The 57671-nt window shown below is 40.8% G+C and carries 39 protein-coding genes and 1 tRNA gene (2 of these 40 cut by a window edge); 20 read left to right on the top strand and 20 right to left on the bottom strand.

Annotated elements, in window-relative coordinates; genetic code table 11:
* The 13 genes from DBR40_RS17435 to DBR40_RS17375 all read left to right on the top strand — a co-directional run.
* On the top strand, window positions 1-1357 hold the 3' portion of the coding sequence (locus DBR40_RS17435) for a M14 family metallopeptidase (protein WP_124561022.1). Its footprint begins 1139 nt before the window's first position; 1357 of the gene's 2496 nt are visible here — the last part of the coding sequence; its start codon lies beyond the left edge, outside the window; the stop codon is at window positions 1355-1357.
* A gap of 184 nt (window positions 1358-1541) precedes the next feature.
* Window positions 1542-4712 (top strand): SusC/RagA family TonB-linked outer membrane protein, encoded by a 3171-nt coding sequence (locus DBR40_RS17430; RefSeq protein ID WP_124561021.1) that lies wholly within the window; start codon window positions 1542-1544, stop codon window positions 4710-4712.
* Between the two features lie 11 nt (window positions 4713-4723).
* On the top strand, window positions 4724-6193 hold the full coding sequence (locus tag DBR40_RS17425) for a SusD/RagB family nutrient-binding outer membrane lipoprotein (protein WP_124561020.1): 1470 nt from the start codon (window positions 4724-4726) through the stop codon (window positions 6191-6193).
* Window positions 6194-6210: 17 nt separating this feature from the next.
* A complete protein-coding gene (locus DBR40_RS17420; protein ID WP_124561019.1) occupies window positions 6211-6864 on the top strand; it encodes an immunoglobulin-like domain-containing protein in 654 nt (217 codons plus the stop codon).
* Between the two features lie 11 nt (window positions 6865-6875).
* The gene (locus DBR40_RS17415; protein ID WP_124561018.1) at window positions 6876-7358 is read left to right on the top strand and encodes a lipid-binding protein; all 483 of its coding nucleotides are present in this window, start codon (window positions 6876-6878) and stop codon (window positions 7356-7358) included.
* Between the two features lie 344 nt (window positions 7359-7702).
* A complete protein-coding gene (locus tag DBR40_RS17410; RefSeq protein WP_124561017.1) occupies window positions 7703-10828 on the top strand; it encodes a SusC/RagA family TonB-linked outer membrane protein in 3126 nt (1041 codons plus the stop codon).
* Between the two features lie 10 nt (window positions 10829-10838).
* A complete protein-coding gene (locus DBR40_RS17405) occupies window positions 10839-12440 on the top strand; it encodes a SusD/RagB family nutrient-binding outer membrane lipoprotein (protein WP_124561016.1) in 1602 nt (533 codons plus the stop codon).
* Window positions 12441-12471: 31 nt separating this feature from the next.
* Window positions 12472-13437, top strand: coding sequence for a DUF1735 domain-containing protein (locus DBR40_RS17400; protein WP_124561015.1), 966 nt, complete (start codon window positions 12472-12474; stop codon window positions 13435-13437).
* Window positions 13438-13585: 148 nt separating this feature from the next.
* Window positions 13586-13798 (top strand): helix-turn-helix domain-containing protein, encoded by a 213-nt coding sequence (locus DBR40_RS27285; protein ID WP_124561037.1) that lies wholly within the window; start codon window positions 13586-13588, stop codon window positions 13796-13798.
* Between the two features lie 312 nt (window positions 13799-14110).
* Window positions 14111-17284: a SusC/RagA family TonB-linked outer membrane protein gene (locus DBR40_RS17390; protein ID WP_124561014.1), complete on the top strand. Its 3174-nt coding sequence runs from the start codon at window positions 14111-14113 to the stop codon at window positions 17282-17284.
* A gap of 26 nt (window positions 17285-17310) precedes the next feature.
* Window positions 17311-18831, top strand: a complete 1521-nt coding sequence (locus DBR40_RS17385; RefSeq protein ID WP_124561013.1) for a RagB/SusD family nutrient uptake outer membrane protein — start codon at window positions 17311-17313, stop codon at window positions 18829-18831.
* A 680-nt stretch (window positions 18832-19511) separates the two neighbouring features.
* On the top strand, window positions 19512-22679 hold the full coding sequence (locus DBR40_RS17380; RefSeq protein ID WP_124561012.1) for a SusC/RagA family TonB-linked outer membrane protein: 3168 nt from the start codon (window positions 19512-19514) through the stop codon (window positions 22677-22679).
* A gap of 17 nt (window positions 22680-22696) precedes the next feature.
* Window positions 22697-24187: a RagB/SusD family nutrient uptake outer membrane protein gene (locus DBR40_RS17375; protein ID WP_124561011.1), complete on the top strand. Its 1491-nt coding sequence runs from the start codon at window positions 22697-22699 to the stop codon at window positions 24185-24187.
* 80 nt (window positions 24188-24267) lie between these two features.
* Here the strand turns inward: DBR40_RS17375 and DBR40_RS17370 are convergent, their stop codons facing one another.
* On the bottom strand, window positions 24268-24675 hold the full coding sequence (locus DBR40_RS17370) for a DoxX family protein (protein ID WP_124561010.1): 408 nt from the start codon (window positions 24673-24675) through the stop codon (window positions 24268-24270).
* A 1-nt stretch (window position 24676) separates the two neighbouring features.
* Window positions 24677-25576: an LD-carboxypeptidase gene (locus tag DBR40_RS17365; protein ID WP_124561009.1), complete on the bottom strand. Its 900-nt coding sequence runs from the start codon at window positions 25574-25576 to the stop codon at window positions 24677-24679.
* A gap of 40 nt (window positions 25577-25616) precedes the next feature.
* Between DBR40_RS17365 and metG the strand changes: the two genes are divergently transcribed.
* Window positions 25617-27725: a methionine--tRNA ligase gene (gene metG / locus DBR40_RS17360; protein WP_124561008.1), complete on the top strand. Its 2109-nt coding sequence runs from the start codon at window positions 25617-25619 to the stop codon at window positions 27723-27725.
* Between the two features lie 347 nt (window positions 27726-28072).
* A tRNA-Arg gene (locus tag DBR40_RS17355) sits at window positions 28073-28147 on the top strand.
* 60 nt (window positions 28148-28207) lie between these two features.
* Here DBR40_RS17355 and DBR40_RS17350 read toward each other — a convergent pair.
* The 5 genes from DBR40_RS17350 to DBR40_RS17335 form a co-directional block, all read right to left on the bottom strand.
* The gene (locus tag DBR40_RS17350; RefSeq protein WP_124561007.1) at window positions 28208-29110 is read right to left on the bottom strand and encodes a recombinase family protein; all 903 of its coding nucleotides are present in this window, start codon (window positions 29108-29110) and stop codon (window positions 28208-28210) included.
* Complete coding sequence (locus DBR40_RS17345; protein ID WP_124561006.1) at window positions 29110-29454, bottom strand: recombinase family protein; 345 nt, start codon at window positions 29452-29454, stop codon at window positions 29110-29112. Before DBR40_RS17345 ends, DBR40_RS17350 begins: the two co-directional genes overlap by 1 nt.
* Complete coding sequence (locus DBR40_RS26890) at window positions 29451-29606, bottom strand: hypothetical protein (protein WP_199748372.1); 156 nt, start codon at window positions 29604-29606, stop codon at window positions 29451-29453. Before DBR40_RS26890 ends, DBR40_RS17345 begins: the two co-directional genes overlap by 4 nt.
* A gap of 178 nt (window positions 29607-29784) precedes the next feature.
* On the bottom strand, window positions 29785-30279 hold the full coding sequence (locus DBR40_RS17340) for a hypothetical protein (protein ID WP_124561005.1): 495 nt from the start codon (window positions 30277-30279) through the stop codon (window positions 29785-29787).
* A gap of 10 nt (window positions 30280-30289) precedes the next feature.
* Window positions 30290-30646, bottom strand: a complete 357-nt coding sequence (locus DBR40_RS17335; RefSeq protein WP_124561004.1) for a glycoside hydrolase family 19 protein — start codon at window positions 30644-30646, stop codon at window positions 30290-30292.
* 75 nt (window positions 30647-30721) lie between these two features.
* On the opposite strand from DBR40_RS17335, the gene DBR40_RS17330 reads away from it, so the two are divergent.
* Both DBR40_RS17330 and DBR40_RS17325 read left to right on the top strand, forming a co-directional pair.
* Entirely contained in the window at window positions 30722-30913 is a 192-nt protein-coding gene (locus DBR40_RS17330; RefSeq protein ID WP_124561003.1) for a hypothetical protein, read from the top strand.
* A 171-nt stretch (window positions 30914-31084) separates the two neighbouring features.
* Window positions 31085-31795 carry a hypothetical protein gene (locus DBR40_RS17325; RefSeq protein WP_124561002.1) on the top strand — a complete coding sequence of 237 codons (711 nt, stop codon included), beginning with the start codon at window positions 31085-31087 and terminating at the stop codon, window positions 31793-31795.
* A 139-nt stretch (window positions 31796-31934) separates the two neighbouring features.
* On the opposite strand, the gene DBR40_RS17320 is transcribed toward DBR40_RS17325, so the two are convergent.
* From DBR40_RS17320 to DBR40_RS17290, 7 genes are all read right to left on the bottom strand, one after another.
* A complete protein-coding gene (locus DBR40_RS17320; protein ID WP_124561001.1) occupies window positions 31935-32399 on the bottom strand; it encodes a SecDF P1 head subdomain-containing protein in 465 nt (154 codons plus the stop codon).
* A 54-nt stretch (window positions 32400-32453) separates the two neighbouring features.
* Window positions 32454-33299 carry a sugar phosphate isomerase/epimerase family protein gene (locus DBR40_RS17315; RefSeq protein ID WP_124561000.1) on the bottom strand — a complete coding sequence of 282 codons (846 nt, stop codon included), beginning with the start codon at window positions 33297-33299 and terminating at the stop codon, window positions 32454-32456.
* Between the two features lie 173 nt (window positions 33300-33472).
* On the bottom strand, window positions 33473-35542 hold the full coding sequence (locus DBR40_RS17310; protein ID WP_124560999.1) for a sulfatase-like hydrolase/transferase: 2070 nt from the start codon (window positions 35540-35542) through the stop codon (window positions 33473-33475).
* 90 nt (window positions 35543-35632) lie between these two features.
* Window positions 35633-37423 carry a RagB/SusD family nutrient uptake outer membrane protein gene (locus DBR40_RS17305; RefSeq protein ID WP_158674075.1) on the bottom strand — a complete coding sequence of 597 codons (1791 nt, stop codon included), beginning with the start codon at window positions 37421-37423 and terminating at the stop codon, window positions 35633-35635.
* Between the two features lie 47 nt (window positions 37424-37470).
* The gene (locus tag DBR40_RS17300) at window positions 37471-40698 is read right to left on the bottom strand and encodes a SusC/RagA family TonB-linked outer membrane protein (RefSeq protein WP_124560997.1); all 3228 of its coding nucleotides are present in this window, start codon (window positions 40696-40698) and stop codon (window positions 37471-37473) included.
* Between the two features lie 260 nt (window positions 40699-40958).
* A complete protein-coding gene (locus tag DBR40_RS17295) occupies window positions 40959-41966 on the bottom strand; it encodes a FecR family protein (RefSeq protein WP_124560996.1) in 1008 nt (335 codons plus the stop codon).
* Between the two features lie 76 nt (window positions 41967-42042).
* A complete protein-coding gene (locus DBR40_RS17290) occupies window positions 42043-42600 on the bottom strand; it encodes an RNA polymerase sigma factor (protein WP_124560995.1) in 558 nt (185 codons plus the stop codon).
* Window positions 42601-42838: 238 nt separating this feature from the next.
* Here DBR40_RS17290 and DBR40_RS17285 point away from each other — a divergent pair, with 238 nt between their 5' ends.
* Both DBR40_RS17285 and DBR40_RS17280 read left to right on the top strand, forming a co-directional pair.
* Window positions 42839-43201: a nuclear transport factor 2 family protein gene (locus DBR40_RS17285; RefSeq protein WP_124560994.1), complete on the top strand. Its 363-nt coding sequence runs from the start codon at window positions 42839-42841 to the stop codon at window positions 43199-43201.
* Window positions 43202-43416: 215 nt separating this feature from the next.
* Window positions 43417-44316, top strand: a complete 900-nt coding sequence (locus DBR40_RS17280) for a hypothetical protein (protein WP_124560993.1) — start codon at window positions 43417-43419, stop codon at window positions 44314-44316.
* 357 nt (window positions 44317-44673) lie between these two features.
* Here DBR40_RS17280 and DBR40_RS17275 read toward each other — a convergent pair whose 3' ends face one another.
* The 3 genes from DBR40_RS17275 to DBR40_RS17265 all read right to left on the bottom strand — a co-directional run bounded on the left by DBR40_RS17275 (window position 44674) and on the right by DBR40_RS17265 (window position 47835).
* Window positions 44674-45927: a DUF2264 domain-containing protein gene (locus DBR40_RS17275; protein ID WP_124560992.1), complete on the bottom strand. Its 1254-nt coding sequence runs from the start codon at window positions 45925-45927 to the stop codon at window positions 44674-44676.
* Window positions 45928-45935: 8 nt separating this feature from the next.
* A complete protein-coding gene (locus DBR40_RS17270) occupies window positions 45936-47132 on the bottom strand; it encodes a glycoside hydrolase family 88 protein (protein WP_124560991.1) in 1197 nt (398 codons plus the stop codon).
* Window positions 47133-47520: 388 nt separating this feature from the next.
* The gene (locus DBR40_RS17265; protein ID WP_124560990.1) at window positions 47521-47835 is read right to left on the bottom strand and encodes a hypothetical protein; all 315 of its coding nucleotides are present in this window, start codon (window positions 47833-47835) and stop codon (window positions 47521-47523) included.
* A 365-nt stretch (window positions 47836-48200) separates the two neighbouring features.
* Between DBR40_RS17265 and DBR40_RS17260 the strand changes: the two genes are divergently transcribed.
* On the top strand, window positions 48201-52259 hold the full coding sequence (locus DBR40_RS17260; protein WP_124560989.1) for a two-component regulator propeller domain-containing protein: 4059 nt from the start codon (window positions 48201-48203) through the stop codon (window positions 52257-52259).
* 443 nt (window positions 52260-52702) lie between these two features.
* Here the strand turns inward: DBR40_RS17260 and DBR40_RS17255 are convergent, their stop codons facing one another.
* From DBR40_RS17255 to DBR40_RS17245, 3 genes are all read right to left on the bottom strand, one after another.
* Window positions 52703-54949 (bottom strand): hypothetical protein, encoded by a 2247-nt coding sequence (locus DBR40_RS17255; RefSeq protein ID WP_124560988.1) that lies wholly within the window; start codon window positions 54947-54949, stop codon window positions 52703-52705.
* A gap of 101 nt (window positions 54950-55050) precedes the next feature.
* Complete coding sequence (locus DBR40_RS17250; protein WP_124560987.1) at window positions 55051-56790, bottom strand: alkaline phosphatase family protein; 1740 nt, start codon at window positions 56788-56790, stop codon at window positions 55051-55053.
* 30 nt (window positions 56791-56820) lie between these two features.
* A protein-coding gene (locus tag DBR40_RS17245) for a M60 family metallopeptidase (protein ID WP_124560986.1) crosses the window boundary here: on the bottom strand, window positions 56821-57671 show its 3' portion. The gene runs 601 nt beyond the window's last position; only the last 851 of its 1452 coding nucleotides appear in the window; the start codon falls outside the window, past its right edge; its stop codon occupies window positions 56821-56823.

The raw sequence follows: 57671 nt of genomic DNA, 5'->3' as shown, positions 1-57671 counted from the left end.
CATTAAGGCAGGCAATCTGTCGCGTTTAAATAAACTTGCCGAGCTACTGACTAAAAATAAGATCGAATTTGCTTTTGGAGGAGATAAACAAGGCCGGGCTTTCGATTACGACACCCAAAAGGAAGAAAATTTTACCCTAGGGCGTAACGATCTAGTTGTTAATGTTCAGCAATCGCGCGCGGTGCTGGCCAATGTGCTTTTAGAGCCGCATACTTTTGTAACCGATTCGAATACCTACGATATTACAGCCTGGGCGCTACCCTATGTGTTCGGGTTAAAAGCTTACGCAAGCAAGGAAAGTATAAAAGGTAAGTTCTCTGCACCCGAAGAAACTAAAATAGCAAGTAATGAATTGGATAAGCCTTTGGCCTGGTTGTTTAGCTGGGGCACCAGCGAAGATGCACAGGTGTTAATCGCTTTGCAAAAGGCAAATATTAAAGTAAGACAGGCAGATCAGCCTTTTTCGGTAAATGGAAAAGATTATCCGGCCGGGACCTTAATTGTGCTCAGGGCCGAAAATGAAAGAATAACCAAAGGCCTGAAAGATAAAGTTACTTTAGTTGCCAAAACTTTAGACAAACCGATTTTGGCTGTTAGCAGTGGCTTTGTGGAAAAAGGCAAAGATTTTGGCTCAAATGTTTATCCTTTGTTAAAACAACCTAAAATTGCAATTGTATCGGGCATGGAAGTCTCTTCATTGGCTTTTGGAGAAGTTTGGTTTTATATTGAGCACGATTTAAACCTCTCACCCAGTATTATTAATGCTAAAGATATTAACAGTCTGGATATTAATAAGGTAAATACACTCATCTTGCCCGATGGCAGTTACGACTCCTTTATAGGAGATGGTTTAACAGCCTGGTTAGATAAAGGTGGTAAATTGATTTTGATGGAAGATGCCATTGAAAGTTTTTTGGATAAAAAGGGCTTTGACATTAAAAAGAAGGAAGTGGGAGTTAAGAAAGACGAAAAGCAGGAAGCCAACAAACTTCTTTTTAAAGATAAAGACCGGGATGATTTTGAAACAACTATACCAGGTGCGGTTTATAAGATTAATCTCGATGCGAGTCATCCTTTCTCATATGGGCTTGGAAGAAGCTACTACAGCCTAAAAACCGATCGAAAAATCTACGAGCCCTTTGTAAAGGGGTGGAATGTGGGACTGGTTAACGAAAAAAGCTTAATGGCAGGAGTTGTTGGGAAAAAAGCAAAAGAAGAGCTCAAAAGCGGGCTGCTTATCGGCGTGCAGGATTTCGGTCGCGGGCAGGTGGTTTACCTAGCTAACGACCCCCTTTTCAGAAACTTTTGGGAAGGTGGAAAAACACTTTTTGGTAACGTTATTTTCTGTAGCTATTAACATATCCTTTAAATCAAAACTGACCCCTAATTTTTTAGTTAACGAAAAAGTTACGCTTGTAAAATCGGCCTTGGGGTGTATTTAGGACAGGATTAGTTAAAAAATGTTAAAAATAATTTGCTTACGGAGCTAACTAACTCTAATTTAGTGTATTATTTTACACATTAACTAACCTATTTCTACTATGAAAAAACTTCTACAGAGTTTGTTCATTCTCATGCTTTTTGCGGTAAACGCAATGGCACAGGATCGAACAATCACAGGAACAGTTACGTCTGCAGACGACAAACTGCCAATTCCTGGAGTAAGCGTAAAAATCCAGGGTGCCGCTGGTGGTACCTCTACCGATTCGAATGGAAAATTCTCCATCAAAGTGTCTTCATCAGCTAAAGTACTTGAGTTCTCTTCAATTGGATTTGCCTCACAAAACAGGCCAATCGGAAGCTCAAACGTAATTAATGTCGTTTTAACTACCGATTCTAAGGCTTTAGGCGAGGTTGTTGTAACGGCGTTGGGTGTTAACAAGGCTACAAAAACATTAGGTTATTCTCAAAGCACTTTAAAGTCGGCAGAGGTTAACGCTTCTGCACCGGCAAGTTTATTTGGTGGTTTGCAAGGAAAAGTAGCAGGGGTAAACATTTCCAATACTTCTGGTGCGCCGGGTGGATCAACCAAAGTTATTTTAAGGGGATATTCCTCAATAACAGGAAGCAATCAGCCTTTATATGTTGTTGATGGTGTGCCTTTGGATAATTCAACTGCAGGTTCGGATAACAACTATGACTTTGGTAACAACGCCAACGACATCGATCCGAATAACATTGAAAGCATCAGTATTTTAAAAGGATCGGCAGCAACAGCCTTATATGGCTCGCGTGGTTCGAATGGTGTTTTAATCGTTACCACTAAAAAAGGTGCAGCCGGTAAATTAAAAGTAGACCTTTCTACAGCCACCACATTAACCAACGTCGCTTCAGTATACAAGCTTCAGGATCAGTTTGGCCAAGGTTGGGATGGTACTTACATTCCTTCAGAAAATGGTAACTGGGGTCCAAAATACGATGGTCAATTAAGATCGTGGGGCGCAATTGTAGATAACTCTCAATTGTTAAAGCCTTTTTCATTTATCAAAAACAATGTGAGAGATGCTCTAACAACTGGTATCGAGCTAAATAATAATATTGCCCTAAGCGGAGGAAATGACAACAGTACTGCTTATTTTTCTTATGGTAATATTTACAGCAATGGTTATCTGCCATCTGATAACGATTCGTATAAAAGAAATAACTTTACCTTAAAAGGGTCTACCAAGTACGGAAAGTTTTCTGCCGATGCATCTTTAAACTATGTGGGTAAAACGACTAAGTTTATCAATCAGGGTGGTGCTAATTCAGGTATCGGTTCGTCATTTTACGAAGATATTCTTCAGATTCCGGGAGATATTCCAATTAAAGATCTTCAGGATTACAAAAACAAGTTCTTTAACGTAGACAATTATTTCACGCCATATGCCGAAAACCCATATTATTCTATTTATGAAAATGGAAGTAGGTATAAGAGTGATCGTGTGTACGGAAATATTAATTTAAACTATAAAGCTACTGGCTGGTTAAGCTTTCAGTTTCAGCAAGGTGCCGACATTGATAATGCCATTAGTAAAATCTGGCACAATAAAAATGCGCCAAGCGTAGGCAGTTACAATGCTGGTGGAAATATTGAAGGATCTTCAAGGGCTGCTGATGTTGGTGATGTAATAGACGGCTCTGTAAAAACTTTTGAGTACGACTCGAAATTAAATGCACTTTTTAATAAAGAACTAAATAGCCATTTTGATTTAGATGGTTTAATAGGTGTTAACTATAACGATCGTGGTTCTAGAATTTTAACCACAGGTATTGAAGATCTGGCGATCCCAGGTTTTTATCAGATCAATAACTCAGCCAATAAGCCTACCTCAACAAGTGCAGAATCTCACCGTCGTTTATTTGGTGCCTATGCTTCAGCAACTTTAGGTTATAACAAATATTTGTATTTAACTTTAACTGGTAGAAACGATTGGTCATCAACACTTCCACAAAATAATAACAACTATTTCTACCCTGCTTCGAGTTTGGCTTTCATCGCCTCACAAGCAATGGATTTATCTAAAACGCCAATTAGCTTTTTAAAGTTCAGGGCGAGTTATGGGGAAACGGGTAGTGATACAGACCCTTATCGCGTGTTTAACACAGCAACGAGTACATCATCGCCGCTAGGCTTTGGAACATTAACCTTTCCTATATTCGGTGTTGCAGGTTATTCAATCTCTAACCAGTTAAATAGCAATAACTTTAAACCAGAGCGAGTTAAAGAGGTAGAACTAGGTGCTGAAATCAGATTTTTACAAGACCGAATTGGTATTGATGCAACTTATTACAATAAGTTGAGAAAAGATCAGATTATTCCTTTGCCAATCGATCCATCTACTGGTTACTCATCGTACATTGTTAACTTCGGTTCTGTTCGCAATAAAGGAATTGAATTGGCTGTAAACATCAAACCTATTAAAACTACAGATATTGACTGGAATTTAAATTATACCTTCACCAAAGAAAACAGTAAAGTAACCGAATTGCCAATTGGATTAGATAAAGTGGTTTTAAATTCGGCTTATGACGCACAGTTTGTGGCCCGCGTTGGTCAGCCATTAGGTATTATCGAAGCGCCTACCCGCACCTATAGCCCAAGCGGACAGGTTATTGTTGATGCGAATGGATACCCAGTATATTCTTCTGAAAATGTAAGCTTTGGCTCTACTGTTCCGGATTTTGTAATGGGATTGAGCAATCAGTTCCGTTATAAAGATTTTTCACTGTCATTTACACTAGACTGGCATAAAGGTGGTGTGTTTTATTCAGGAACAGCCGATTTGTTAAACTTTGTAGGTGCTGATGCCAAAACAACTTATAATGACCGCCGTCCGTTCATTGTACCTAATTCAGTTCAAAAACTGGCCAACGGTACTTATGTAGAAAATACCACGCCAATAACAGAAGCCAATACTGATGATTTTTATTATCACACATCAAATAAGGCAGATGCATATACTAATCGTATTTTAGATAGATCTTTCTTAAAATTAAGAGAAGCGACTTTAAGTTATAACCTGCCAAAATCTATTGTTGGCAAAATAGGTGCACAACGGGCAAGTGTTTCTGTTTTTGGAAGAAACCTGGTTACCTGGTTAGCGAAAAACAACAATACTATCGATCCTGAGGTTTCTAACTTTGGAAATGATTTAGGAAGTGAATTTGGCGAGTTTAGAACCGCACCCCCGGTTAGGTTCTTCGGCGCATCGTTAAAAGTTTCATTTTAATCTATCTCACAATGAAAAATAATCAAATAAAATATAAAATGCTGATTTTATCAGCAACGGTGTTTCTTGCTTTTGGATGTAAGAAAACATTAGATATCAACGTAAGTCCAAACAATCCCTTAATTGAGACGACCACCCCAGAAGTATTATTCCCGTCTGCTGTCGCTTCTACAGCCGGACGTGTTGGCGGTGAACTAACGATTATTGGCGGTATTTGGGCCCAATACTATACTCAGGCTAACGCTTCAAATCAATACAAAACGATTGATGCTTATGCCCTGACCCGTAACGATTTTAATGGCAGTTACAACGAGCTGTTTTCTGGCGCGCTGGCAGATTATCAACTGGCTATAAACCTTGCGGTAGCTAGAAGCGATTGGCGTTATAATTTAATGGCCACTGTAATGAAAGCTTATACCTACCAGGTATTGGTTGATTTATATGATAAAGTTCCCTATACGGAAGCATTAAAAGGGCTTGATAATTTACAGCCCAAATTTGACGATGGTTATACCATTTATGTTGGCCTGCTTGCCGAAATAAATGCAGCCCTTGCTAAAGATTATACAAGTATTGATTTAAACAAGGATCAGAAAAAAACTGATTTTCTTTTTGGCGGAGACATGGATCTTTGGACCAAGTTTGCCAATACACTAAAGTTAAAAATGTATTTAAGAATGGTAAATGCCAAGCCGGCAGAAGCACAGGCTGGAATTATGAAGTTATATACTGATGGGGCAAATTTTTTAACTACAAGTGCAGGCATTGCCACATTTGAAGATGCACCAAATAACAGTAATCCTTTTTACGAGTATAATGTTCGCCGTTTAAATACCACTACTAACCTAAGGGCAAGTAAAACATTTACCAGTTGGTTAGCTGTTAATAATGATCCAAGAGCGAAATATTATTATGGAACACTTACTCCTGTACCGATGAATCAAGGGGATTATACAGCAACAGCAGTTGAACAACCTACTTACGCAGGAGCAACTGTTTTTGCCCAAACTGCTAAAGATCCGGTATGGTTTATATCAGCTGCAGAATCATACTTTATGCAGGCAGAAGCGCTTGAACGTTATTATGGAGGGACAGGTGCTGCTGCAATGTACCAAAATGGCGTTAAATCTGCTTTTACGCAGGTTGGACTTGCTGTAAGTGCAGTTCCGGTACCTTACCTGGTGTATACGGGTACCTTTGACCAAAAGCTTGAGAAAATTATTGTGCAGAAATGGTCCTCTTTCGCTGGCTCGCATAGTTTAGAAGGTTTCTTTGAGCAGGAACGTACCGGTTATCCTAAAATAAGTGCGGTGTATTCTACTGACGATAACTATATTCCCGGCCAGTGGGTGTATTCGAAAAACGGGGTAACTTCAGGTTTGTTCCCTAAACGTTTAGTATTTCCTGCGTCATCAAGAGATAGAAACAGCAATACGCCTGCAGAAGTGCCAATTACAACTAAGGTTTGGTGGGGTAAATAGTATTTAATTGATAAAAGATGAAAAGATATTTAACAATAATCATATTGGGGGTTATAGGCATGACTTATAGCTCTTGCAAAAAAGAGTCGTTTGATTATCCGGAAGGTTATGTCGGTATTTCCAAAGTAACGGTGTATCCAATAATCACGATGAAAGGGGATAAATATGTAGCGGTAGCAAAAGGGGCAGCATATACTGATGCTGGTGCTACAGCGGCTGCAGGTACAAGCACCATAGAGGTCAAGGTAACAGGGCTACCAAATACAGCTACCGCAGGTGTTTATTTGATCACCTATTCAGCCACAAATACAGATGGTTTTGCCGCAACAACAACAAGATCAGTTGTTGTGTACGATACCAAGGCTGATGCCTTAGCCAACGATTTTTCCGGTAACTACTTAAGGGCAGCTACCGGAGCAATTTCAAAATGGACAAAGCTGGCTCCAGGCGCTTATTTGGTTAATAATCCGGGGGGGGCTGCAACAGGTACAACAGTTAATGTAATTGCCATCAATCCTACAGGGAGTGTAATTGATATTCCACAGCAGAATACGGATAGCGGGCCATGGGGCTCTAATACCGAGAGTAAAGACTTAAGCTCGGGCACTTATTCATGGGCGGTTGAAAACCCTGGCTATGGTACTGCCGTTAGAACCTTTGTTAAACAATAAATAATAGAACGATGAAAAAATATTTTTATATACTAATACTTTTTGTACTAAGCATTTCTGCTTGTAAAAAAGAGGAGCCGGTAGGTGGTACAGCTGTACAGGACCTGTCTGGCGAGTGGTGGGTGCAGATTGACGGCGCCGGAGATTATTATGGTATTTCTACCTATAATACAGCCGATAATTCATCGAGCCAGATGTGGTTAAACCTAACGAATTTCTGGGGAAATGCAAATAATACCGTTTTTGGAAAAGTAAATGTAAATGTGGATAACAAAACCCTTAGCGGTGCAAAAATTGCTAACGCAGGCAACTATCCAGGAGGGATAACCTTTACTGTAACAAACGGTAAAATAACACCAGGTGGTGCTGTAGGCCCATCATCAAAAGCGCCAACCGATGCCATTACATTAGATGTTGAATTTTCTGACGATGCCGGAACGGTTTATCACCTTAAAGGATACCACAGAACCAAATTTGTAGGCGACGATCACTAAGCTTATTGAAAATTAAAAGATGCAGCCTCCTGGATTTATTTTCAGGAGGCTGTTTTGTTTAATCATAAAAAGCTAATATAAACTGCATGTTAAATAGACTAAAAAATGGGCTGAATGTTAAGAGATTAATTAACAATAAGGATGAAATGTGTCTATCTAATCATGCGAATTTTTCAAACTAACAGACTAGTTGTCTGATTATTAAGTGCGTTTTGACAACCCTAGAGCACTTTATGACAATTATTGTGTATAAGTGTTAAAAATTGTTAAAATAAATTTGGTGTTAATCATAACTAACTCTATTTTAGCACTTAAATAATCATTAACTAACCTATTTTCAAATTATGAAAAAACTTCTACAAAGTTTGTTCATTCTTGTGCTGTGCGCATTCTCTGCGTTTGCACAGGAAAGAACCGTAACTGGTACAGTTACTTCTGCGGATGACAAATTGCCAATCCCTGGTGTAAGTGTTAAGGTACAAGGCACCCAAAGTGGCGCCGTTACAGATGCCAGCGGTAAATATGCCGTTCGTGTTCCATCTGGATCTACAGTGTTAACATTCTCTTTTATCGGTTATGCGCCTCAAAACAGAACAATCGGCGGATCATCTACGGTTAATGTGGTTTTGGAAGCAGATTCTAAATCACTAAGTGAGGTTGTGGTAACCGGAGCTGGTTTAACAGCTCGTAAAAAAGAACTTGGTGCTGCACAAACAACATTGAGCAATGCTTCAATCACGCAGGCTAAACCAACTAACCTTGTTTCGGGCCTTGTTGGTAAGGTTGCCGGATTGAATATTCAAGGTGTTGGTAGTGGGGTTAATCCCAATTATCGCGTTGTATTGAGGGGTATGCGTTCATTAACAGGAAACAACCAGGCCTTGATTGTTGTTGATAATGTAATTGTGCCAAACACAATTTTAAGCAACATTAATCCTGACGATGTTGAAAATCTTACAGTTTTAAATGGTAGTAGTGCAGCAGCTCTATACGGTTCTGCCGCATCAAATGGTGCATTAATCATTACTACTAAAAAAGGAAAAAAGGATGGTTCTTTTGATATCAAAATTGGTAACACTACAACATTAGAGCAAGTTGCATTTTTTCCTAAGTTGCAAAAAGAATTTGGATCTGGATCTGATAACGATTTGCAGATTTATCTTCCCTACGAAAATCAACAATATGGTCCGCGTTTTGATGGAGTTGTAAGACCAATTGGCCGTCCATTAGCAGATGGTTCAATTCAAATGGTTCCTTATTCTTACACAAACAGTAAAGATGATTTCTGGGATAATGGTGTAACCAATTTTACTGATTTTTCTGTATCATCTGGTAATGACAAAGGAAGTTTATATGCTTCTGCCCAGTATATGAGAGCTTCAGGAACAACTCCTGGCGATAAGTATAATAGAGCTACGGTGAAAATTGGTGGAACAAGAGTGGTTTCTGACAAAATCACCTTCAACTATTCTGCTAATTATATCCAAAATAGACAGGATTTAACAACACAAACAGGTAGTATTTATAATGTTTTGCTAAATGCGCCTTCTCAGGCATTGATTACTGATTATAAAGATTGGAGAAATAATCCTTATGCTAACCCTAATGGTTACTATAACGCTTATTACAATAACCCTTACTTTCTTGCTGATAACTACAGACAGCAGGTAAGAAATGATTATTTCTTGGGTAATGCCGAATTGAAATATAAACCATTAGAATGGTTAGATTTTACTGGTCGTGTAGGTTTAACTACGCAAAATCAATCATCTAAAAATTATTCAGATATTTTCAAATACAGCGATTATACTAAATCTATCTCGGGTTCTAGCGAATACAAGCAGCAAGATATCTTAGGTGGTGTTTCTGATAATCTAAATTACACTACTAATATTGTAACTGATTTCATTGGGCATGCACAGAAAAAAGTTGAAGACTTCAAGTTCGATTTAACTGTCTTGGGTCAATTAATTCAAAATCAATCTAAATCTGCTACTGCTTCTGTAAACGGTTTAGTAACTGCTGGTGTATTCAATCTTGGTAACAGTACTAATAATCCGACAGCCTCAGAGGGTAATTCGTTAACCCGCTCTTATGGTTTAACCGGAAAATTAGATATTGGTTTTAAAGATTACTTGTTCTTAAGTTTAACTGGTCGTAATGATTGGGTTTCAGTGTTAGCTCCTGAAAACCGTTCGTTCTTCTACCCTAGCGCAACGTTATCTTTCGTCGCTTCTGATGCAATCGAAGCAATTAAAGATATCAAAGAAATTGATTTCATCAAATTAAGAGGTGGTTGGTCAAAAGTTGGTCAAGTGAATATCGGCGCTTACAGCTTAGTTCCAACATTCGGCCAAGGTGCTGGTTATCCATATAATGGCCAGGGTGGTTTGTCTGTTGGAAACACGTTGATTTCTAAGGATCTAAAGCCTGAGATAACATCTGGTTTCGAGTATGGTGTTGAAGCTAGTTTCTTCAAAAGCCGCGTTAACTTAACCGCTACTTATTATAATACCAAAACAAAAGATCAAACAGTTCCAACTGGGGTATCTAGCACAACTGGCTACACAAGTTATTTAGTAAATGCAGGACAAACAACAAGTAAAGGCTGGGAAACAAGCTTAAATGTTGTGCCTTTTAAAACTGAAGACTGGGAAATTACTTTAGGTACAAATTACGCTTACTATGACAACACTGTTGATTATATCAGTGCTGATTTAAGTCAGTTAACTCTTGGGGCTTACGGCGGTACAGTTGGTTCTTATGCAATAGCTGGGCAACAATTTCCAGTTATTCAAGGTACAACCCACGTACGCGATAGTCAGGGAAGAATCATTGTAGATAGAATTACTGGTTACCCTTCTGCAACAACAGGTATTAGTATTCTGGGACAGGCAAATGCTAAACATATTTTAGGCGTTAACGTGAATGTTCACTATAAAGGATTTAACTTATATGGATCTGGTGAATATCGTGGTGGTAACGTTATTTATAACGCTGCTGGTAGTACATTCGATTTCAGTGGTGCTGGTATTAATTCTGCCGCTTACAACCGTGATCGTTTTGTAATACCTAACTCGTCTTATTTAGATCCAACAACCAACACCTATGTTGCCAACACCAATATTACTGTTCGTGATGGTGGACCAGGTTATTGGACTATTGCAGGACCAAGAACAGGTATCAACGAAAACTACGTAACTTCTGGTGCTTTCTGGAAAATTAGAGAGTTAGCTTTATCATATGATGTACCAGCAGCTTTCTTAGCAAAATCTAAAGTAGTTAAAGGCGCTAGGATTAGTGTTCAAGGTAGAAATTTATTTATCTTCCTGCCTAAAACTAACGTGTATACAGATCCAGAATATAGTGATGGTAATGGATCAAGCAGTGGTAATGCGATTGGTTTAACCAATTTAAATCAAACTCCACCATCAAGGTATTATGGAGCTACATTAACATTAACCCTATAATAATAAAGACATGAAAAGAATTTTTAAATATATATTCGGATTTTCAATGTTGGTTTCTATCTATTCTTGTAAAAAAGATTTGGATATCAACACCAATCCCAATTCAGTTACCGTAGCTTCTGTAGATTTGGTTTTGCCAAACGCTATCGTTGCAACAGCTAACAGTATGTCTGCTTATAACAGCATGGGTGCTCAGCAGGTAGGATATTTCACAAATGGAGGCGGAGTAAGTGGCTGGGGAGGTATTATTTCTTACAATTGGAATACAGGCGATTTCGCCGGCCTTTGGGCAACTACTTACGATGTTTTAACTGATGTTCAGTACGTGATTAGCAATTCTGAAGGAAATGCAACCTTCAAAGAATTTAATGCTGCAGCTAAAGCGCTTAAAGCTTATAATTACGCATTACTAGTAGATACATATAATGATATACCTTATACAGAGGCTTTGCAAGGAGACACGAAGCTCCAGCCTAAGTACGATAAAGCTACAGACATTTATAAAAATTTAGTAGACTTACTGGATCAATCAATTGCTACATTTAAAGCAACAGGAACCGGGCTAGGCTCTAACCTATTTATAAAGGCCGATCCATTGTTTAATGGTAATTTAGGAAGATGGGCCGCTTTTGCTCAGACACTTAAATTAAGATTGGTTCTTAGAGGACAGGGAAAAGTAACCTTCACCAACACTACTTTCGATAGTTCGGTTGGATTCTTAACTGAAGACGCTATTGTTCAGCCGGTTTATGCTAAAACTGATAATAAACAAAACCCTATGTGGAACGCCTGGGCCTATAGTGCTTCAGGAACTGCGGTTGGAGCTGCTAGTCAGTATGCCCCAAGTGCTTATATTATGACATTTTATAATGGTATTAAGCTTCAGGATGCTGCAAGAGCAAAGGCTGTTTACATTTCTGGTACTGCAACCCCAACAAATCAGTTAGGGTATCAGAATTCAGACGCGGGTAGAGGGCAAGCACCAAGTTCTTGGTTTGTTAGCGCAACAGCAAGTCCTTCAGCAACTTCTGCAGCTAAAGTTGGTATTTTAAAAGGACCAGATGCTGGGCAGCCTATTATGTTGGCAGCAGATAGTTATTTTTTACAGGCTGAAGCAAATGTTAAAGGTTTGGTGGCAGGAACGGCTAAAAATAACTTTATTAACGGAATAGCATCTTCATTTAAATATCTATATAAGGATAATACAGGTACTGTTCCTTCAACGTACAATCTTGGAACGGATATTACAGTGCCTGTTGCAAGTCAAGGAGATCCTGCTAAATATCTTCTTAATAATGCAGGCAGCGCTTTAGCTAATTTTGATTTGGCTTTAACTGATGACCAAAAATTAGAAGCAATTATTACGCAAAAATACGTGGCTTTCAATATGGTATTCGGAAATGAAGCATGGAATGAATATAGAAGAACTGGTTATCCGAAAATTTTAGCCGGAACTGCTAAAAACGATACCTTCGTTTCTATCGTTTCCGAATCAACAGCAGCCGATAAATTACCAACAAGAATTCAATATCCTGCGAATGAATTCAAGTATAATGCAGCGAATGTGCCAGCAATAAATAAATATTCAAGTAAGATATTTTGGGCTAAATAATTGTTATTTCAAACATTCATAAAATTAAGTCATGAAAAAAATTATAAATTTATTCGTCTTAGGACTAATAGTAGCTGGATTCAGCTCTTGTTTAAAAGATGATTCTATAATAGGGCCAGATGCTCCTGGAGCAACGAAGAATATTATTGAATTTTTAAACCCAGATCATATTGCTTCGGGTACTTCAAGTACATATCCTTTGTATATTAAGAATTTTGATATTAAACCTACAGGAAGTGCTGTTGTAGAAGTAGCCTATTCAGGTGTTGACGTAGCTCCTGAAGACATAGCTGTTAAGGTTGATTTAGCACCAGATGCAATTACAAAATATAATAGTGATAATACGAAAGCGTATACCCCATTGCCAACCACCCTTTATTCATTAACATCGTTAAATTTGGTTATCCCGAAAGGACAGAGAACAGCAAGCTTCACAATCAATGTTAAGCCAGATCAATTCGATTTGAATGCTGCTTATGCATTGGGCTTTAAAATAAGCTCTGCTTCAACTGGCGTTATTAGCGGTAATTTTGGAACCATAGTGGTGGCATTGGGAGCTAAAAATAAGTATGATGGTATTTATACCCTTGATCAAACTTCTCCGATGGTTGATGCTACATCGGCAGCATTGGTAGGATACTATCCAATCGAACAAGAATTGCGTACTACTGGTGCAAGTTCGGTAACAGAATATGATGGTCGTTATGCAGCTAATAATTATGCCCATCCAATAAAAAATGGAACCTCAACATCTAGTTATGGAAACTTTAGTCCAATTTTTAACATGGATGATGCGGGTAATGTAGTTAGTGTAACCAATTATTTTGGACAGGGAACTAATTCAAGTGGTAGATCGGCAAGATTAAATCCGGCTGGTGTTAATAAGTTTACTGTTAATGGAGATACGAAAGTACTGCAAGTAAGCTATATCATGGTTCAGAATGGAGTAGATAGAACATTCTTCTACGAAAAATGGACTTACAAAGCTGCCAGATAATCTGCATATATTAGATTTAAAAAAAGGGGTGTCTTTTTAGATACCCCTTTTTTGTGTTTAGTCTGTCTAGTCTTAGTATAGCGATACAAAAAAGAAGTATCCTCATGGACAAAAAACAAATTATTCAAGACGTAGTCAGAAAGATTACATCTTACGCTTTAAACTTCAAGTCGTTAGCGAAGTTGAAAATGGCGAATTGAGTTTATCGCAAGCTAGAATTAAATACGGTATACAGGGCGAAAGTACTGTTCGTAATTGGTTGCAAAAATATGCTAACTTTGATTGGGAGCACAAATCCCTTTTTCATATGCCCAGAAAACCAAGGCAGCTAAAAAGCTATTATATTCGATATGATGATTGATATTGCAGAGAAGGGATTCGATATAGCTTGGATACCGTCAAGTTATAATGGTACAAATTATGCTTCTGTATTTTCTGTGAAAGCCTGAATAGATTTTGCCCAGAAGCCAGGAATAAAACAAAAAATTATTTGGGTTTATTAACATAAGCGTATTTTTTATAAAGTGAGCGCAATGGTTGAGAGCCATTGCTTTTTATGCTTTAATTTTTTGGTCTATCACCTGGATGTCATGATATATTGCCGCTTTATTGTAAGATTTGTATTACAAAATAATAAATTCTATATTGCGAATTATTAACTAACCTTTTTTTTATGAAAAAACTTTTACAAAGTTTGTTCGTATTGATGCTAGTTGCATTTAGTGCAATGGCACAAGAGCGAACAATTAATGGAACAGTAACATCAACGGAAGATAATATTCCACTTCCTGGTGTAAGTGTTAAAGCCCTGGGATCACAGGCCGTTGCCGTAACAGGCGGAGATGGTAGGTTTACCATTAAGGTAACTACTGCTGTTACATCCATCCAATTTTCATATATTGGATTCACAACTAAAACAATTAATCTTACTTCTTCTAACACGTTAAATGTTGGATTAGCTCCTGACGCTAAGACCCTAACTGATGTTGTTGTGGTTGCGTATGGTACTCAGAAAAAAGAATCGATTACGGGTTCCGTTTCAAGTATTAGTTCAAAAGACCTTGAAAAGAGAACCGTAACCAATATTACAGCATCCTTACAAGGATCGGCTCCGGGTATATCTGTTTTGGCTTCTAATGGCCAGCCAGGTAATAGTTCTGCTATTCGTATTCGGGGTTTTGGTTCTTATTCATCTTCAAACAGTCCGCTTATTGTTTTAGATGGTGCAGTATATGATGGGAGTATTGGAGATATCAATCAGAATGATGTTGAGAGTATTTCGGTATTAAAGGATGCGTCTTCTTCAGCGCTTTATGGTTCAAGAGGAGCTAATGGAGTAATTATCGTTACCACTAAAAGAGGTAAATCGGCAGAACCAGCAATCAATGTTAATTTCAGTCAAGGATGGTCTACCCGTGGAATTCCTGAATATGACCGCTTAGATGCTTTTCAGTATTATCCAGCAGTTTGGCAAGCGATTAAAAATAACCTGATGTTTTCTGCTTCCCCAGTGTTAACTGACGCAGCAGCTTCAACAAAAGCTTCTGCGGATGTTTATACGAACTTGATTTATAATCCGTTCAATGTTCCAGGGGGTCAGATTGTAGGCACTGATGGTATGCTTAATCCTAATGCGTCTTTGTTGTATAATGATTTTGATTGGTATAAACCGTTAGAGCGTACTGGAAAAAGAACCGATGCGAATATTAGCACATCTGGTAGAAGTGAAAAAACAGATTACTTCGTATCTTTAGGCTATTTAAAAGATAGTGGTTTTATTTTAAAGTCTGATTTTGAGCGTTTTAATGCACGTGTAAATGTAAATACCAAGCTTAGATCATGGTTAAAAACAGGCTTGAATTTGTCAGGCGCAATGTCTGATGCCAATACAGCGAGTGATGCTTCTACAGGTAACGGCGCAAGTTTCGTCAATCCATTTTCATTTGCAAGAGGAATTGGCCCAATCTACCCTATACATGCTTTCAATGCAGCTGGGGATCCAATACAGAACTCACTTACAGGCGAACAATGGTATGATTATGGTACCTTCCCTGGTGCTATAAACCGCCCTTCTGGAGCTTCTCCCGGCCGCAACGTTGTGTACGAAACGATGCTTAATGATAATTCTTACAAAAGAAGTCAATTAAGTGCGAGAAGTTATGTTGAGGTGAAATTCTTAAAAGATTTTACTTTCACTCCAACAATTAGCATGGATTTGAGAAACAACAATATTGATCAATTTCAAAATCCAATTGTTGGTGATGGTGCAGGTGCAAACGGAACAAAATCCCAAAGTAATGCTGTAACCAAGTCATACACTTTCAATCAAATCTTAAGTTATAATAAAACAATTGATAAACATACGATCTCAGTATTAGCAGGTCACGAAAATTACTATTTTAAATATAGAATATTTCAGGCTGACAGGTCAAATATGGTTGCTCGTGGTAACACTGAGTTTGCAAACTTTGTTACGGCGACTAGTTCTTCTGGTAGAGAAGATAACGACCGTATTGAGTCATATCTATCTAAAGTTAGTTACAATTACGACGATAAATACTTTATTGACGGGTCGTTAAGACGTGATGGTTCCTCAAGATTTTCTGCTGAACAAAGGTGGGGAACATTTTTCTCAGCTGGTGCTACCTGGGCGATTAAGAAAGAAAACTTCCTAAAGGATGTAAGCTGGTTAGACGATTTAAGGTTAAAAGTGTCTTACGGTCAGGTGGGTAATAATGCTTTACTTGACGGTAGTGGAAATAACAGGTATTATGGTGATAGAGCCTTTTTTGACTTAGGTTCGAACAGTAATACTGAAGGTGGTGTTTTATTGGCTTCTATTGCTACACCTAATCTAACCTGGGAAAAACAAAACACGCTAAATACAGGAATTTCATTCTCATTCTTTGGCAGAAGATTATATGGTGAATTAGAGTACTACAACAAACAGGTAGATGATTTAATTTTCAGTGTTCCTCAGCCTTTATCGGCAGCTGTTACCAGTGTTTACCGTAATATAGGTGCAATGTATAACAGAGGTGTTGAGCTTCAATTAGGTAGCGACATTATTCGTGAACAGGATTTTACCTGGGGTTTAATTACCAACTGGAGTATTTTGAAAAATAAAATCACAAAACTTCCGGATGAGACGCCATTCATTATTAGTGGAACCAAAAGAAGAGAAGTAGGCCATGGTATTTACGATTACTGGTTAAGACAATACGCTGGAGTAGATCCTTCAGATGGTTCAGCGCTATATCTCCCTGCTGATGGTACACTTGCTGCAAACATGCGTACGGTAAACGGTGTTCAATATGTAACCAATCAGTCGTTTGCGAAATTTGATTATTCAGGTACAGCAATTCCAGACTTGATGGGCTCTTTTGTAAATACATTCACTTATAAAGACTTGTCATTCTCGTTCATGATAAATTACCAAATTGGCGGCAAGGCTTATGATTCAATTTATCAGGGCTTAATGAGTACTGGCTCTTATGGTGGTGCATTACATCAGGATATATTAAATTCCTGGACTCCAGCAAACAATACCTCAAATACACCAAGAGCTGATTTTGGCGCTACAGCAAATACTAATGCTACATCTAACAGATGGTTAATTGATGCTTCTTACTGGAGTTTACGTAACGTTAATCTATCTTACAGTCTGCCTAAAGCCTGGTTAAACAAAATTAAAGTGCCAAGTGCGCGTATTTTTGCAACTGGCGAAAATTTATACCTGCATTCAAAAAGAAAAGGACTAAATCCTTCTGAATCTTTTGACGGTACAAATGCTAATACTTATCCACAAAGTAGAAACTTTAGTGTGGGTATTAACTTAACGTTATAATCTTTAAAATTAGTGTAGAAAGAGATATGAAAAAGCTTTTAATATTAACCAGCTTAGTGGTAGCTTTAATAGCTCCAGGCTGTAAAAAAGAATACCTTGAAACCAAACCAACCGATCAGATTGCTTTGGAAGAGGTATTCACCTCAACAACAAACGCAAGTGCTGTAATCAATGGTGTTTATGCCTACATGAATACAAGAACTACTACTACTACCTCAAATGCACAAGGCAAGCCCGGTGTTGGTGGTATTTTATTAGGCATTGATTTTATGGGAGAAGATTTGCATCAGGCAGCAGCCACATGGTTTACCTCAACAGGTGAGGGTAACTATGTAGCGCCACGTACTGATACCCATGCAAGTAACTTGTACTATTACCGCACGTTTTACCGGATGATTAATAATGCTAATTATGTGTTGGATAATATCGATTTACCAACTGTAACAGGATTAGATTCAGAGAAGAGTAGATTGAAGGCAGAAGCTTTAACCATAAGAGCTTATGCCTACTCGTATTTGGTTCAATTTTACGGAACAAGGTACAATGCTGCAGCAAAGCCGAATGTTCAATTGGGCGTGCCTTTAGTGTTAACTACTGCCGATATTATTAAGCCACGTGCAACTGTTGAAGATGTTTATAATCAGATAATTGCTGATTTGGATAAAGCAATTGCATTAAACTCGACTACCAAAGCAAACAAAACGCATGCTGATGTTTGGGTAGCCAAGGGCTTGAGAGCAAGAGTTGCCCTAACTATGCAAGATTATCCAAATGCGATCAAATATGCGAAGGATGTGATTGATGGTGGTAAATACCCATTAATGAGTCAGGCCGATTACCAAAGTGGTTTTAACAATAACGGGTTATCTGAATTTATGTGGTGTGCAATGCCTACCACTGAGCAAGGAGATACATTTGGATCATTCTACGCGCAAATTGCATACAATGCAAACTCCACTTATATGCGCGGTACACCAAAAATGATTAACTCGAACTTATATAATTTAATTTCTGCAACTGATGTGAGAAAGAAAATGTGGGAACCAGCTCCAACGGCAGCCAATTTTCCATTGCCTACTACTGCATTTACCAGAAGACCTTATATGAGTAGAAAGTTCTCGGTTAAAACAGTTGGTGATCCTTCTTTAGGTGATACGCCATGGATGAGAAGTGCCGAGATGCATTTGATTCTTGCCGAAGCTTATGCAAGAAGTAGTCAGGATGGATTGGCACAAGCAGCTTTATTCGCTTTGGTTTCGAAAAGAGATCTAGCTGCAGTTCAAAGCACCAAAACGGGGACTGCACTTGTTGATGAGATCATGGTAAATCGTAGAGTAGAACTTTGGGGTGAAGGTTTTAGATATTTAGATTTAAAACGTCTAAACTTACCTTTAGATAGAACTATAACCAATGTTCCCAACTATGTTGGTACATCAGTAGCAAATCTTTTAACTATACCAGCAGGCGACGTTAAATTTTTATTCTTAATCCCACGTGATGAGTTGAATGCAAATCCTGCAATTCCACCAAGCGCACAGAATCCTTAAGATTTATAATAATATTTTATTCAAGGGGCCATTTTTATGGCCCCTTTTTTGTTTTTATGGAGGTGGTTGTTCTCTACAACACTATCTATTATATGAAGCTGGCTGTCGGCTCATCATTTTTTGTGTCGAATCTGTCTCTAATCCTATTTTAATGTATTTGTATCTTATTTGTTTGAATTAATTTCTTTAATTCCGTAGTTTTCTGGTCTTTTTCTTTGTTTGGTGCTCATTATGGCATATTTTACTATAGTTTTTATCCCGCAGCTATGGTTTTTGTGAAATTTTAGGTAACATTTTTTTGCGTGTAAAATTTGCATTACACAATACTTAGTTTTATATTGACAGCTTATTAACCTGAAACTAAACTAATTCATGAAAAGACTCCAACCGGAGTTGTTCGTTTTGTTGTTTGTTGCAACCGGAGCAATAACGCAATATAGAACAACTATTAGCCCAATTGCGGCCAGAGAAGATCCGTACTCTTTTTATTAACAATTAATAATTCGACTATTAAATGTAAAACAGACATTTTAAGTATGTATTATATTAATTTTTATAGCTTATAAATTATATGCTTGTAATAATAGTTAATAGTCGTTTAAGAAACATTTTTCACTCAAAAAACAGATAACAAAAACTAAAAATTTTTAAAACTATCATTAACTAAACTAAAATTTCTTATGAAAAAACTTCTACAAAGTTTGTTCATATTGCTATTTATTGCAGGTACTGCAATAGCGCAAGATCGAACAATCACAGGGACAGTTACGGGTCAGGAAGATGGGTTTCCCCTACCAGGCGTAAGTGTTAAAATTAAGGGTGCAGCAGGTGGAACGATAACCGGCGCCGATGGCAAGTATAGCATTCGTGTTTCGGGCAAAGCTACAGCACTTGAGTTTTCATTTATCGGCTACTTAAGCCAATCTAAAGCCGTTGGTGCAGGAAGCACAATTAATGTTGCTTTAGTAAGCGATTCTAAAACATTATCCGATGTGGTGGTTACCGGTTACGGGGTAACTAAAAAGAGAGACTTTACTGGTTCTGCTGCAAGCGTGAAGGGCGAAGATTTGAAGGATAAACCTGTTCAAAGTTTTGTTCAGGGTTTAACCGGACAAGCTGCAGGGGTAAGTATTATTCAACCCAATGGTTTGCTAAATAACCCACCGGTTATTCGGGTAAGGGGTGTGAGTTCGATCTCATTAAGCTCATTCCCATTAGTTGTGGTAGATGGTATTCCTTTTCCAACCAGCGATGCATCTGCAAACTCTGCTACCAACAACCCACTTGGCGATATCAATCCGGCAGATATTGAAACGATCGATATCTTAAAAGATGCGGCTTCTACGGCACTTTATGGTTCGAGAGCTGCAGCGGGTGTATTGGTAATTACCACCAAGAAAGGAAAAAGCGGTGATGCTAAAATTACTTATGATGGATGGTATGGCGTGAATAACGCTGTACGCCTGCCTGATCTATTAAATGCGCAACAATACATGGATAGCAAGAATACAGCCATTGCAAATGCCCTGGTACTAAATCCTAACGCAGTACCGGCATCGCAAAGAGATGCGAATAACAAAAGTTTCTTTCCAAGTTATAATGCTGATGGATCGTTAGTTGATACCAAATGGTACGATGAGGTTTACAGAACGGCACAATCGCAAAACCATAACGTAACTTTAAGCGGTGGTACAGCAAAAACAACTTATTATTTATCAGGAGGGCTTTCTGATCAGGATGGTTTTCTTAAAAATAATACTTTCAAAAGATATTCTGCCCGTATAAACGCTACGCATAAAGCTACCGATTGGTTAAGCTTAAGCATGAACGTTAACTACAACAACAGTATAAACAGGGCGCCTAATAGCGGCTCAGCTCCTGGCGCCGCCTTTAACTCATCAGGTTTGGGGCGTATTGCTATTGCCATTGCTCCAAACGTACCGGTTTATAATGCTGCAGGTGGTTATAACATCTCGGCCAATAACGTAGGTAATGCGGCCAACCTGATTACCAGTACCTGGGCACACCCAACAGTGCTGATTGACAAAGATGTTAACAGCTCGGAAAATAACAGGTTCTTAACTAATTTAGGAGCAGATTTTAAAATTATTGATGGTTTAAACTTCAGGTCTAATTTCTCGTGGGAAAGAGCCAATACCGAAAATATTCAGTTCTGGAATCCACTTCAGGGGGATGGATATTCGTTTAATGGTTATGCCTATAACAATACTGCCCGTAGAAATAACTGGAACTGGATTAACACTTTACAATACCAAAAATCATTTGACGGTGTACACAATTTAAACCTGACTATCGGTAGCGACGTTCAAAATACCAGGACAGAAAACTGGGGTGCTATCCGTCAGGGATTGGGTGATCCTACTTTCTTCGATCAGTTTCAGGGTACATTTACCACAAACGTACCTGGCGGTAACAGTATCAACGAAATTGCATTTCAGGCTTACCTGGCAAGTGCAAGTTATAACTACAAAGGAAAATATTATATCAGTGGTAACTTCAGAAGAGACGGAAACTCAGCATTATCTTCTGATAATAAATGGGGTAACTTTGGTGGCGGATCTGTAGGATGGACCATCTCAGAAGAAGATTTCTTTAAAAACTCGGCACTAGGTAAAACTGTAAATTCGTTAAGAATCAGGGCAAGTTACGGTCGCGTAGGTAATGCAAATGTACCTGCATACAGCGAATATACTACTTACAGTCCCGGACTTTACGGTGTAACGCCTTTTGCATGGATTTTTGGTCAGGCGGGTAACAAAGAGCTGAAATGGGAAACCAGTAACCAGCTTGATTTTGGGTTAAACCTTGCCTTGTTCAATAACCGATTAACTTTTGAGGCCGATTATTTCAAGAAAGACATCAATAACTTATTGTTGAACGTACCTCAGGCTTTATCGAAAGGTATTCCGAACGATCCGGCCGGAACTATTCTTGCCAATGTTGGCTCGATGTACAATAAAGGCTTTGAGTTTGCATTAGGTGGTACACCTGTTAAGACAGAAAAGTTTTCGTGGACAGCCAATTTAAATTTTACCACAATTAAAAACGAAGTAACTGCTTTAGATCCTAATGTATCGCAAATTATTGGTACAACGGGAGGTTTAGAATCTGCAAGTGTTACAAGGGTTGGCGAATCAATCGGTAGTATTTATGCCGTTAAAACAAATGGTGTAAATCCGGCAAACGGACGCAGAATTTACATTAATGCTGCCGGACGTGAAGTTCAATACCAACATTTTGGTGGAGCTAATGCCTGGACTTACCTGGATGGAACGGCTGCACCATCTCCGGCTGGCGATGCTCAGGTAATTGGCGGAACTTTACCTAAATGGTATGGCGGTTTCAATAACACTTTAAACTATGGTAATTTCGATTTAAACTTCATGTTTACTTTCTCTGGTGGAAACTACATCTACAACGGTTCTCGAGCCGGTTTGTTAGATCAACGTGTTTGGAACAACTCAACAGAAGTTTTAAACGCCTGGACAACCCCAGGCCAGCAAACCAATATTCCAAGGGTAGTTTATGGCGATAACGTTTCAAACGGATCTTCATTTGCTATTGATGCGAACGTAGAGAAGGGCGATTTCTTACGTTTACAGGCAGCAACTTTGGGTTACCGCATTCCAAAAAGTGTTTTTGGTAAATCAGGTATAAACAGTGTGCGCGTTTACGCATCTGTAAATAATGCATTCCTGATTACCAACTATACTGGTGTGGATCCGGAAATATCAACCAATGGTAACAGCAACTTGGCAAGTGGTGTAGAGCGTAACTCTATCCCTCAGGGCAGGTCGTTTACATTTGGTATTAGTTTAGGTTTATAATATTAATAATCATATCCATGAAATTATTTCATATCAAAACATATAAATTGAAGTTGGCTACAGCAGCTATACTTGCAATTCCCTTAGTTGGAAGTATAGCTTCCTGCAAGAAAGAATTTTTAGAAAAGACTCCCGAACTTACCCTTCCCGATCAGGAAGCATTTGCTAACCCTACCCGGATTTTAGGACAGGTAAACGGCTTATATGTATCATCTAAATCTGGTTCTTTGTTTGGTGGCCGTTATCTGATCTACAACGATATCAGGGCAGAGGAATTTGTAAACAGGACCGGTAATGGCGTTACAGGTTATGATGTTTATCAGGGTACCAATAACTCAACCAATACCTATGTGGCGAGTTTCTTTTCGCAGGCCTATTTAACCATTAACAGGGCAAACCTTTTTCTGGATGGGCTGGCTAAAAATAGTACGGTTTTAACTCCGGCAATAAATGCGAACTATGCCGGCGAGGCTAAATTTGTTAGGGCGTTAAACTATTTCGCGCTGATACAAATTTTTGCAAAACCTTATATCGCTGATAATGGCACTTCAAGAGGTTTGCCGCTTCGTTTAACACCAGAAACATCATTGGCCAATAATGCACTTAAAAGCAGTACTGTTGCAGCAATTTACGCGCAAATCATTAAGGATCTTGATGAAGCTGAGACAGGCTTACCTGATACGTACAGCACTCCATTATTGCGCACTACGCGTGCACACAAAAATAGTGCTATTGCCCTAAAAACCCGCGTGTATTTAGCCATGGGTAACTATGCTAAGGTATTAGAAGAAGGTAATAAACTGGTTCCGCAAATTGCGCCTTTTACCAATTCGGCCAGAACGGCCCATGCCTTGCAGCCAAGTGTTGTTAGTGTTTTTCAGGCACCGTTTACTACTTCCGAATCGATATTCTCGTTCCCGATGGCCGATACCAATGCCCCTGGTACACAAAATCAACTTGGTTATTACTATAGCTGGGCTGGAAACGGAAATCTGGAGTATTCATTAAACAAAACCGGAGCTGGTATTTATGCCGATGTGGCATGGCCAACCTCTGATGCCAGAAAATCGCTTTTAACACAAGATGCAACCATTTCTGGTGTATTGCATTCTTACCCAATTAAATATGGTGCGGTATCGCCATTTACTGATTTTGTTCCAATTATCCGCTATGCCGAAGTATTGTTAAACGTTGCCGAAGCAGAAGCATTAGCCCCAGGAGGTAACCTGATACGTTCGAAAGCTTTATTGCAAGCCGTTCGTACACGTTCTGATGCCGGTTTTGTATATGGTGTATTAGTGACGCCAGCGGCATTGGAAGCAGCAATTTTAAAAGAAAGAAGAATTGAGCTTTTGGCTGAAGGTTTCAGGTATAATGATTTAGCGAGGAAAGCTGCACCACTTCCATCATTTGGAGCTGGTACCTCAATTCCCCTTGCCGATCAGCGTTATACTTTCCCCATTCCTATAGGCGAGTTAAACACCAACCCATTGGTAAACACATTTTAAGCTAATATCCTTATAAAAAAGGGTTCGGAAAAATTAATCTCCGAACCCTTTTTTATAATGCATGCTGGACTATAACCCAACTATTTCTTATCCACACTATACTTGCCCGGACCAATAAAAATAAGACTGAAAAATACAATGCCCATTTCTATGGCGTGGCTGGCGCCTCCCAAACCGTCGCCTTTACCAAAATGAACCAGAGCGGCTATAATCATCGTAAATACCAGTAAAATACAGGCCGGGCGATAAAACAACCCTACTATCAGCAGAAAACCACCAAAGGTTTCGGTAGCTGCTGCCATAAAGCCCCAGAATATAGGTAAGAAATTAATCCCGATAACCTTCATGCTGCCGCCTAAGCCTGTCCAACCATCTGGTCCGCCGGCCAGTTTCGGAAAACCGTGTATAATAAACATCACCCCGATACCAAGGCGTAAAAGTAAAATTCCCGTGTTTCTGTACTTTCCTAAATTATCTAAAATAGCCATCTTATAAATATGTAAATTGAACGTTGTTTGTTTCTGCTTTTAGTTCTACCTCTGCTCCTAAAACCATACTGAGGTTATTATTAATGTGCCCAGTTGGGAAATTAAAGCAAACCGGGTAATCGTATTCCTTTACAATATCCCATATTACCTCATCGGCTGTTTGTCCGAACGAGATCTTTTCCTCTGCGATTTCGTTAAAGGCCCCTACAATCAAACCTTTCAGGTTTTTCAGTTTACCTGCCCTTTTCAGCATGCGCAACATCCGGTCGATGCTGTATTCGTGTTCCCCTATATCTTCAAGGAAAAGGATTTTGCCATCATAATCCATTTCTGAAACCGAACCCTGCATCATGGCCAGTAAGGTTAAATTACCGCCAATTAAAATACCATCAGCTACTCCTGCCCTGTTTTTAAAGGTGCTTTGATAGGTATATTGTTGTTTCCCGCCAAATAAAGAATTCTGCAAAGCAAGTAATGCCGCTTCTGTCGAATCATCAAAAGTATAAGGCATTTGAGCATGGATACATTGCGTATTGCTTTGGGCAATCAGGTGCGAAAGCAGTACCGTAATATCGCTAAAACCAACAACCCATTTCGGGTGCTGATCAAAAGTGCTAAAATCAAGTTCATCGATAATCCGGATGGTACCATAACCACCACGGCCTGCAATAATGGCTTTGATGGATGGATCGTCTAAAAAACGCTGAATATCTTTAGCCCTTAATTTGTCGGTACCGGCAAACTGGTGATGGCTGGCATATACGCTGTCGCCCAAAATAACTTCCAGTCCCCAGCTTTCTAAAAGCGCTATGGCATGGTCAATTGGTTTGGGTAATTTCTTTGCCGGACAAACCAAGGCAATCTTATCTCCTTTTTTTAAATACGGGGGCTGCTTAATCATCTTCAAAACACTTATCTTTGCCAAATTAATAAAAATTGTTTTGGATAATAGTAAAATAAAAAGATATACCGTAACCGCGGCACTTCCATACACTAATGGACCGGTTCATATTGGGCACCTTGCCGGTGTTTACATTCCGGCCGATATTTATGCCCGTTACCTGCGGTCGAATAAACGCGATGTAAAGTTCATTTGTGGATCTGACGAAAACGGCGTACCCATTACTTTAAAGGCCAAAAGAGAAGGTATTACCCCTCAGGAAGTAGTAGATAAGTATCACAAAATTATTGGCGATTCGTTTAAGGAGTTCGGTGTTTCTTTCGATATTTACCACCGTACCTCATCTCTTACGCACCATCAAACTGCGGCCGATTTCTTCGAAACGCTTTACAAAAAAGGAGTTTTTACTGAAGAAATTACCGAGCAATATTACGATGCTACGGCAAAGCAGTTTTTGGCCGACCGTTACATTACCGGTACCTGCCCTAAGTGCGGTAACGAAAATGCTTATGGCGATCAGTGCGAAAACTGTGGTTCTACGCTTAATGCTACCGATTTAATTAACCCTAAATCGACCCTTTCGGGCGATAAACCCATTTTAAAGGAAACCAAAAACTGGTTTCTGCCCTTAGATCAGTACGAAGAACGCTTAAGAACGTATATAGAAAGCCATAAAGAATGGCGTCCGAATGTTTACGGACAATGTCATAGCTGGTTGAATGCAGGCTTACAGCCGAGAGCCATGACCCGCGATTTAGAGTGGGGCGTACGTGTTCCATTGCGTGATGCTGAAGGTAAAGTGCTTTATGTATGGTTCGATGCCCCGATAGGTTATATTTCGGCCACTAAAGAGCTTTGTAACTATGCCAAACTGGATGTTTGGAATCCTAAAGCAGAAGAATACTACATTAGCAGCTACGAAAACGATAAATGCGGTTGGGAAGAATACTGGAAAAGTGATGAAACCAAACTGGTACACTTTATCGGTAAAGATAATATCGTTTTCCACTGTATTATTTTCCCGGCGATGTTAATGGCCCATGGCGAATATACCCTGGCTGATAATGTACCAGCTAACGAGTTTTTAAACCTCGAAGGCCAAAAAATATCGACTTCTAAAAACTGGGCGGTATGGTTAAACGAATATTTAAGAGAGTTTGAAGGGCAGCAGGATGTTTTGCGTTACGTATTAACCGCTACTGCACCCGAAACGAAGGATAACGATTTTACCTGGAAAGATTTTCAGGCCAGAAACAACAACGAACTGGTAGCCATACTGGGTAACTTTGTAAACCGTGTAGTGGTACTCACTCATAAGTATTTTGGAGGTTCAGTACCTACCTGCATGGAAATTACACCAGTAGATCAGGCGGTTATTGATGAATTGGCAGGTTATCCGGCTAAAATATCGGCTTCTATCGAAAATTACCGTTTCAGAGAGGCTTTAGCCGAAGTGATGAACGTAGCCCGTTTAGGTAATAAATACCTGGCCGAAACCGAGCCCTGGAAACTGATTAAAACCGACGAAGATCGGGTTAGGACGATTTTGAATATTGCCTTGCAAATTGCTTCCAATATCCAGATTTTAATCGAGCCGTTCTTACCTTTTACAGCCGAAAAGCTAATGAGAATGCTTAAAAACGGTGGCCACGACTGGGAAGATGCCGGATCAGTTACTTTGCTTAAACGCGGTCATGAAATTGGTGAGGCTATTTTATTGTTCGATAAAATAGAAGATGCAGCTATCGATTTCCAGATCGAGAAGTTAAACCAGAGTAAAGCCAGCAATGCTGCGGCTACGGCTGTTGCGGTACCAGCTAAAGAGAATATCCAGTTCGATGATTTCTCTGCTATGGATATCCGTGTAGCCACTATTGTAGCCGCCGAAAAGGTAGAAAAAACCAAAAAGCTGTTAAAGCTGACTGTTAATACTGGTATTGACGAACGTATAGTTGTATCGGGCATAGCTGAATATTATAAACCCGAAGATATTGTTGGTAAGCAGGTAAGCATGATTGTTAACCTGGCACCACGCGAAATTAAAGGGATTTTATCGCAGGGCATGATCTTAATGGCCGAAAATGCCGAAGGTAAGTTAACTTTCGTAGCACCAGCCGAAAAGTTTCAGGAAGGTAGCGTAATTAGATAAGTTCGGTATCCGTATATTTCATTATGATAGCCGTTATCTCGACTGGAGCGCAGCGAAACGGAGAGATCTTTAAAATAGATTTAGCTTCGCTGAGCACTGCTTGGTTCTCGAATCCGTTGCACTTCGCTCGAAATGACGATAAATCTTGTCGTTGACCATAAAGCCGTACCAACATAGAATCTTTGTATTAAACAGGAATTAGGAAGGCATTTTGAGGGGGATTTATCAGTGCCAAAGCAGAAAAGCTCCAATAAGTTTGAGTCTTCAATGCCGCCAAACATTTTGAAATATACCCATGTCAGGTAAAAAGTTTTATTATATTTGCGCCGTTGTTCAATAACAGTACTGGCCCCGTAGTTCAACGGATAGAATAGAAGTTTCCTAAACTTTAGATAGCAGTTCGATTCTGCTCGGGGCTACCATAGTGGGCAAATCAAATTTTTGTTTGGTTTGCCCCTTTTTTTGCCCTCAAATGCAGCCTTTTAAGTGCCTAGAACGCGCACTGCCTCGTTCATTCGAACAGTTCGATGTTGTGTGCCGTCAAAAGTGAGTTTTTGTGGATAAATCGAACTGATTAATCGTCTTTTACCTGCTGAATCTGCCTCTAAATATGTTTCGTGAAGGTTTTTGAGCAATCCGGTAGCTTTACCTATTAATTGAATAATATTCTCTTTTCCCCTGGATAAATTGATAAGCCTGTTTTCCAGAATCAGGATATTTTTCTCACAGTCCGATTTGATTTTCCTGTACTCAAAATCAAGGATTACATCATTGAGCATCTTGTCTCTGGCTTTAGAAAACCTAATATTAAAATCTTCCAATTGTTTTTTTACACTAGCCAATTCATTGTTATCTTCACTTGAAACATATTGATATACCTGTTTCAAGATCATAGCATAAGCTTCATGCAAGACCGGATCTATAGTATATTTTTTCAACTCCTCTATAAATAGCTTATTGACTTTTTCGGCATTATATCTCACCCCGCATTTGGCAATGCAATGATAATAATGGTAGTAATTATTATAGCCTTTTGAGGCACTGCCTGATAGCATAGAGCCGCATTCTGGACATATCAGAAATCCTCGCAGGGGAAGCATATCCGGAGAACATATCGTTGTTTTCTTGGGTTTATTTCTACCATTCAAAACATCCATTACTTTATAAAAAAGCCCTTCAGATATAATAGCTTCATGCTGACCTTTAGCCGTGTGAGCTTCCTCCTCTTTATATTTTGCGATTGGTATTCTGCCGCAATAAATAGGATTTCTTATTATCTGCCAAAAGTTTTTCCTGCCAGTCTTAAGCCCTTTTTCTGAGGCAGCCCTCCAAATCTGGTCAATTAACCATTTGCCAGTAGACAGCTCTTCATAAGCCCACCTCATCAATGATGCCTGAGGGGTTGCTCGATGGCTTGCGGTTCAATTCCAAGACCATCTAAAATTTTAATCATCTGATAGGCATCTCCTGCGTTTCTACTAAACCTATCCCATTTGGTGAAAAGAACCAGATCGGTTTGCCCTCTTTTTTTCTTTAGCTCAGCTAATAATTTTTGCCATGCAGGTCTAATAAAGGTTTTTGTAGAATGATCTTCAAAAACAACCTTTCTAACTTTAATGTCCCTTGCAAAACAATACTTTTGAAGTACCTCTTCCTGGTTACGCTGAGAATATCCTTTATCGGCCTGTTCATCAGTACTTATCCTTATATATAAATCTGCTGTAATCATTCTTTTAAAACTTGCTCTATTTCCAATATAGCTAAAATATATAGCAAATCCAAGACCTCTTTCGCTTGATTTACAGATAGTTTTACACCATTTTTCTTTAGCATTTCGATTAATTTTTCAGGAGGAATTCGGACTATTGGAAGATTTCTCATACGTAGTAGTAAAGCCTAAAAGTAGGGACACGATCTTTCCAGTTTTATAGGAAAAAGAGACCTTTGCGATTAGTATTAACCTCCCCATTACCAATACCGCAGTTATTGTTTTAGATTTTCTCCCTTTTTTACTGCTTTTATCTAGCTAAATCTTTTTTATCAGATGTTAATAAAATTGTTACTGCTGTTTCCTGAACATGAATACCTTGTAGCTCTCAAGTGGGCTTATAGATAATGTAGAATCTGTCGTTCCATTTAGCAAATAGCAGTTGTTCTTGGACGAATCTGCCGGAAAGCTCAACTTTAGATATTCAGTAGTCTGATCAATAGGAACAATTACGCCACATTGTGGTGTGGTATTAGAAATAGAATAATTAGATGTGTCCGAGGATGATCCAACGTATCTTTCAATGCATGTGCCGTTGCTCAAAAATATGAACTGCCAATTTTCATCCTCTTCAGATTTCCAAGAGCCTACAACATTGCTAAAATTCATTTTTTTCCCAATGTTTCCTGGATTCTGATCGACAGGGGACTGACGATATACTTTGACAGGGGGCTGCGATTCTGTTAATTTTTCTGGTGGCTTTCCACTTTTATAGGAAAAAGAGAACTTTGCTATTAGTATTAAGCAAGACATTGCCAATGCTAAGATTATTGTTTTTGATTTCATCTTATTTATTTTAATCACAATCCACATTTTGTTTTACCGAGTTAAATTTTGACTTACGGTCGGATAACCCGTTTTTACCACCATTAATTTTTTTTGTCACTGCATCAACAGAAGTCTTGTTATTGACATCCATTCTGTCCAAAACCTTTGATTTGAAAGCCCATAGGGCACTTTCGATAGCAAGTATAGGATCGGAAGCTACTTGATCTGGGTCACTCATAATGTCTATTTCATCGTCATTTTGAGCGTTGTAAAAATCCTCAAAAGCCTGGTAATTGGCTCTTCCCGTCAGCTGCATAGCTCCTCTTCCTCTATATTTGTAACCATCTCCTGGTTCATTGTTGCCATTAATTTTTACTACCTCCAAAGCTGTAAACTATTTTCAGTATCGGACAAAATGATAGCTGAATATAATGATGGTAAAATAGAATTGATTGATTAAATGGCTGAAATAATTGTGATTGCCGGACCACCAGGAATTGGTAAAACTTCAGCATCAGAATCTATTTTAGTGAACGGTGAGCTATATCTTAATCAAGACTATTTTTACCTAAAATATAGGGAACAAAATAACTCCGACCCTGACAAAGCTGGAAGTGACAAGTTTAAAAAAGAAATATTTGAAGGCTTTTAGGCTAACACAATTCGCCAGCACAGTAGCAGCTCAATCGAGTCAGAGACTCGTATCTATTAGCTAATCCGTAGAACTCCTACGGAACTCTACGGACAGTTGGTTCATATACATAAAAAGATTATTTAGAAACCTTTAAAGGGAAATACAGAGAGTTTTATGTTATTTAGTAATATGATTAAAACCTTCTCATTTTTACTCTTTTCGCTTACAGTTTTTATTTCATTCTCTGGATGTAAATACGGTAAGGCACACATTCAGAAGCAGGATATTAAAGAATTCGAAGGAATAATAACTTACCACGAAATTTTAAAAAACAGAGATAGCTTATTGAATGTGGACGATACGGTAAAAGTCTTCTATGCTCATGGAAATTATGTTGGTGTACACTCAGAAGGATCGGAAAAGTTCCATTTGGTTAAAGATTATTATTTTGAAGATAAGCCTTTAAGGCTATTACTTTTTAACAACTCAGATACACTGTATCAAATGAGTTTAAATTTTCCAATCGAAAAACTGGAGCGTTTCAAAGTAACCAAAATAAACAATCAGGTACTTTCAAAGCAATGCGAACGCATTGATCTCAACACCAGTTATGCAGAAAATGATTCTGTTACATACTCAGATTTTAGTTTCATATTTTCAAGGGGTTATTTAAATGTCAAGAAAGAACATTTCAAGAACTGGAATCTTGGGTACTTTAATAAAGTTGTAAATGAATGTGGAACACTCTACTTAAGTTTTAAAGCAGTTCATTTTGACAGTTCGTATAAGAATATCTTATCAGTTAAAACCTACGACATTATATCTGTAAAAGAACAACCTGTAGATCCTAAAATATTTGAAATAGATCCCTCAAAGATTAAATCGCTAAATAATAGGTAAGTGCCAAACGATGTTAATCAAACTGGAAAATATATGCACTTGGCGATTATCACCTTCAATAGTATCTCAATCAGGCCAGAGACTCGTATCTATTAGTTAATCCGTAGAACTCCTGTGGAACTCTACGGACAATTGGTGACTAGTGCTTTTCATCTTCAATTGATGTTTTAAGCTTTAGCAATTCTTCTTTTGTAAACTTCCCTGCCAGGCTTATTTTGTTTCCTGAAAATTCACCAAAGATGGTTACGACTTGAATAAGTTTGTTATTTATTATAAGTCCCATTTGCCTATTCGTATTAAAACCCGAGGATAATGATCCAAGTTTTGAACTTGCATCACTATCTAAGGTGAAGTTTAATATTGGATTATTCCTGTTGCCATATCTTTCCATGGCGACCTCCATATGTGCTATACTTTTTACCGATATAAATATCTCCTTTTCAATCATATAGACTTTATCAGATTTATTCAATTTAATTGAAGTAGAAGTTTTATTATCCGTTATCAGGTACCATCCAGATTGTAACTTGTTTTTAGGAACGTCACTTAGGGCATTACCAAAAGAGATAATTAGAATTAAGATAGTGTTTACGAGAGCTTTCATAAGCCGAGTACAGTTAGTTAGGAATGTTTATAATGGTATACTTTACAAACCCCACTAGCGTGTAGCATCGCAAACACCCTTAAAATAACCCACAGATTCAGCTATTCCTGCTAATGGGTCTTTCATGTCTTTTTCGTATTCTAAACTACATGAACCTTTATAATTAACTTTTCTCAGCATTCTTACAAAGGCGGGGATATCAATTACACCGCGACCGAGTTCGCAAGTAGTACCTTCGTTTGTGGCTGCGGTTACATTCTTTAAATGCATATCAAAAATCCGTTTCGAGAACTTCTGAAGGTCTGCAACCGAATCCCGCCCGTCTCTTTTGTTATGCCCCATATCAAAGCAGATCCCCACACGTTGATCGAGGTTTTTAATCAGGTTATAAATGCTTTCTGCATTGGGATATAGTTTATCCTGGGGACCATGGTTATGAATGGCATAGCGAATATTGTATTCTTTTGTCTTTTGGGCAACATATTCCAGGTCGGCATGGGCCGGAATTCCGATCAGCAAATCGACACCTACCCGTTTGGCATAATCGAATGCATTATCAATCTCTTCTTTGTTCTTGGTGTATATGGGCCCAACGGCATATCCTACCACGTTATTGTCTTTAAGTTTAGCGTGAAAGGCTGCAATTTCTGCTGCTGTACTTTTAAAAGGCAAATGAAAATCTTTAATACAGAGGTATCGCACATCAACCTTTTTCATCATCTTAAGCGATTCTTCCAGGTTAAAATTCAGAAAGCTATAGCCCGCAATAGCTAATTTAAAACTGTCTTCCCCAGCCGCACTGTGGCTATCGGGTTCAGCGAAAACAGAGGGGATGTTGATTAGTGTTGCTGCAGTTATGCCTAATATTCCTTTTTGTAAAAAAAATCTTCTTGTTGTCATCTTAAAATTTTATCAGTTCATTAAAGTTAAGATAAATTGATATAGTTGAGCTTCACCGAAGGAAATGTTACAAAGTTGGTTCATTAGTGGGGATGTTTGATAGTTAATGGCTCATGGTTAATGGCCAATAGTTCAAAGCCCCATCATCCATCTTCCCTTTTCCATCCCTTAGCCTAGTACACTGCGTTCTCTCCGCTCAAACTATGCCATACGCCATCTTCGCCTTTAAACTCTAATTTGAGGCTATTATTGGTGCCTTTTAAGGCATAAATGCTAAGCGGATGATAACCTGCTTCAAGGCTAACTGTTTTTTCGATTTCCTTACCGCTGGTATAACCAAAATCGGCATCCAGCAGGTTAATCTGGTGGAGCTTTACAAAAGCTTTGCCTGCTGTACTTAACCTAAAGGTGTAAGTGCCTTTTTTATCGATCTTAAACAGGGTTTGATATTGAATCATTCCTTTATTTTTAGCCGTAACGGTAGCCAGCGATTGAACTACTCCGCTTGCTGCGGGTTTCGATTGGTTTGAAACCGATACATAGTGGAAGTTGCCCGGGAAGAACGACCATTTTAAACCTGGTTTGGTACTTTTAGGCATTTGTACACCCGGAATGGCAATACTATCATAAGGGCGTTTCGCTTCCTGATCCATCATCCGCAATTGTAGTGCCCTGTTACGGAACTGGTTCTGTAGCCCGCTTAAATCTGTATTTTTAGCCAGGTTATTGGTCTGTTTAGGGTCTTTAACCACATTGTAGATTTCAAAATCATCGGCTGCCGATTTAATGTTGTAGCGTACACCTACTAAATCGCCAATTCTTACCATCTGCATCTGGTTGCGTTTGCGGCTGGCATGGTTAGCTTCGAACTGACTAAATGCAGGGGTGCTGCCCGACTCGAAATACTCTACATATACGTTGCCTGCTATTTGTTTGCCCGCATTGGTTAAAGATGGCACCAGCGATACACCGGTAACGCGCGCCGGAATGGGCGCTCCTGCAGCATCTGCAAAAGTAGGTAACCAATCTGATAGCATAGAGGGGATATTCACCACCTTACCCGCTGGGATACGTTTAGGCCAGGCAATAACCGAAGGCATACGCAAACCACCTTCCCAGCAATCGCGTTTTATGCCATCAAAAGGGCCGTAGCTCTCAAAAAAAGTAGGGTGGTTAGGCACATATTGCTTAGGCAGGTACGATTCTATCGATGGGCCATTATCAGAGGTAAACACGATAATGGTATTGTCGGCGATTTTAAGGTCTGATAGTAAGGCACGGATATCACCTATTGCATCGTCCAATCGCCTTACAGCCGTTGCATATCTTTTATAGGTATCTGGCCAGGGCTTATTTGGGGTACCCGGATCGCGGTCATCATCGTAAGTGGCATTAGCATAATCGGGATGGGTATAGCTATCGACCGTACCCGAAGCCGAATTAATCATATTCCCTTTCTGGTTAAGCCATTGCAAACCGCCATTCAGGCCTCCTCCTTTGGGGTAGCTTTGTGTGGGCAGTTCTAACACGGCATGTGGCGCATCGTAAGCCAGGTACATAAAAAAAGGTTGCTTAGCCTGATGCTGCTTTTCGAAGCCGATAATATAATCTTTGGCTTTTGCTGTCCAAAGGTCGGTGGTGTAGCATTTCTGCAAATCTGCCGATACCTCGGTGTAGTTATTCCAGACTTCTTTTTTACCCCGATAAACACCTTCAACAGGGTAGTGCTCGTGGCCATCGGCATGGCGCGTATAACCATAGTACTGGTCGAAACCTCTTTTTAACGGATGGGCAGGCCAGTTGGGGCGCTGCTTTTCATCAGTTCCCTGCAAACCCCATTTCCCAATAGCAACGGTGGCATAACCTGCATCTTTGAGTACGGTGGCCATGGTGTGGTTATTTTCGAGGGCCTTATCAAACTGGTTATCCCTGATGTGGGCATTGCCCTGGTTTACCCCTGTAAGCAGCGAAGCCCGCGAAGGTGCACAAACCGGTGCATTGGCATATTGTTGACTAAGCACCGCTCCTGCCCGTGCCATGGCATCGAGGTTAGGCGTAACCAATGCCGGCAGGTTTTTATCTTTCTGGTTCTGAAAAAGCACACCCAAATCGCCATAGCCCAAATCATCAACCAAAACATAGATGATGTTTGGTTTTTGCTGGGCATTTACTGCTGAAACTGATATGGTGCACCACAAAATTAGGAGGGTATACCTGAGGATGTTTCTTTTGCTGCTTTTCATAAGGGAGGATCGGGATTATATTGGTTTGAGGTAATTCAAACAACAGGAGCCTTTAGCAAGCTCCTATTGTTGGGTTAAGTATTTAAACTGTTATTTCCAGCCGGGGTTTTGTACAATTTTAGGATTAAGCACTATTTGATTAGATGGAATGGGATAAAGGTAATAATAATCGGGAAAAGTGCCCGGAGGTACTCCTAAATAAGAAATGTAGCCTGCCGATGCCCCGTTCTGGATTGGTATAATGCTATTGGTTGGTACATCTACACCTTTAGTGAGGTAACGGCCTAGTTTTTCTTTCATGGCATATTCCATTTTTTTCCACCTGCGCAGGTCGTCAAACCTAAAGCCTTCGCCCACCAGTTCTACTGCCCTTTCGCGCCTAATCTCCCACAAAATAGGGTTTATACTTTGGTCGCGGGTTGGATCGACTGCTATTGCGCTTAAATTTAAGGCGGCTACTGCTCCCCTTGCCCTCAGTTTATTTATGGTGGCATCTGCTACGGCCTGGCTAAAAGTGCCCAGTTCGTAAGTAGCTTCGGCATGGTTGGCCAAAACCTCGCCCATTCTAAACAGCGGACAATCACTAATGTCTTGCCCCTGGGCATCCTGTACCTGCTGGTTGTAATATTTATAAAACCTGTAACCTGTATAGGTAACCGAGTAAGGCTGGCCGTTCGGGAAATCTACATAGTGTGGTTCCTGTCTTACCACAAAGCCATTCCAGTTGCGGGTTGGCAATGTTTTGTGCGTACCATCCGAAATGGCCTGCATTAAACCAAAGTACGAGGTATCAACCGGGTTGGTGGTATAGGTAAAGGTAAGGCTGGGCGGATTGGTATTTACATTAAAGGGCGGTGGCACGCAATAATACAAACGTCTGTCTCTATTCCTGAATTCGGTAAAGGGCGATTTATCTCCCTGAAACAGTTGGCTTGTAAAACGGGTTTCGCCATCTTTCATTAAAAACATATCAGCAGCAGCTTTAGTCAGGTCGTAACGGCCCGATGAATTGCGGGTTTGGGTAGATTGGCTGTGGGTAATCTGATTGGCTACATAGGCTTTGTACAAGATGATTCCAGGCGCTCCTGCTAACGATACGCTGTTAAAATCGAGGTCGTAGTTGGTGTTTAGTGTTGGGTAAGTAACCATCAGTTTGGTAGAAGCATCTACACTGGCCTGTAAATAGGTGTTGGCGCCACTTAAACCGTGGTATTTGCGCCAGGTACCTTCTCTTAAGCCAAAGCGCGAAAGGAGTGCCCTAACGGCATGCACTGTAATGGTATTATCGCCGTCGCCGTTTTTTAAGTTTGCCTCGGCGTATTGCAGGTCTTTTAAAATGTTGGCCGCTACTACATCCCGTGTGGTACGTGGCATGCTCAATTCTTCGGATTTATCGTTTAAAGCATGTTCGGTGTAAGGCACATCGCCATACAGGTTAAGGAGGGTAATGTAGTTGTAAGCCCTGAAAAAATAGCCAATACAACGCCAGTGATCTTTATCTGCTGCATTTAGTGTAGATTGATCAATATTATCCAGCATCAGATTAATGGTGCGGATATTGGCATAAGGCCTGGAGTACGAATCGGAAGATGAAGGAATGGTAACCTGTTGCCAGATCCATTGCGACTGCCCGTTCGGATTTGCCCGTGCAAACATATCGCTGTTTAGCTCGTCTTCCAGCATATCGTTGGTATAGCCATTAAAGGCGTTGTAAAACTGCCATGAATAGGTTAAAAAGCCATTGTAATCAGATAGGGTATTCTCGAGGGTTAGCTGACCTTCGGGTTTAAGCGCTAACTTATTGCAGCCCATTATTGCAGCCAAAATGCCGCATAACATTAGGTGCTTAATATTGGTTAGGGATATGATAGGGGTTTTCATAAATTTTTCTTTAAGGTTTGTACCTTGTTTATTCGTTTTTACCGACATTAGAAGCTAATGTTGGCACCAAAACTGTATTTTTTAATAAAGGGATAAATACCGCCGCTGCCCAGGTTAGTTGCTTCAGCATCCAGTCCTTCGGGCAGGTGATCGAGCGTAATCAGGTTCTCGCCCGAGAAGAAGATTCTGGCCTTCATCTTATCCTTTAACCATTTGGCTGGTAGTGTATAGCCTAACGAAACATTTTTTAAGCGGATATAAGCACCGTTCGATAAATATTTGGTTTGTACCATGCGGCTGGTGCCGGTATTGCCCGATGCGTTTGAATATGATCTTGGGTAAAAAGCATTGGTATTGGTAGGTGTCCAGTAATCGAGCTGATGGGCATAAATACCGCTAAACTGATCCAGGTAAGGGAAATAAACCTGGTTGCTGATCCAGATGTCGCGTTTGCCCACGCCGTTAACGAAGAAAGAGAAGTCGAAATTTTTGTAAGCAGCATTACCATTAAAGCCAAACTGGAACCTGCGGTTGCTGTTACCGATAATGCTGCGGTCGCCAGGGTTGGCCAGGGTATTGTTACCTGTAAAAATGGTGCCATCGTTATTTAAATCAACAAAGCGAATGTCGCCCGGGTTTTGATTCACTCCACGGTAAGGCGCTATGCCCGGCTGCAGTGTTCCGTTTTGCAGGTTGGCATTAAGCGTTCCGGCAGCAAAATCGCCTGTTCCGAAGTAGCCCTGGGTAACGTAGCCCCATATGTCGCCAATTTTCTGCCCAATAAAATAATTGGAGATGGTTCCATCGGCATTAAAATTCAGTAAACCGCTCGGGTTATTGTAATTGGTAATGTAGGCCTGGTTATTAGATACATTAAAGTTAACCGAATATTTGAATTCGTTTATCTTATCGTTCCAGCCTAGGTTAAGTTCCCAGCCTTTTACTTTTAAATCGGCTACGTTTTGTAAAGGCGCAGCAGTACCCAGTATAGCCGAGAGTTCGTTGCTTGGTGCCAACATACCGAGTGTTTTGCGGATATAGGCATCGAACGATCCGGTTAAGCGATTGTTAAGGAAACCAAAATCGAGGCCGATGTTTGAGGTTTGCACGCGCTCCCAGGTAAAGCTGGCACTTACCAGTGCAGGTGGCGGTACAGTAACCCGCAGTACACCGGTTATCGGATCAATCCAGGTAGAGTTAGTTGGCGAAGAAGCGGGGATGTAAGGGTAATAATTCTGATCGCCATTTGATTTTAGTACTACCTGGTTGCCAATCTCCCCGTACGACGCCCTTATTTTCAGGGCTGTAACCGTTGTTTTAATGTTTTTCATAAACGATTCGCCCATGATGTTCCAGCCGGCAGAGAACGAAGGGAAAAAGCCAAAGCGGCTACCTGAAGGAAAGCGCGAAGAACCATCGTAACGCCCTGTGGCTTCAAACAAATAACGGCCATCGTAATTGTAGTTTATGCGGCCAAAATAACCGGAAACGGCAAACGAAGAAAAAGCATCGGCACTGGTAATGTTGCCTGTACTGCCCGAAATGGATGGCGAGCTCTGGCTGATTACCCCTAACCTGTTAACCTCAAAGCTGTTTTCGGTGTTTTTCTCTTGGTTGGTACCCAGTACCGCATCCAGGTTGTGCTTTTGCCCTAATACGGTACTGTAATTGGCGTAAACGTTTACTGCATTGTAGTTTACTCCATTGTTGTAGCGGTTATAGCTGGAGTTTACACTAATGGGCGATACGGTAAAGTTTAGCGGGTTAATGTATTGGTTTACGGTAGTTTGTATGGTGCGGTTGGTATTAACCTGGTTAAACGTGTATTCGGCGTTCAGTTTCAGGCCGGTGGCAATGTTGTACTGTAATTTGCCAAATAACCTTAAGTTGTTGTCTTTGTTAATGTTGTAAGGCTCTTTATCTAAAATGTTATTTGGGGTATTGTAGGGTAACGATGTGCCGTTTGGCGCAATGCCGTAACCTGTTGGCGCATAAGGACCAAAAGTAATGGCATTATAAAAAAGGCCATTGTAATCTCTGGGTGTGTTTCTAACCGAGTTATAATAAAGCACATTAATGCTGGCAATTAATTTCGAAGTGAGGTTGGTATTCAGGTAGGCGTTCAGGTTATAGCGGGTAAAAGCATCTGATTTGGTGGCTATAATCCCATCCTGGTTGGTGTAACCGGTTGATACCCTGAAATTCGATTTTTCAGAGCCTCCGCTAAACGAGAGGTTGTGAAGCTGCTCAAAGCCGCCCGGCATAAAAGACTGGTACAAATCGCTCTGTGCCAAAGGGTACTGAATACCACCTTGCGTGGCAATACCCGATGACGGAAACTGACCGGGGTTTTGCTGATATTGTTGCAATAAACCCTGCCAGGTAGCTACATTTTGCCCTGCCCAGTAAGAGGTGGTACCAAAATCGCTAAGCGCCTGTACAAACTCGCTTACGGTTGTTTTTTTTGGTAAAGTGCTCGGCTTGGTATTGGCCAGGTTACCCGAATATTCGAATTTAATGGGTTGGTTGCGGCCGCCTTGCTTGGTGGTAATTAATATTACCCCAAATGCTGCACGCGCTCCATAAATAGATGATGCTGATGCATCTTTGAGTACGGTTACAGAAGCAATGTCTTTCGGATTAATATCATCCATATCCATAGCCACATTATCAACCAATACCAAAGGCGAACCGCCGTTAATTGAGGTAAAACCCCTGATGTTTAAATTGCTTCTAACCCCTGGCTGACCGCTGTTGGTGGTTACCTGTAAACCTGGCGATGCACCCTGCAAAATTTGCGAGGTACTGGTTACCGGGCGTTCGCCCAATATCTCGTCCATTTTAACGGTAGCCACGGCTCCGGTTAAATTTACTTTTTTCTGTGTGCCAAAGCCCACTACTACCACATCCTGCAGTGCGCTGTTTTCTTCTTTCAGTTTAACGGTAATGGTAATCTGCTCTCCGGCTTTAAGGCTGTAGCCGCTCATGGTTTGGGTTTCGTAACCTACCGAGCGGATAATGAAGCTGTACGAGCCTGCAGGCAGTGCTTTAAACTGAAAAATACCATCCGGATCGGTCTGTGTATTGAGTAAAGCTCCGCCATTCAGGTTTTTGGCCGAAACGGATACGCCGGGTAGCGGAAGGTTCTTCTCGTCGGTAACCAAACCTTTTACCGTAGTGGTTTGCTGTGCAATAACAGGGTGGCCTAACAAACAGAGCAGTAAAATGGCCCCTGCAATGAGCGGATGTTTAATTTTGGAGTAGTTTATTTTCATATTTTAGTTATTTGGTTTTTTAGGCAATACAAATCCTGCGCAGTATTGCTGCGGAATATTGGTGATATGGCATTTTGGGCATAGTCTGATCTTCAATCAGTACGATAAGCCCCTTGCCCGGTTTAAAGCATGGTGGAGTGCTGTTGGCCTGTAGGGCAGTTTGGTGGTTAGTAAGTGTAACAGTTTCTCATAATCAATTTTGGTTATTATACTTTAAAATTGTGCAGAGAAACCATGCATAGTCTCCCCGCTATTTTTTATCACCGGGTAATAATATATTCGTTATCGTTTGGCCTGATCAGTTTAAGCCCGTTCACTTTCACAATATTCTCCAGAATATGCTGTATGGAATCAGACTGATCAAAACTGCCAATGTAATACATCTTTTCAAAATCGTCGTTGGCGTACTGTATGTGTACGTTATAGGTACTGGCCAACTGATCGAAAACATCCGATAGGTTCACTTTATCAAATACAAGCAGGTGTTGCTGTTGTTTAGCCATTTTCGCCTGCTTACGGCTTAAATCAAACGAAGCCTTTAATTTGTTATAGGTAAGCTTATCGCCCGGATATAAATAATAGCTCCGTTTGTTGGTTTCAGCCTTTCCATGCTGTTTTACAACTACTTTTCCTTCAAACAGTTCTACTATCGTTTCGGGAGCGTTTGGTACTGCAATTACCTTAAAGCGGGTGCCCAATGCGGTAGTAGCCAGCTGACCACTGTACACGGTAAAGGGTTTCGTTTTATCTTTTGCTACCCTGAATAAGGCCTCGCCCTCCAGTAAAATATCGCGTTTATTGTGCTGAAAGGGTTCATCGTATGCTATTTTTGCCCCTGCCGCCAATTCTATAATCGAGCCATCGGGCATTTTAACTACTTTAACTTTAGCGCTGCTGTTGTTTATTGTTTTATGCACAAAGGTAGCCACTACCTGTTGCTGCGACTGCCGTATTAAGGTATCGCGTGTAAAATATGCCGCGGCAAAAACAACCAGGGCTGCAACAACAGTAGCAGCAATGCCGTACTTTAAAACCGAAAGTCTCCTGCTCCTTTGCGTAATGGTATGCAACTTAATTTCCTGCCATATCTCTTCCCAAAAAGATTCTGTTTTATCGTTATGTGTTATTGCTGCATTCCATTCGCTTACGTTTAAATACTTATCCAGTACGGCCGGATGGGCATTTAAGTAGCCTGCAACAGCCTGCGCTTCTGCAGGGCTGCACTGCTCCATGAAAAATTTCGCTATAAGTTCTTCAGTTACGGGCATTATATCAATTTGTTATAGGGTAATACGCAGCAAAAGCAGAAAGTCCTCCGCGGTTTGTTCTTTTTTTTGAAAAAAATTATTTTAACATTAAAATAAGCAGAAACAGGGGAAGCGGGAAATCGCTGCGAAGCTTTCTAAGCGCTTTGGCCAAATGGTTATCTACCGCTTTTTCTGTAATCCCCAATTTGGCCGCTACCTCTTTGTAACTGTAGCCTTCCAGCTTATGCAGCTCAAATACCTTTTTGCGCAGTTCGGGCATTTCATTCAGAATTTGCAGCATGCGGCGCTTCGTATCAAACTCCATCGATTGGTAATTGGGTTCGCCCTGTGCCTCGCCAGTGGTTTCGATACTCACCTGGCTGGCCTTTTGTTTATTGGCTTTTCTAATGTAATCAATCAACACGGTACGGGCAATGTGAAACAACTGCTGATCGAGCGAATAATCACTGTTTAAAGTGCTACGATACTGCCAGAGTTTTAAAAAGGTGGTTTGCAGTAAATCTTTTGCATCCTCTGCCGAGGCGGTACGGCGTAAGAAATAATAATAGCCTTTGCTTCGCCATTTTTTATAGGCTTGCTCAAAGGCATCTTCATCCCCGCGTTTTATATCCGAAATCAGGCTTAAAGGGTTCACTGGTTTATTAGTTCAATGGTTCATTTGGGAGGTATGGTTGATAGGCAATGGTTCATAAGCCTTTAGGAGATCATATCCATTTTCCATGCTCCATTTTACCTCATACGATGTTATCTAAAGGTACAATTTATATCTTATTTATTGCAAACACCTGCTATTATTGGTTTTTAAGCTTGCTGCTGTGGCGAAACAATTTGCCGGCCTCAACTGTCTGAATAATATCCAAAAACATAAAATTATGACCACACAAGAAGTTGCTGACCAACTGGTACAGCTATGCCGTGAAGGTAAAAACGATCAGGCCATCGACGAACTTTACGCCGATGATATTGTAAGCCGCGAGCCCAAAGGTTCGCCCATGGAACTTACCGAAGGTAAAGCCGCTGTAAAGGATAAAACCCTGCGTTGGGAAGAAAGCGTACAGGAAATCCACAGCGCTACCTGCACCGACCCTATAGTTGCCGAACATCATTTTTCGATCGTAATGGATATCGATGCCACTTATAAGGAACATGGCCGGATGAAAATGAGCGAAATAGCTGTTTACGAAGTAAAAGATGGTAAAATTGTAGCCGATGAATTCTTTTACCGAATGGGGTAAGGGGAGAAACGGTTACAAAATGGCGCACTTTATAAACAGAAGGAAACATTAGTGAAAAGATGTTTCCTTTTTTTATATGGGATAAAGTAACACTGAGACATGCCCTTTTTTATTATTTATCTTTTCTTTGATCAATTCAAAAGACTTTGTAATTCATTAAAGAAGTAGCCAATTGGACTGTTGCTACTCTTGTGGATATTATATACCTTCAAAAAATGAAACGCTCATCATTCGTCGTACTAATATTATTATGCTTTTTGATTATAAACTGTACTTCACCTATAGTGCAATCATTCCGGAAAATACAAGCTTCCTTAGAACAATCGAATGAAAGTTTTGTAGCATTAAATAAAAAACAATTAACAGAGATTCGCGATTATGGTGTAGAAGCACTTTCAAGGCAAGCCGATTCTATATTCTTTGCCAGTGAAAACCTTAATGATTTGATAGATGAGTACAAAACCCAAATAATCAATCTTGATTTGACGGGGTATGATGTAAATACTGGTTACAAAGTTATTGCTACCCCTGATTTTATCAAAGGAGCTTTGATATCTGCTACATCAACACTTGTTAAAAAGTGTGCTAAAGTTCATATCTACCCTCCGAAAAAGAAACGTTTAGATAGTCTTACTTTTAATTTTACTCAGATTAATTCAGATACGACTTATTTTACAAAGCATTTTAAGGGGATACTTTCTGCAAATGTATTGGTAGCGTTGGCCCGTTTGCAATTGGAAAGTTCTGAAATAACTCATTTATGCTTACAGTCAATTTCTCAACCATTAAAAGAAGCCTTCCCTGTATATAAGGAAGGTAAAAATGTACTGCTAATGAAATACTTTTCTGATGAAATAACACCAATACTTTGGGAATGTACGGACGAACCAAAGGTTGGGCGTTTGCCTACCCGATTAAAGATGATTTTGAGTATAAACGAGAACGGACAGGTAAAAGACGTAATATTTCCGGAAGAAAATCTTTCCATTACTTGTAAACAGTTAGTCAAAAGGAAGCTGTTAACCATGGAGTGCTGGGAGGCACCTCAAATTTTGGGCAAACCCATTAAAACAAAATATACCTGTAATATCAGTTGTTTAAATTGGAATTACTAATTGCACGAATATAAATGTCTGACACAAAACAAATCTATAAACAACTTAAGAGTAATAAGGAGTTGATTGTAGAGGTGTGAGCTTTCCCGAAGGGTTTCTGGCTGTGATCTCCTATGCCGGATAGCAGGGTGCAGAGAAACCCAATCCGTCATGCTGAATTTATTTCAGCATCTCTCAAATGTACATTAGTTAAGAAAAGAGCCTAAAAACACCCGTCCGACCGACCGGACGGAAGTTCAGGGTGGCGCCGATGTGGGCACCATCGTTAATGAGCGGCGATTGAAGCCTGCTAAAACACATAAGGTTAGTTCTTTCCGTAAAAGGATGAACTAACCTTATTGCAATAACTTGTATATTTTAATAATCTACATGATAATCTTTCGGGAAGGGTTTTGCTGCCCAGGCCTTTTTTGCGGTCCAGTCTGCCGCGGGTGCAGCCCAAAACTCATCGCTGGCCGGTAATCCCAACGGCAGGAACGAGAGCGTAGCCATATACAAACTACCTGTAGAGGTATAGTAGTCGGCAATCTCAGGGTCGTGACCACAGAAGCCCAGTTGTAACCAGCCTTTGGCATCGAATGTACCAGGTATATCGTATAAATTCTGTTTCACTTTGGTTAGTGCCGAACGTACCTGTGCCGGTTTAATGGTATCGGGTAGTTTATGCATTAAAGCAACCTGACTTAAAGCCTGGAAAGCCCCTGTGCGGTAAGTAATGGAACGGCCAATGGGGGGGTAAGTGCCTTCGGGCGAAATCATCCGCTCCTGCCCTACCACATAACGCTGCATGCGTTTTAAAGCTAGGTCGTAACGCTCTTGTTTTACCAGTTTGTTATCCAGCATAATGGCCAAAGTATCAACCATCATCGGGTGAATTACGAAAGAGTTATAATAATCAAAAGTCAGGTTTGGCCCATCGCCATACCAACCATCGCCTTTGTACCAGCCGGTAAGCGCATCTACGCCTTCGTTCAGACGGGCTTCATCGTGTTGCTCGCCAATAGAGAGTAAAAAGGCTTCCGTAATAGAACCAAACAGTAACCAGTTATTTTTAAAAGGTTTGCGGTTACGCAACGATTTAAAAGCGGCCACAATGGCCTGCTTAGTTTCGGCTTTTAATGGTTCCCATATGGCTTTTGGTGCCCTTAAAAAGGTTTGAGCCAGATAGGCTGCATCTACAATGGGCTGATAATCTTTAGTAAAATTCAGTTTATCGGGACTGTTGGGCGCAAAGCAATTATCTAAACCCTGAACGGCCTGCAAACGTAGTTTTTTCCTTAAAATACCTTCTGCAGTTTCATCGTCGGGCAGGGCCAGCCAGGGTGCAATACCCGCGTAAGTACGGCCTACTGCTTCGAGGTACGATACTGTAGGAGAGCGCGAATCGAATTTGGGCGCGGTAATTAAAGGCATGTTTTTAACCAGGGTTCCGTTGGCCAGATTGGAAACCACCGGACTGGCAATTTTATATAAAAGTTTGTACCAGTATTCGCGGTCGTTTTTTAAGCGTGCGGGAGTCTCCTTGGCTGTAGCCGAGAGTACTGTTTTAGGATTAACTATTCCGAATACTCCGGTTAAGGATAAGGCTCCTATAAATTTTCTTCTTTCCATATTGTGGGTTATAAATACCAGTTTTTATAGCGCATCAGCGCCTCAAGATAGTAATAATCGGCGTAGCTTAATGGCACATCGATTTCTGATTTAAGCGGCAGTGCCCCGGTGCTGTGCATAAGCAGGAACCCCCCATTTTGGCCCGGTTTGGCACTGTAAGCTTCCGAAGAAAGTGAAACAATCATTTTGCGTGCTTCGCCCACAAATAATTTTTGCTCGCTTTTGCTGCTGTACTGACCCAGTTCTAATAAAGCCGAGGCAATAACGGCTGCGGCCGAGGCATCGCGATAAGTATTCGGGATTCCCGGAGCGTTAAAATCCCAGTAAGGAACCTGATCAGCAGGCATATTGGGGTTATTGATAATGAAACGGGCAATGTTTTTGGCCTGCTCTAAATAGCGTTTGTTTTTGGTAAAACGGTACATCATGGCGTAACCATACAGGGCCCAACCCTGCCCACGGCTCCAGGCCGACTCGTCTGATGCACCCTGGGCAGTTCCTTTTTTCAATACTTTACCGGTGGTCATGTCGTAATCAACCACATGGTATGAACTGTAATCGGAGCGGAAATGGTTTTTCAACGAAGTATCGGCATGGTGAATGGCAATTTCCTTGTATTTCGGATCGCCGCCATGATCTGTTACCCAGGCCAGGAGCTCTAGGTTCATCAGGTTATCGATAATTACAGGACCTTTCCATTGTTTATTGCTATTCCACGACTGGATCACTTTTGCCTGAGGGCGGTAACGTGTAACCAGTGAAGCTGCTGCTGTATCGATAGTAGGTTTGTACTCGGCCTTGCCGGTAATACGGTAAGCATTGCCAAAGCTGCAGAACATCATAAAACCTAAATCGTGATTTCCGGTATAGTGCTTTTCTTTTTCGAGTATGGCGAGGCGTTTTTCGGCTTCTTTCAGGGTTGCCTGGTCGTTGGTGTATTCGTAAATGTAAAGGAGTGAGCCTGGATAAAAGCCACTGCACCACCATTGTGTATCGCTGGTTTCGAGCCGGTTACTTTTGGCATAAAAAGTTTTCGGCATGCGGTTGTCGGGCGTGTTTTTAGCCAGAAGCTGATATTGTTTTTGCGCAAATTTAAACTGCTTATCAATCAGGCTTCTCATCGCTTCCTTCTCATCAGCAGCTTGCTGGGCAGGGGCCATTGCCACCGAAGCCAGTAAACAGATGCTGAACAGTATTCTCTTCATAGTTTAGGTATATTTTAATTAATGTTAAGCCCGGGGTGCAGGCTTTTTATATTGGTTCTGGCAAAATTGTGCTTTTGCAGGTTCAAAAAAGACGAAAATCCTAAGGGATGGGGTAGAAAATTCTAAAGTGATGGGTGCTTTGGTAACGTTTTGGATATACCTGGATCGTCATTCCTTTCTCGCTTTGTCATGTTGAGCGCAGCGAAGTATCTCTCCTGGGTTAGTAGGAACTGCGAGGTGATCGTCATCCCCGCACCTGTAGGTAGCAATCTTATTCTATACAGTAATGCTGAATTTATTTCAGCATCTCTCAATTGTTAGCGTTAGTTAAAGAGAGACCCTGAAACGAGTTCAGGGTGACGATAACGGGACTACCCATGCGCTAATCTTAAAACACCACCTTTATCACACTATTCGTATTCCCTTCAACAGGTTTCAATTCTCCATCAAATACGATTTTCAGGCATTCTTTATTCTGTTTCCAGTTTAGGGGGGCATCAGTATCGGCCATCATTACGGCCTTAATTTCGAGCATGGCCGTGTTTAACGATTTAATAATCAGTTCGCCATTAAGGACTTCTTTTAAATGGATTTGCAGTTCATCGTGCTTACCCGAATAAAAAATAATCGGTTCGAGCATTCTGATGTCGACAGCGTTTTTTAAAGGATTTGAAAGAGAATTATTTGTGTTTTGGGACGGCATATGCTGAGGGTTATTTAGAATGGAAAATGACCATCCTGGTTAAATGATGGTGTAAGGGGGCTAAGTTGCCGGCTTATAAGTGGACACAACGGATGGCCCACTTATCCCGGCTATTGATCAACTAACTCTTTTCTTGTTTGGTATGGCTGCGTTGTTTTTGGCAGGCTAAGCCACTGGCCAATAAGTTGCAACCATTTGTATTGATCAAATTTGGTGTATTATCCATGAAAAAAAGACGAAGATTCTAAAAGAAAGGGTAGAAAAATCCGTAATATCGTGCTAAAATCCTTCGATAACACTCAGGAAAGCAATCATCTTCCTATATTTATTGGATAGCTAACTAACTTGAACCTACAAAATTGAATATGAGATGTGATAAGCCTGTTAGGCTGTTGCTTGGCCTGTTAATTTCCCTTACTTTTTTTTCGGCAAGGGGCCAGCTTGCTGTTTCTTTTTCAAACCTCACAGTCGAAAATGGCCTGTCGCAAAATTCGGTAATGGCCATTGCCCAGGATAGTACGGGTTTTATGTGGTTTGGCACACGCCAGGGCCTTAACCGTTACGATGGCTATCGCTTTAAAATTTATAAAAACGAAGTTAAAAACCCAGCCAGTATTTCGGGCGGAGAAGTTACTTCGCTGTTAACCGATGCCAAAGGGGTGCTGTGGGCAGGTACCACCAGTGGATTAAACCGGTACCAAACCCCGAACGATTCCTTTTTGCGGATCAAAGGCCTGAGCAGCAACAATGTGGAGGCCATTTACCAGGATCGGGATAAAAATGTCTGGGTAGGCACTTTAAACGGATTAAATTTACTGGTAAACCGCGAGCAAAACCAATTCAAAACTTTTCGTTTCAGTACAAAGGCTGGCGATCCGGTAAACAGTATTTACAGCATCTGCCAGGATAAAAACGGTAATCTTTGGATAGGAACGGGAAACGGAGTAGTGCTGGCGAGCCTGCGTAATGGCAAGTTTCAATATAAAAAAGTAAGCTTTCCATCTCCTCTGCCTTCTAATTATATTACAATTATAGCAGCCGATGTAAAAGGGAATATTTGGATGGGTACCAGCAACGGCCTGTGTAAGTTTGATGTGTTGCATAACAGCCTGCGGGTTTTTCAACACGACAATCGAAACCCTAATTCGATTATCCATAGCGACATTAGGGAAATTATGGAGCATAAGGGGCTTTTGTGGGTAGGCACACAAGATGGCCTGAGTATCCTGAATCCTGAGGAGGAAACTTTTACCAGTTATCAGCACGATCCGGAAATTGCGAGTACCATTAGCCACAATTCTATTCATAACATTTTTGCCGATAAAAATCAGAACGTTTGGATTGGGACTTACTTTGGCGGGGTTAATATGGTATCGCCCATTGCTACCCGGTTTAAAGTTTACCGCAACAGCAGGTTTATGCCCAGCATTAGTGGCAATGTGCTGAGCTCGGTACTCGAAGACGCCCAGCACAACCTGTGGATAGCTACTGAGGGTGGCGGACTGAATTATTACAACCGCAAAACCAAGACTTTTAAGAACTATAAAAGTAATTCTACCGATTCGCTGAGCATCAGTTCGAACCTGATTAAGATCATGAAGAAGGAAGGCCCCAACAGCGATAAAATTATTATCGGTGCACACCGCGGGGGACTGAACATTTTTGATCCAAAAACGGGTAAGGCGCAGCACATTAAAAATGTACGCGATGCGTTAGGGGCAGTGGGTACTGCCGAAATTCTGGCGCTCGAAGTAGACCGGCGCGGTACCATCTGGATTGGTTCGCAAAACGGATTATCGACCCTGACCAGAAAAAGCGGCAAATACCCAACACATACTACCAAGAGTATTTTAAACCGTTACCTGCTCAAAAAAATTATCCTCAATATATTTGAAGACAGTCGCGGCGACCTTTGGATTTGTACCAACACCGGCCTGTACCAGTACAACATTAAAACAGGGGTACTGACGGTTTTCCATAAAAACGAGGGCAAAAGCAATAAACTGCAATCTGATTACATTAACTGCATTACCGAAAACAGTGCGGGCGAAATGCTGATCGGAACTTACTTTGGTGGCTTGAGCATTTATAACCCTAAAACCAAAACATTTAAAACCTTTCAGGAAAAGAACGGGCTGATTAACAACAATGTACTGGGGATAGTTGAAGATGCCAGCCATAATTTATGGCTAAGTACAGCCAATGGCCTTTCTGAACTGAACCCCGCAACGGGCAGGTTTAGGAATTATACCAAAAGCGACGGGTTGGCGGGTAATGAGTTTAATGCACGGTCTTATTTTATCGATAGCCGGGGCGAGATATTTATGGGCGGTATAAATGGCCTCACTTCTTTTTATCCCCGCGAAATTGAGCTGAACAACTATGCTTCGCCACTGATTTTTACGGGCCTGAAATTGTTTAACCAGTATGTAAGCGAAAAGGATGGAAAACTGGCCGAAGAAATTAATACGGGCCAAAGGCTTACTTTTAACCACGACCAGAATAATTTTACCATCGAGTTTGCGCTGCTTAACTTTGTAAAACCCGATAAGAACAAATACGCCTATTTTTTAGAAGGTTTTGATCGTGGGTGGAACGATATGGCCACACCCAGTGCCAGCTACACCAATTTACCTGCCGGTAATTACCGTTTTATGGTTAGGGGTACCAATAACGATGGCATTCCGGGAGCTGAGGTGGCTACCATTCAAATTAGGGTGCGGCCAGCCTTTTGGGCCAGCTGGTGGGCTTATTTGTTTTACCTTTTGCTGTTTTTGGCCATGCTTTTTCTCATTGTGCGTTACCTCTTTGTGCGGGCATTGTTAAAAAGAACAGAGGATGTACAGCGGGTAAAGCTCAGGTTTTTTACGCATGTGTCGCACGAAATCAGAACGCCGCTTACACTGATATTAGGTCCGCTGGAAAACCTGCTTAAGAGCACTAAAGACCTGCCGGTGATTAATAACCAGATTTTGCCGATTAAGCGCAATGCCGATCGTTTAATGCAACTGGTAACCGAACTGATGGATTTCAGGAAAACAGAAACAGGCAACCTGAAACTGCAACCACAGCAACAGGACGTGGTACTGTTTTTACGCGAAATTTTCAATGCTTTTGAACAGCTGGCCGAAAGCCGCAATATTGCATATCATTTCGAATCGGATGGGCAACCAATAGCCATCTGGTTTGATAAATTACAGATGGAGAAAGTGTGTTTTAACCTGCTTTCGAATGCCTTTAAATTTACCCGCGATAAGGGCTCCATTAGTGTAAGCATTAAAGAAAGCAAAAATGAAGTACAGATTGAGGTACGCGATAATGGAATCGGGATTCCGGAAAGCAGTACCAGCAAACTTTTTAGCGATTTTTTCCAGGTAAATAGTCCGGGTTTTGTACACATTGGTTCGGGTATTGGCCTGGCCTTATCTAAGAGCATTGTAACCGCGCATAACGGCGAGCTGTTAATGGCCAGCATTCCGGAAAGTGATGCACAGGCTGGTAATACCTGTTTTACGGTAATTTTGAAAAAAGACGGTAGCTGGGTGGAGCAGCTTGAGCCTTATGAACCGGCTGCCGACGGACAGGAAAGCACTACCTATGTGGTACCTATGCCGGTGCCCGATGTTGCAGTGGGTACATTGAGCCCGAAACAGACTTTTAAGGAGACGATTTTACTGGTAGAAGATAATCCAGAAATCAGACAGTTGCTGCGTAATACTGTGGGGCTAAACTACCAGATTTTAGAAGCCGAAAACGGACAGCTGGGTTGGGAGCTGGCCAGCGAGCAGTTACCTGATCTGGTGATTTGCGATGTAATGATGCCGGTAATGAACGGACTTGATTTATGCCGCAAGCTTAAAACCGACGAGCGTACGGCACATATCCCCGTGATTTTGTTAACCGCCCGGGTGTCGCAATCGCAGCAGGTAGATGGGCTCGAAACCGGAGCCGACAGCTACATTACCAAACCTTTCAGTATTGAACTGATGTTGCTGAATGTGCGCAATTTGCTGCAGTCGCGGGCTAACATGCGCCGCAAGTTTGGCGAGCAGGCTAATCTGGATCCGCAGGATGTCACCATTAATGTGGTTGACCATAAATTTATGCTTAAGATTACCAAATGCATTGAAGAGCGCTTAAGCGATCAGCATTTTGGCGTGCAGGAACTGGCCCGCGAAATAGGTATGAGTCAGCCGGTGTTGTATAAGAAAATAAGGGCCATTACCGATTTATCGGTTAACGATTTTGTGAAATCGATCCGCTTAAAAAAGGCCGCAGTTTTATTGGAAGGCAGGGTTTATAATGTTTCGGAAGTGGCGCATTTGGTAGGCTTTAACGATCCGAAGTATTTTAGCCGTGAGTATAAGAAACAGTTTGGTTATACACCTAAGGTTTATTTGAGTAATCAGAAGGGGAAGGAGTAGGTTTGGGTAGTAGGGTGCAGAAAAACCCAATCCGTCATGCTGAATTTATTTCAGCATCTCTCAATTGTTTGTCTTACTTAAGAAGAGATCCTGAAACAAGTTCAGGGGTGACGGCTATGCAAGGGGTGTCCGGATCAAAGGAGCGCACCACCTTTACCCCGCAATCGTCTTTCCCATTCGCTAATCGTAATTCCCGCGTATGCGGGAATCTTAATGCTTTAGCTAGTGTAGGCACAGGCTTTCCTCCGCTCACCGCCGCGGGGCTCTTACTTTTCTCTTGATAGAAAAGGAGAAATCTTAACACCGTTCAAAAAAAAGAGGCTGCTCTCTTGAAGTGAACCCCAAAAGTTAGACAAAAACTTTTTGGGGCACATCATCTTTTACTGGAGAACAGCCTCTTTTGCAATTTGTTTAGAAGCCACTAGGGGCTCATTCTTTAGTTTCTAATTAATGGTGCTGGATTTCATTATCCGGATTTTGTTGTTTCCCTGATCCGCGATGAGGAAACTACCTGCATGTGCATTGTATTTTATAGCCCAGGGCAGGTTAAATCTGGCAATGGCAGCGGGGCCATCAACATTTCCTGCAGTACCTGTAACTGCATTAACGCCTGTTATACTATCATCAGTACCTGATCCGGCTAGTAAACCGAATATTGAATTCGTAGTTACTTCACTTGTTACTCTTGCTATAGAATGTGCTTTCTCACTACAAACAAAAATTACTCCGGCAGGACTAATGAATATTCCGGAAGGGTCGTTAAAATTGGTGGTTTTTGTTTGTTTTAATACGGTTCTGGCACCTGATGAAACCGTAACTCTGAAGAGATAACTTTCAGTAGATCCAAAGGTATTTCCGAATGAACCTAAGTAAAGTGATGTTTTACTAGGATTTAGCGCAATTGCATTTGGCGCATATATGGTTGCTGTACCAAGTGTGCTAACGGTATTGGTACTTAATGCTATTTTGCGAATCCTGCCGACTGATGTGCTGGCCGATAAATCTGACAGGTATAATGCACCACCTGCCTCATCTAAATCAATCCCGCTAGGATTAGTAAATGTAGCTGCTGTTCCAACTGCATCTGCAGTACCTGCTGCCCCGCTACCTGCAATGGTAGTTACAACGGCGGTCATGTTGGTTGGATTAATGGTTATTTTTCTTACTTTATTGCCCGAATATTCGGTTACATACAACTCGGTTCCAGCCTGGTTAATTACCATACCTTTTGGTTTGTTAAATGTAGCCGCTGTTCCGGTCCCGTCAACGCTACTTGCTGTAGCACTTCCGGCTAAAACAGTGGTATTCCCATTTCTGCTTACGCGTATTATGCGGTTGTTATTCTGATCGCAAATGTAAATGTTGCCCCGCTTATCGTTGGCTACATCGGTTGGAGCATTTAAAGTAATTCCGTTGTTTAATGTAAGCGAACTCACCATCAAAGTTGTAAGTACAGGCTCCGGATATGCGGCGGTTTTAACGGTTAAGGGTAAACTAACCTGTTTAGCTGCCGAACCGGTGTTTGTTGCAGTAATGGCATTGGAAGCAAAATAGGTATCGTTAAGCACTTCAAATTTCATATCACCCGAAAAACGGACGCGGACACTCAGCTTTCCGTTCTCGTCGGTAACGGCTGTTGTATCTAATTTAAATGCAGTTTCGCCCGTGATTTTTGAACTTACGTTAACCGTTACGCCGGGTAAAATCTGATTGTTTGACTGATCGTAGACCAGCACATCCACAGGTGCTTTTGGGGTAAGTTTTTTAGATCGCAAAGTTATGCTCCGGTTTTGGGCATAGGCCATGCGCGTAATTGCAGAATCGGGGGAGAAGAACGCTGGATCGGTTGTTTTAATTTTTACCTCACCCTCATAAGGAGCATTCAAAATTAATTTTCCATTACTGCCCGTTGTGCCTGTCAGGCCAATAGCTTTGAAATCAGTTTCACCGGTTAATTTTTGGAGTACAACAATATCAATACCGGGCAACAATGTGCTATTGTCTTTATCTAACACCGTAACCTCTAAAGGTACAGTTGTTGGTTTAAGCTTTGCAGTTAAATTAACAGTCTCCCCCCTTACATTTTTAAGTGCTGTTTTTAGGGTGTCAGGAAAGTACTTCATGGTATCGCCCACGATTACCCTTACCGCATTTGGATAAGGTAACGAAACGATCAACTGTCCGTTAGTGCCTGCATGTTCCAAACCTCCGGTGGAAGTATAAGTGTCGGCTCCGGGTGCTTTGGTATCAATTAACATGGGGAAATTGGAAATACCAGCATTAAGCTCGTCTTTAACGGCTATGTTTAATGGCGCCATACCATACTTAGGTGTAGTATGCAAAACCACATTTGCAGCACTGTTAAAATAAAGCGCTTGCTCACCTTTGTGATAATATGTGGTATCTACTTCAACTTTAATATTATTGGGATAGGGTAATTTGGTGCTTATTTGACCATCTTTATCTGTTCGGATGGTATCTACCTGCGTATATACCCCCGATGCCTCGGTTTGGCGACTGATAATAACTTTAACTCCTGCCACAGGCAACTGGTCATCGTCATTAATCACTTTTACGGCTAAGGTTTCCTTTTGGGTAGTTGTATTGTTAAAAGCTTCGTTTGCAAACTTTTTACAGGCAGCAAAGCACAAAGCAATACCCAGGATTATAATATAGTATTTGTGTTTCATCTATATATTTTTTAGTAGTGGTGAACCGGTTTACCCAAAGAAGGGACGATTCACCACTTAGTTTTTGATTTGAAATCTATTTCTAATCGTTGTTCGCGCTATTATTTATAAAACTCTACCTCATACAGTTTCAACCACGATTTTCCGTTCAGTTTCCAGGAGTCGTTTATGTTTACCCCAAACCAATAGATAATCTGCGAAGCGATATCTGAATTGGACACTGCCATAATGGTATTGCCTGATGGAGCAGTTGCATTACAGATTGATTTCTCGAAGGCTGTCCATGAGCCGCCGTTGCCTCCTAAAATCAGGTCTTTGCCTACAGCTGCAGGAGTCTGATTGAGCAATTTGGTACCATTTACCTGTTTACATGGCCAATAGCCAATTAAACTTGCATAGCTGGCATCGGTGGTTTTTATCCCATCACTGCAGGTAAAGTTTTTAATTTCATCATCTGAAAGCGCTTTATTGTAAATGGCAATATCGTTTACGGCATAAGAAGAGGTGCTTACAGCCGAGTTAATGTTACCTAGAATCAAATCATAAGGTACTGTACCAATATTACGGCCGGTAATATCTACCGCGGCTCCAGGTACCCCATCTACATAAAGGACCGCCATTCTTTTGCCGGCATCTGTATAAATTTTTAACGTAACGGCATACCACTTATTGAGATCGAAATTAGCGGGTGCATATACATAAATTAGTGTAGAACTGTTATAACCCATTACTACCCTGAATCTACGAGTTGCTGTTGCACTCAGTTCTACCATAAATTCCCAGCCATTTACCGTGCCATAAGAAGTATTTAATTTAGACAGGATTACCGCATGGGCATTTGCACCACCTGTTGATTTTACTTGCACTTTTAGCTGCATGGTTTTATCGCCCGTAGTTCCTATATCGTAAAGCGCTGCATTGGCAGAAGCCAGTACTGCTTTTACGTCTGTAACGGCTTTAGCCGCCGGAAATAAAAAGCCATCGGTTAAAGGCACATTATCAATTTCTACTTTCTTAAAAGCGGGGTGATAATAAATGTTAAACGAGTTGCGCTCGCGTTCGGTTTGGCTGGTAAAGCCTTTGTTATAGCCGCCGTGGTTAGAAGTAATAACCACCAGCCACTCTTCATTGTTATAGGTTTTACGGGCTTTAACAGCTTCCAGTAATTTGCCAATATAGGTATCAACCTGTGTTACGGCAGCTTTATATTCGGGCACATCGGCCGAGTAACCGTATTTCAATCCGGCCTGGTTTACCTGGTTAAAATTTACCACAATCAAATCGGCTTTGTTGATGCCAATTTTCTTCACGGCGGTATCGGCTGCGGCAGCATCGTTGTTTACAGCAATTGGCTCATCGGCATAAAGCAGCAAACGATCTACCAGGGTTTTCCATGGTGAAATGGCTACTGAATAACGCATTTTTGGGGTGGCCTGCAAGCGTTCAATTAACGATGGATATTCTACAACAGCATCATGTTCGCTGGCACTTTCGGGTACGATAAAAGTGCTGTCCTGTATTTTGTGGATGGTGGCAATACCTGTCATGATATTTTTCCAGGTACCTGCATCGCTCACAGGTGCATCGCTCCTGCTCTGCCACGAATACTTACTGTTGGGTAGTATGGAAGCGATAACAGGCGGCATAATTTTTTTCATGTCTTCGCCGGTTGTGCCATCGATACCAATTAGCAAAACCTTTCTTTTCTTTACCGAAACAATTTCCTGTTTCTCGAAAACGGCCGGTGGATCGTAATATTTTTTACAACCAAAAATAACGGCACACAGCAGCAGAATAGCAAGCGTACTGTATTTTTTTAAACTAAACGGATAATTCTTCATTGTTGGTTTATTTTATGTTTTTTGGATGAATTAACTTGGATCTGATAACCAAACCGCCTCTGTTAACAAGGGATATTTGGCTAAAATTTTAGCTTTGGAAACGGCACTTACCGTAATGCCCCATTTGGTTAAAAAAGGCTCCATATCGGTTTTGGTAAATTCGGATAAACGTTCGTAAAAGAAATCGATCTTATCCTGGTTGCTCGATGAGGTAAACCGGGCATGGCGTGCTTCGGTGGTTAAGTAGGTAATAAACTCAAAACCGTAGCGCTCCATTAACTGGATAAACATGCCCAATTTGGCATCTTCTGATGCATTGGCGTAAGATTTGGTGCCGGTAGGACTCACAAAAGCCAGCGCAGCAGTCATTAACCGCTTGTAATTGCTGTGTTTGTAGCCATGGTATTTGGTTACTTTGAGCGAGAAAATGTTGTTTGATACTTCTCCATTGCCATCAAAGTTCCAGGTATTGTTCATCTGCATATTGTGCCCAAGCTCGTGGTAAGTACCCCAGTTTTGGCCAATAACGCCACTCAGGGTTACCGCCTGCTGAAAATAGTTGTCGTTGGCCATCGCTACTACCGGGTAGCCGCTATGTTGTGCACCCACTGATGGTTGAATATCGTGTACAATGCGCCATGGCAACATTGGGTTTAAGTCGCGGGCATCGGCCGCATTTTCTGATAAGCCATACCATTCCCAGTAGCAGTGCAGAATCTGCTCATCCCAGGTTTGCATTAAAGCGGTTGGGCTGGCAATCGGGAATTTGGCTAAACGCGATAGCGGTAAAGTAAAAATGATCCGCTTGCCACGCAGCTCGAAAAAGGGCACGGTAGTTTTGGCAATCATGGCCTTCCATTCCTCATCGGTAGTTTGGCCCA

It is taken from the genome of Pedobacter sp. KBW01, assembly GCF_003852395.1.
Classification (GTDB): Bacteria; Bacteroidota; Bacteroidia; order Sphingobacteriales; family Sphingobacteriaceae; genus Pedobacter.
The sequence above is the reverse complement of the archived record's forward strand: the minus strand, read 5'-3'. Positions and strand labels throughout refer to the sequence as shown.

Coding starts and splice junctions, on each gene's coding strand:
- DBR40_RS17305 (WP_158674075.1), bottom strand. CDS start 37,423: ATGAAAACCCCTATCATATCCCTAACCAATATTAAGCACCTAATGTTA.
- DBR40_RS17415 (WP_124561018.1), top strand. CDS start 6,876: ATGAAAAAATATTTTTATATACTAATACTTTTTGTACTAAGCATTTCT.
- DBR40_RS17345 (WP_124561006.1), bottom strand. CDS start 29,454: ATGATTACAGCAGATTTATATATAAGGATAAGTACTGATGAACAGGCC.
- DBR40_RS17275 (WP_124560992.1), bottom strand. CDS start 45,927: ATGGAAAGAAGAAAATTTATAGGAGCCTTATCCTTAACCGGAGTATTC.
- DBR40_RS17260 (WP_124560989.1), top strand. CDS start 48,201: ATGAGATGTGATAAGCCTGTTAGGCTGTTGCTTGGCCTGTTAATTTCC.
- DBR40_RS17310 (WP_124560999.1), bottom strand. CDS start 35,542: ATGAAAAGCAGCAAAAGAAACATCCTCAGGTATACCCTCCTAATTTTG.
- DBR40_RS17400 (WP_124561015.1), top strand. CDS start 12,472: ATGAAAAAAATTATAAATTTATTCGTCTTAGGACTAATAGTAGCTGGA.
- DBR40_RS17375 (WP_124561011.1), top strand. CDS start 22,697: ATGAAATTATTTCATATCAAAACATATAAATTGAAGTTGGCTACAGCA.
- DBR40_RS17270 (WP_124560991.1), bottom strand. CDS start 47,132: ATGAAGAGAATACTGTTCAGCATCTGTTTACTGGCTTCGGTGGCAATG.
- DBR40_RS17390 (WP_124561014.1), top strand. CDS start 14,111: ATGAAAAAACTTTTACAAAGTTTGTTCGTATTGATGCTAGTTGCATTT.
- DBR40_RS17380 (WP_124561012.1), top strand. CDS start 19,512: ATGAAAAAACTTCTACAAAGTTTGTTCATATTGCTATTTATTGCAGGT.
- DBR40_RS17285 (WP_124560994.1), top strand. CDS start 42,839: ATGACCACACAAGAAGTTGCTGACCAACTGGTACAGCTATGCCGTGAA.
- DBR40_RS17325 (WP_124561002.1), top strand. CDS start 31,085: ATGATTAAAACCTTCTCATTTTTACTCTTTTCGCTTACAGTTTTTATT.
- DBR40_RS17370 (WP_124561010.1), bottom strand. CDS start 24,675: ATGGCTATTTTAGATAATTTAGGAAAGTACAGAAACACGGGAATTTTA.
- DBR40_RS17365 (WP_124561009.1), bottom strand. CDS start 25,576: ATGATTAAGCAGCCCCCGTATTTAAAAAAAGGAGATAAGATTGCCTTG.
- DBR40_RS26890 (WP_199748372.1), bottom strand. CDS start 29,606: ATGAGAAATCTTCCAATAGTCCGAATTCCTCCTGAAAAATTAATCGAA.
- DBR40_RS17330 (WP_124561003.1), top strand. CDS start 30,722: ATGGCTGAAATAATTGTGATTGCCGGACCACCAGGAATTGGTAAAACT.
- DBR40_RS17320 (WP_124561001.1), bottom strand. CDS start 32,399: ATGAAAGCTCTCGTAAACACTATCTTAATTCTAATTATCTCTTTTGGT.
- DBR40_RS17385 (WP_124561013.1), top strand. CDS start 17,311: ATGAAAAAGCTTTTAATATTAACCAGCTTAGTGGTAGCTTTAATAGCT.
- DBR40_RS17405 (WP_124561016.1), top strand. CDS start 10,839: ATGAAAAGAATTTTTAAATATATATTCGGATTTTCAATGTTGGTTTCT.
- DBR40_RS17300 (WP_124560997.1), bottom strand. CDS start 40,698: ATGAAAATAAACTACTCCAAAATTAAACATCCGCTCATTGCAGGGGCC.
- DBR40_RS17255 (WP_124560988.1), bottom strand. CDS start 54,949: ATGAAACACAAATACTATATTATAATCCTGGGTATTGCTTTGTGCTTT.
- DBR40_RS17295 (WP_124560996.1), bottom strand. CDS start 41,966: ATGCCCGTAACTGAAGAACTTATAGCGAAATTTTTCATGGAGCAGTGC.
- DBR40_RS17250 (WP_124560987.1), bottom strand. CDS start 56,790: ATGAAGAATTATCCGTTTAGTTTAAAAAAATACAGTACGCTTGCTATT.
- DBR40_RS17425 (WP_124561020.1), top strand. CDS start 4,724: ATGAAAAATAATCAAATAAAATATAAAATGCTGATTTTATCAGCAACG.
- DBR40_RS17420 (WP_124561019.1), top strand. CDS start 6,211: ATGAAAAGATATTTAACAATAATCATATTGGGGGTTATAGGCATGACT.
- DBR40_RS17350 (WP_124561007.1), bottom strand. CDS start 29,110: ATGAGGTGGGCTTATGAAGAGCTGTCTACTGGCAAATGGTTAATTGAC.
- DBR40_RS17410 (WP_124561017.1), top strand. CDS start 7,703: ATGAAAAAACTTCTACAAAGTTTGTTCATTCTTGTGCTGTGCGCATTC.
- DBR40_RS17315 (WP_124561000.1), bottom strand. CDS start 33,299: ATGACAACAAGAAGATTTTTTTTACAAAAAGGAATATTAGGCATAACT.
- DBR40_RS17265 (WP_124560990.1), bottom strand. CDS start 47,835: ATGCCGTCCCAAAACACAAATAATTCTCTTTCAAATCCTTTAAAAAAC.
- DBR40_RS17280 (WP_124560993.1), top strand. CDS start 43,417: ATGAAACGCTCATCATTCGTCGTACTAATATTATTATGCTTTTTGATT.
- DBR40_RS17340 (WP_124561005.1), bottom strand. CDS start 30,279: ATGAAATCAAAAACAATAATCTTAGCATTGGCAATGTCTTGCTTAATA.
- DBR40_RS17430 (WP_124561021.1), top strand. CDS start 1,542: ATGAAAAAACTTCTACAGAGTTTGTTCATTCTCATGCTTTTTGCGGTA.